At 40.3% G+C, this 57,671-nt stretch carries 59 protein-coding genes, 2 pseudogenes and 1 other annotated feature (1 of these 62 running past the window's edge); of the genes and pseudogenes, 49 read left to right on the top strand and 12 right to left on the bottom strand.

Annotated elements, in window-relative coordinates; genetic code table 11:
* A pseudogene (locus ASU35_RS19775) lies at nt 1-350 on the top strand (T7SS effector LXG polymorphic toxin); the annotation flags it as partial.
* A 23-nt stretch (nt 351-373) separates the two neighbouring features.
* Nucleotides 374-646 (top strand): hypothetical protein, encoded by a 273-nt coding sequence (locus ASU35_RS15365; protein ID WP_058353863.1) that lies wholly within the window; start codon nt 374-376, stop codon nt 644-646.
* A 71-nt stretch (nt 647-717) separates the two neighbouring features.
* On the opposite strand, the gene ASU35_RS15370 is transcribed toward ASU35_RS15365, so the two are convergent.
* The gene (locus ASU35_RS15370; protein ID WP_058353864.1) at nt 718-1,005 is read right to left on the bottom strand and encodes a hypothetical protein; all 288 of its coding nucleotides are present in this window, start codon (nt 1,003-1,005) and stop codon (nt 718-720) included.
* A 466-nt stretch (nt 1,006-1,471) separates the two neighbouring features.
* On the opposite strand from ASU35_RS15370, the gene ASU35_RS15375 reads away from it, so the two are divergent.
* The 7 genes from ASU35_RS15375 (at nt 1,472) to ASU35_RS15405 (ending at nt 6,978) form a co-directional block, all read left to right on the top strand.
* Complete coding sequence (locus ASU35_RS15375) at nt 1,472-2,404, top strand: rolling circle replication-associated protein (protein ID WP_058353865.1); 933 nt, start codon at nt 1,472-1,474, stop codon at nt 2,402-2,404.
* Between the two features lie 384 nt (nt 2,405-2,788).
* On the top strand, nt 2,789-3,250 hold the full coding sequence (locus tag ASU35_RS15380; RefSeq protein ID WP_058353866.1) for a hypothetical protein: 462 nt from the start codon (nt 2,789-2,791) through the stop codon (nt 3,248-3,250).
* A gap of 390 nt (nt 3,251-3,640) precedes the next feature.
* Nucleotides 3,641-4,216 (top strand): tyrosine-type recombinase/integrase, encoded by a 576-nt coding sequence (locus ASU35_RS15385; protein ID WP_058353867.1) that lies wholly within the window; start codon nt 3,641-3,643, stop codon nt 4,214-4,216.
* Between the two features lie 259 nt (nt 4,217-4,475).
* On the top strand, nt 4,476-4,688 hold the full coding sequence (locus ASU35_RS15390; RefSeq protein ID WP_058353868.1) for a hypothetical protein: 213 nt from the start codon (nt 4,476-4,478) through the stop codon (nt 4,686-4,688).
* Nucleotides 4,689-4,874: 186 nt separating this feature from the next.
* Nucleotides 4,875-6,110 (top strand): IS110 family RNA-guided transposase, encoded by a 1,236-nt coding sequence (locus ASU35_RS19430; protein ID WP_058353869.1) that lies wholly within the window; start codon nt 4,875-4,877, stop codon nt 6,108-6,110.
* Between the two features lie 247 nt (nt 6,111-6,357).
* Nucleotides 6,358-6,606: a hypothetical protein gene (locus ASU35_RS15400; RefSeq protein ID WP_058353870.1), complete on the top strand. Its 249-nt coding sequence runs from the start codon at nt 6,358-6,360 to the stop codon at nt 6,604-6,606.
* Nucleotides 6,607-6,612: 6 nt separating this feature from the next.
* Entirely contained in the window at nt 6,613-6,978 is a 366-nt protein-coding gene (locus ASU35_RS15405) for a DUF7674 family protein (RefSeq protein ID WP_058353871.1), read from the top strand.
* Nucleotides 6,979-7,123: 145 nt separating this feature from the next.
* Here ASU35_RS15405 and ASU35_RS20325 read toward each other — a convergent pair whose 3' ends face one another.
* Nucleotides 7,124-8,371: a DNA adenine methylase gene (locus ASU35_RS20325; protein WP_242861298.1), complete on the bottom strand. Its 1,248-nt coding sequence runs from the start codon at nt 8,369-8,371 to the stop codon at nt 7,124-7,126.
* A 935-nt stretch (nt 8,372-9,306) separates the two neighbouring features.
* Here ASU35_RS20325 and ASU35_RS15415 point away from each other — a divergent pair.
* The 4 genes from ASU35_RS15415 to ASU35_RS15430 all read left to right on the top strand — a co-directional run bounded on the left by ASU35_RS15415 (nt 9,307) and on the right by ASU35_RS15430 (nt 11,049).
* On the top strand, nt 9,307-9,825 hold the full coding sequence (locus ASU35_RS15415; RefSeq protein ID WP_058353872.1) for a hypothetical protein: 519 nt from the start codon (nt 9,307-9,309) through the stop codon (nt 9,823-9,825).
* Nucleotides 9,826-9,835: 10 nt separating this feature from the next.
* Entirely contained in the window at nt 9,836-10,042 is a 207-nt protein-coding gene (locus ASU35_RS18910) for a transposase (protein ID WP_172794659.1), read from the top strand.
* Nucleotides 10,023-10,301, top strand: a complete 279-nt coding sequence (locus tag ASU35_RS18915; protein WP_242861299.1) for a hypothetical protein — start codon at nt 10,023-10,025, stop codon at nt 10,299-10,301. Before ASU35_RS18910 ends, ASU35_RS18915 begins: the two co-directional genes overlap by 20 nt.
* A 157-nt stretch (nt 10,302-10,458) precedes the next feature.
* Nucleotides 10,459-11,049, top strand: coding sequence for an EndoU domain-containing protein (locus ASU35_RS15430; RefSeq protein ID WP_083504342.1), 591 nt, complete (start codon nt 10,459-10,461; stop codon nt 11,047-11,049).
* A 257-nt stretch (nt 11,050-11,306) separates the two neighbouring features.
* Here ASU35_RS15430 and trhA read toward each other — a convergent pair whose 3' ends face one another.
* Nucleotides 11,307-11,969, bottom strand: coding sequence for a PAQR family membrane homeostasis protein TrhA (trhA, locus tag ASU35_RS15435; protein ID WP_058353873.1), 663 nt, complete (start codon nt 11,967-11,969; stop codon nt 11,307-11,309).
* A gap of 210 nt (nt 11,970-12,179) precedes the next feature.
* Here trhA and ASU35_RS15440 point away from each other — a divergent pair, with 210 nt between their 5' ends.
* From ASU35_RS15440 to ASU35_RS15505, 15 genes are all read left to right on the top strand, one after another.
* Nucleotides 12,180-12,359, top strand: a complete 180-nt coding sequence (locus ASU35_RS15440) for a DUF951 domain-containing protein (protein ID WP_058353874.1) — start codon at nt 12,180-12,182, stop codon at nt 12,357-12,359.
* Nucleotides 12,360-12,370: 11 nt separating this feature from the next.
* A complete protein-coding gene (locus ASU35_RS15445; RefSeq protein ID WP_058353875.1) occupies nt 12,371-14,908 on the top strand; it encodes a hypothetical protein in 2,538 nt (845 codons plus the stop codon).
* A 15-nt stretch (nt 14,909-14,923) separates the two neighbouring features.
* Nucleotides 14,924-15,628: a purine-nucleoside phosphorylase gene (gene deoD, locus ASU35_RS15450; protein WP_058353876.1), complete on the top strand. Its 705-nt coding sequence runs from the start codon at nt 14,924-14,926 to the stop codon at nt 15,626-15,628.
* A gap of 134 nt (nt 15,629-15,762) precedes the next feature.
* Nucleotides 15,763-16,845: a BMP family lipoprotein gene (locus tag ASU35_RS15455; protein WP_058353877.1), complete on the top strand. Its 1,083-nt coding sequence runs from the start codon at nt 15,763-15,765 to the stop codon at nt 16,843-16,845.
* A 137-nt stretch (nt 16,846-16,982) separates the two neighbouring features.
* Nucleotides 16,983-18,521, top strand: coding sequence for a YjjI family glycine radical enzyme (locus tag ASU35_RS15460; protein ID WP_058353878.1), 1,539 nt, complete (start codon nt 16,983-16,985; stop codon nt 18,519-18,521).
* Between the two features lies 1 nt (nt 18,522).
* Nucleotides 18,523-19,236, top strand: a complete 714-nt coding sequence (locus ASU35_RS15465) for a radical SAM protein (RefSeq protein ID WP_058353879.1) — start codon at nt 18,523-18,525, stop codon at nt 19,234-19,236.
* 71 nt (nt 19,237-19,307) lie between these two features.
* Nucleotides 19,308-20,831: an ABC transporter ATP-binding protein gene (locus ASU35_RS15470; protein WP_058353946.1), complete on the top strand. Its 1,524-nt coding sequence runs from the start codon at nt 19,308-19,310 to the stop codon at nt 20,829-20,831.
* Nucleotides 20,821-21,891, top strand: coding sequence for an ABC transporter permease (locus ASU35_RS15475; protein WP_058353880.1), 1,071 nt, complete (start codon nt 20,821-20,823; stop codon nt 21,889-21,891). Before ASU35_RS15470 ends, ASU35_RS15475 begins: the two co-directional genes overlap by 11 nt.
* Nucleotides 21,891-22,826, top strand: coding sequence for an ABC transporter permease (locus tag ASU35_RS15480; RefSeq protein WP_058353881.1), 936 nt, complete (start codon nt 21,891-21,893; stop codon nt 22,824-22,826). Before ASU35_RS15475 ends, ASU35_RS15480 begins: the two co-directional genes overlap by 1 nt.
* 91 nt (nt 22,827-22,917) lie before the next feature.
* Nucleotides 22,918-23,325: a cytidine deaminase gene (cdd, locus tag ASU35_RS15485; protein ID WP_058353882.1), complete on the top strand. Its 408-nt coding sequence runs from the start codon at nt 22,918-22,920 to the stop codon at nt 23,323-23,325.
* A gap of 13 nt (nt 23,326-23,338) precedes the next feature.
* A complete protein-coding gene (locus ASU35_RS15490) occupies nt 23,339-24,661 on the top strand; it encodes a pyrimidine-nucleoside phosphorylase (protein ID WP_058353883.1) in 1,323 nt (440 codons plus the stop codon).
* Nucleotides 24,662-24,786: 125 nt separating this feature from the next.
* Nucleotides 24,787-25,944 (top strand): UDP-galactopyranose mutase, encoded by a 1,158-nt coding sequence (glf, locus tag ASU35_RS15495; RefSeq protein ID WP_058353884.1) that lies wholly within the window; start codon nt 24,787-24,789, stop codon nt 25,942-25,944.
* Complete coding sequence (locus ASU35_RS15500; protein WP_058353885.1) at nt 25,945-26,961, top strand: glycosyltransferase family 2 protein; 1,017 nt, start codon at nt 25,945-25,947, stop codon at nt 26,959-26,961.
* Nucleotides 26,962-27,004: 43 nt separating this feature from the next.
* Nucleotides 27,005-27,148, top strand: a complete 144-nt coding sequence (locus ASU35_RS19435) for a hypothetical protein (RefSeq protein WP_156059450.1) — start codon at nt 27,005-27,007, stop codon at nt 27,146-27,148.
* On the top strand, nt 27,145-28,248 hold the full coding sequence (locus ASU35_RS15505; RefSeq protein WP_058353886.1) for a hypothetical protein: 1,104 nt from the start codon (nt 27,145-27,147) through the stop codon (nt 28,246-28,248). Before ASU35_RS19435 ends, ASU35_RS15505 begins: the two co-directional genes overlap by 4 nt.
* A gap of 260 nt (nt 28,249-28,508) precedes the next feature.
* Here ASU35_RS15505 and ASU35_RS15510 read toward each other — a convergent pair whose 3' ends face one another.
* Nucleotides 28,509-29,177 (bottom strand): phosphatase PAP2 family protein, encoded by a 669-nt coding sequence (locus ASU35_RS15510; protein WP_058353887.1) that lies wholly within the window; start codon nt 29,175-29,177, stop codon nt 28,509-28,511.
* A gap of 203 nt (nt 29,178-29,380) precedes the next feature.
* On the opposite strand from ASU35_RS15510, the gene rpiB reads away from it, so the two are divergent.
* Nucleotides 29,381-29,821, top strand: coding sequence for a ribose 5-phosphate isomerase B (rpiB, locus tag ASU35_RS15515; RefSeq protein WP_058353888.1), 441 nt, complete (start codon nt 29,381-29,383; stop codon nt 29,819-29,821).
* Between the two features lie 209 nt (nt 29,822-30,030).
* On the opposite strand, the gene ASU35_RS15520 is transcribed toward rpiB, so the two are convergent.
* Together ASU35_RS15520 and pyrB are read right to left on the bottom strand one after the other, a co-directional pair.
* On the bottom strand, nt 30,031-30,456 hold the full coding sequence (locus ASU35_RS15520; RefSeq protein WP_058353889.1) for an aspartate carbamoyltransferase regulatory subunit: 426 nt from the start codon (nt 30,454-30,456) through the stop codon (nt 30,031-30,033).
* 68 nt (nt 30,457-30,524) lie between these two features.
* Entirely contained in the window at nt 30,525-31,439 is a 915-nt protein-coding gene (gene pyrB, locus ASU35_RS15525) for an aspartate carbamoyltransferase (RefSeq protein ID WP_058353890.1), read from the bottom strand.
* Nucleotides 31,440-32,315: 876 nt separating this feature from the next.
* Between pyrB and arcA the strand changes: the two genes are divergently transcribed.
* The 12 genes and pseudogenes from arcA (at nt 32,316) to ASU35_RS15585 (ending at nt 43,884) form a co-directional block, all read left to right on the top strand.
* Nucleotides 32,316-33,539 carry an arginine deiminase gene (arcA, locus tag ASU35_RS15530; protein ID WP_058353891.1) on the top strand — a complete coding sequence of 408 codons (1,224 nt, stop codon included), beginning with the start codon at nt 32,316-32,318 and terminating at the stop codon, nt 33,537-33,539.
* A gap of 74 nt (nt 33,540-33,613) precedes the next feature.
* The gene (gene argF, locus ASU35_RS15535) at nt 33,614-34,606 is read left to right on the top strand and encodes an ornithine carbamoyltransferase (protein ID WP_058353892.1); all 993 of its coding nucleotides are present in this window, start codon (nt 33,614-33,616) and stop codon (nt 34,604-34,606) included.
* A 25-nt stretch (nt 34,607-34,631) separates the two neighbouring features.
* Nucleotides 34,632-35,546, top strand: coding sequence for a carbamate kinase (arcC, locus tag ASU35_RS15540; protein ID WP_058353893.1), 915 nt, complete (start codon nt 34,632-34,634; stop codon nt 35,544-35,546).
* A gap of 192 nt (nt 35,547-35,738) precedes the next feature.
* Nucleotides 35,739-37,151 (top strand): YfcC family protein, encoded by a 1,413-nt coding sequence (locus tag ASU35_RS15545; protein WP_172794660.1) that lies wholly within the window; start codon nt 35,739-35,741, stop codon nt 37,149-37,151.
* A gap of 160 nt (nt 37,152-37,311) precedes the next feature.
* Entirely contained in the window at nt 37,312-38,565 is a 1,254-nt protein-coding gene (locus ASU35_RS20645) for an AraC family transcriptional regulator (RefSeq protein WP_058353895.1), read from the top strand.
* Between the two features lie 19 nt (nt 38,566-38,584).
* Nucleotides 38,585-38,914: pseudogene (metG, locus tag ASU35_RS15555) on the top strand (methionine--tRNA ligase subunit beta); the annotation flags it as partial.
* A gap of 15 nt (nt 38,915-38,929) precedes the next feature.
* Complete coding sequence (locus tag ASU35_RS15560) at nt 38,930-39,832, top strand: YitT family protein (protein ID WP_058353897.1); 903 nt, start codon at nt 38,930-38,932, stop codon at nt 39,830-39,832.
* 22 nt (nt 39,833-39,854) lie between these two features.
* Entirely contained in the window at nt 39,855-40,337 is a 483-nt protein-coding gene (argR, locus tag ASU35_RS15565) for an arginine repressor (RefSeq protein WP_058353898.1), read from the top strand.
* An 18-nt stretch (nt 40,338-40,355) separates the two neighbouring features.
* Nucleotides 40,356-41,432: an endonuclease/exonuclease/phosphatase family protein gene (locus ASU35_RS15570; RefSeq protein ID WP_058353899.1), complete on the top strand. Its 1,077-nt coding sequence runs from the start codon at nt 40,356-40,358 to the stop codon at nt 41,430-41,432.
* The gene (locus ASU35_RS15575) at nt 41,422-41,787 is read left to right on the top strand and encodes a NusG domain II-containing protein (protein ID WP_058353900.1); all 366 of its coding nucleotides are present in this window, start codon (nt 41,422-41,424) and stop codon (nt 41,785-41,787) included. Before ASU35_RS15570 ends, ASU35_RS15575 begins: the two co-directional genes overlap by 11 nt.
* A 15-nt stretch (nt 41,788-41,802) precedes the next feature.
* Entirely contained in the window at nt 41,803-42,294 is a 492-nt protein-coding gene (locus ASU35_RS15580; protein ID WP_242861300.1) for a Gx transporter family protein, read from the top strand.
* A gap of 18 nt (nt 42,295-42,312) precedes the next feature.
* Nucleotides 42,313-43,884: a helix-turn-helix domain-containing protein gene (locus ASU35_RS15585; protein ID WP_058353902.1), complete on the top strand. Its 1,572-nt coding sequence runs from the start codon at nt 42,313-42,315 to the stop codon at nt 43,882-43,884.
* Here ASU35_RS15585 and ASU35_RS15590 read toward each other — a convergent pair.
* Nucleotides 43,868-45,133, bottom strand: coding sequence for a hypothetical protein (locus ASU35_RS15590; protein ID WP_058353903.1), 1,266 nt, complete (start codon nt 45,131-45,133; stop codon nt 43,868-43,870). The two genes, ASU35_RS15585 and ASU35_RS15590, sit on opposite strands and share 17 nt — an antisense overlap.
* A gap of 360 nt (nt 45,134-45,493) precedes the next feature.
* On the opposite strand from ASU35_RS15590, the gene rpmG reads away from it, so the two are divergent.
* The 5 genes from rpmG to rplA all read left to right on the top strand — a co-directional run bounded on the left by rpmG (nt 45,494) and on the right by rplA (nt 47,731).
* Nucleotides 45,494-45,643 (top strand): 50S ribosomal protein L33, encoded by a 150-nt coding sequence (rpmG, locus tag ASU35_RS15595; protein ID WP_058353904.1) that lies wholly within the window; start codon nt 45,494-45,496, stop codon nt 45,641-45,643.
* A gap of 57 nt (nt 45,644-45,700) precedes the next feature.
* Entirely contained in the window at nt 45,701-45,916 is a 216-nt protein-coding gene (gene secE / locus ASU35_RS15600; protein ID WP_058353905.1) for a preprotein translocase subunit SecE, read from the top strand.
* 12 nt (nt 45,917-45,928) lie between these two features.
* A complete protein-coding gene (nusG, locus tag ASU35_RS15605) occupies nt 45,929-46,444 on the top strand; it encodes a transcription termination/antitermination protein NusG (RefSeq protein ID WP_058353906.1) in 516 nt (171 codons plus the stop codon).
* 46 nt (nt 46,445-46,490) lie between these two features.
* Nucleotides 46,491-46,916, top strand: coding sequence for a 50S ribosomal protein L11 (gene rplK, locus ASU35_RS15610; RefSeq protein ID WP_058353907.1), 426 nt, complete (start codon nt 46,491-46,493; stop codon nt 46,914-46,916).
* A 122-nt stretch (nt 46,917-47,038) separates the two neighbouring features.
* Complete coding sequence (gene rplA / locus ASU35_RS15615) at nt 47,039-47,731, top strand: 50S ribosomal protein L1 (protein WP_058353908.1); 693 nt, start codon at nt 47,039-47,041, stop codon at nt 47,729-47,731.
* A gap of 342 nt (nt 47,732-48,073) precedes the next feature.
* Here the strand turns inward: rplA and lacZ are convergent, their stop codons facing one another.
* The 5 genes from lacZ to ASU35_RS15640 form a co-directional block, all read right to left on the bottom strand.
* A complete protein-coding gene (gene lacZ / locus ASU35_RS15620; RefSeq protein ID WP_058353909.1) occupies nt 48,074-51,130 on the bottom strand; it encodes a beta-galactosidase, LacZ type in 3,057 nt (1,018 codons plus the stop codon).
* A 48-nt stretch (nt 51,131-51,178) separates the two neighbouring features.
* Nucleotides 51,179-51,907, bottom strand: a complete 729-nt coding sequence (locus tag ASU35_RS15625; RefSeq protein ID WP_083504346.1) for a carbohydrate ABC transporter permease — start codon at nt 51,905-51,907, stop codon at nt 51,179-51,181.
* Nucleotides 51,908-51,977: 70 nt separating this feature from the next.
* Nucleotides 51,978-52,850: a carbohydrate ABC transporter permease gene (locus ASU35_RS15630; protein ID WP_083504347.1), complete on the bottom strand. Its 873-nt coding sequence runs from the start codon at nt 52,848-52,850 to the stop codon at nt 51,978-51,980.
* A 50-nt stretch (nt 52,851-52,900) separates the two neighbouring features.
* Nucleotides 52,901-54,223, bottom strand: a complete 1,323-nt coding sequence (locus ASU35_RS15635) for an ABC transporter substrate-binding protein (RefSeq protein ID WP_058353912.1) — start codon at nt 54,221-54,223, stop codon at nt 52,901-52,903.
* 196 nt (nt 54,224-54,419) lie between these two features.
* Entirely contained in the window at nt 54,420-55,364 is a 945-nt protein-coding gene (locus ASU35_RS15640; RefSeq protein ID WP_058353913.1) for an AraC family transcriptional regulator, read from the bottom strand.
* A 257-nt stretch (nt 55,365-55,621) separates the two neighbouring features.
* Between ASU35_RS15640 and ASU35_RS15645 the strand changes: the two genes are divergently transcribed.
* The 3 genes from ASU35_RS15645 to rplJ all read left to right on the top strand — a co-directional run.
* Nucleotides 55,622-56,794: a Y-family DNA polymerase gene (locus ASU35_RS15645; RefSeq protein ID WP_278278084.1), complete on the top strand. Its 1,173-nt coding sequence runs from the start codon at nt 55,622-55,624 to the stop codon at nt 56,792-56,794.
* Complete coding sequence (locus ASU35_RS15650; RefSeq protein ID WP_242861302.1) at nt 56,787-57,131, top strand: YolD-like family protein; 345 nt, start codon at nt 56,787-56,789, stop codon at nt 57,129-57,131. The genes ASU35_RS15645 and ASU35_RS15650 overlap by 8 nt, the downstream gene beginning before the upstream one ends.
* Before the next feature lie 107 nt (nt 57,132-57,238).
* Nucleotides 57,239-57,380, top strand: a sequence feature (ribosomal protein L10 leader region).
* A 21-nt stretch (nt 57,381-57,401) separates the two neighbouring features.
* Nucleotides 57,402-57,671, top strand: partial view of a 50S ribosomal protein L10 gene (gene rplJ / locus ASU35_RS15655; protein ID WP_058353915.1) — the 5' portion only. The gene runs 234 nt beyond the window's last position; only the first 270 of its 504 coding nucleotides appear in the window; the start codon lies at nt 57,402-57,404; its stop codon lies beyond the right edge, outside the window.

The following is a 57,671-nucleotide window of genomic DNA, read 5'->3' on the forward strand; positions in this document are numbered from 1 at the left end:
ATATAACTAGAGAGGCAATTAAAATTGATAGCAAAATTGGGATTAAGAGTGGTAGTAAGAGTGGTAGAATATCTAATTTAGATGATGGTTTAAACTTTTCTAACAGAGCATTAGAGCATATGGGAGAAAGCGGAAGACAAGTTCCGATACAAACATTGCAAGATGCAATTAGATATGGAGAGGCTATGCCAGACCCTAGAGGTTCAAACGCAACGATGTATTATACAACTATGTATAAAAATGGAAAAATGTATAATTTGGAAGTGTTGTATGATGAAATTTCTAATACAGTGTATCACTTTGAGTATGCAAGAAAAGCAATGGGAAACTTGCCAGCAATACCTAAGTAAGGAAGAAGGAGTGATGAAGAAGCATGACAGAAAAAGAGCAGTTATACTATCTGATTAATGGAGTTTTAGATGGCACATATCAGGTTAAGACATTTTGTTCAGAATTTACAAGAGTATATGATTTAGAGGTTGACTATGAGCAGTTGTCTGAACTGGAGAATAAAGAATTTGGAGATTTGTGTGAAATGGCAGGTAGATTTTCTGATGACGAAAAAGAGTTAAAAATTCCAAATATGTTTTTCTCTGAGGAAAGTATTTTGAATAAAGCACAATATGTAAAACAACTATTAGAGTAAGAGTTTGGCAAAAGCCAGCAAGAGTAATCATAATGATTTTCTGCTGGCTTTTTTACTACATGTGGTATTTGCTACTTCAAATCCGTCAATTCCAAAAGCAGTGCGAAACAACACTGCATCGCCATACGGAAGACAACTGTGGTATAGGCTTCATTCATTGCATTGATAGTATCAATCCAGTTGAGTATAACTTTTCTCTGGTCATCAGATAAATTAAGGTTTTCATATTGGGAACATAATTCCTGCTCCTGCTGTGAAAACTTCAGATAATCAGCATCTTGCATTACGTTCTGGTAGATATTGTCATGCTGACGTTCTTCTAGATGGTTATAGAGCAGATTCCAAAAATCAATATTCATTTACATGTGACCTCCTTTCAGAACCACAGGATACCGTAGATGTGGGGCATAATCTATTCAGACAAATGGACAATAATTTCAGATGAAATGTATCAAATTGAACAAATACATTGTTTTATGAGCGGTATCAGTTACATAAAAAGAAGTCCTAAAAGCGGTAATTCTTATGAGGTTACCTTTTGTAACGGCTGGTAGAGGATGCACTCTTCTTCTTTTTATTTATTATGTATCAACATAAGGACAACCAAAACCCTCCCCCATTACATGTATCTATTAATTAACAATCATGGCTCTGTTGCGAAGCAATTAAGAATCCATGATTTTAATTAATAGATACTAGCGAATTTTTTGCCATCTGGGTGCACATAAGGACATCCGAATTCAAAACATAATATTTAGTTCCAAAATGCTGATATTAACGCACTTCTTTTAAAACAAATTTTTGTTGCGAAAGAGGTGCGTTTTTATGCGTGTAAGAAAAATGAATCAAGTTGACGTGAAACTACATGATTTAACCAAAGTAAAATTGAAAACTGCTGGTAACACTTCAGTTGTCCAGTTTACGGCTGGAAATAATAAAACCTGCACAGTCCGTAATCTGTCAAAAGATACTTACCTTGATACTCGTACTGGTGAGGTAAAGCAGAAGAAAAAATCCGAAAGTCGATACCAGTCTCCAAAGAGTGTGCGAAAAAGTATTAATCGTTTAATGGATTTAATACGGTGCAATGCCACAGACCCTGCCAAGTGTAAGTGGATTACGGTTACTTATGAAAATGTGATGACTGATGGCAAACAAGCCTTTCTGGATGCAAAGTTGTTCCTGCGAAAACTCAAGAGATATCTTGCCAAGCAGATTGAAATTAGTTCTGGTCAGCAGTCTTTCAACTATATCACAATAGCAGAACCTCAGGGGGAAAGTCATGGCAATTCGTGGCATCTGCACATTTTGTTAATTTTTGAAGATACTGCTCCATTTATCGAAAACGATACGATTACGGAACTATGGAGTCATGGTATCACTTTCACTCATAAAGTTTTTGATGGGGATGGTCTTGCGTTATATTTTAAAGTCTATTTAAGTGACATCGAGTACGAAGATGATAATGCTGAAGATGAAGATAAAGATAATACTGATAAACCTGCTACAGTAGAAAAGTTGGTAGATGGTGTAACGAAGCAATTTATAAAAGGTGAGAGACTGAAATATTACCCTAGAGGTATGAATCTGTTTTCTTCCAGTCGAGGAATGAAAAAGCCAGTAGTGGAAGAACTGACAAATAAAGAAGCTATGGCTCGTGTGGGAGATGCTAAGCTGGTGTATCGTGAGACTTATTCCATCGGTGCTGACAAGAAAGGCAATCTGGTAGATAAACGGTATTATAAGAAAAAAGTCTAAAAAGTGGTAATCTGTTTCGGGATTTTATTCAGAATGGTAGCATTCAAACACCATATGTCTGTTTCGATTCATTCTGATTTTTCTAATATCAATCAAACCAATATCCCCCGAAACCTGCTCATCAACCGATACTGCATAGTTCCATAAATCCGCAGAATATTTCTTCTATCATGGCATTTGAATTTTTGTATATGCTTGATTTTCTGCGTATTTTCAGAAGTAAGAAGTGTGGTATCAAAAAATAAGATGAAAAAAGTGTATAAATTTAAACAAATCTTTTAAACATTTCCTGCCGACTTTAAGGAACTTTGGAAACTACAGACTGTTTTCAGAATGACGCATATAGGCATAAGTTAACCAACAATGAAAAGGAGGCTGGTGTTTATGATTTATGGATTTATATCATCACTCGATGATGAGACAACAAAGGTGTTTTTCAGAAGTAAGAAGATTCGTGGGAATAATATTTATAATGCTGGAAGTCTTGGTGAACTTACATCGGTTCTGCAGAGTGGAGATGTAGTTTATACCGTTAGCTGTAATCGTTTTGCATCGGTGCGACAGGTGTATACTTTTGCGAGGTTCTGTCATGAAAGGGGTATCGTTCTTCATTTTGTGGCAGAGCCTTATCTTGATATGGGCAACGGTAAGCAGTGGAGACCAGCTGTTGCCAAAGTCATTGCCAGCATGGTGGAGAGTGAACAGAAAGCAAAGGGAATGATGGCACAAGGATTCAAGATGAGTGATTCCCAGTGGGAGTATGCCTATCGGTGCTTTGAGTTGATGAACCTTGATATTCTGGCACATCTGTTTTCTGCGGATGGTGTACTGAGGCGTGGTAGCTGATTGATACTGGTAAGTTTGGCAGTGCGTATTGTGTTGGTTCTGGGGTAAATGTGTAGGGTGGTTCTTTCGCCCTGCTCCTGCCTTTGGGGTATGGTCTTGCGGTTTCCGCTTGGCTTGCCCCTCACGCCTGCACACAATGCCCTACGGTGCGTTTTATTGGCTTTGGTGCGTACTACTGCCACCGTGGGGCAAAAATCGAAATTTGGGCTTTCTGGGGCTTGGGATTATAGTTCTTATTCGTACTGGTTTAGGAACTATGGCTATACTGGTGGGTTCTGTGGTATCGTTAGCGAATTTTAGGAACTATCTGGGTGTAGTTATTGGAACTTGGCATATTTTGGCTGACCTTTACTGGTTGGTCTGTGATGATATTTGATTGGAGTTGGTGTAATGAATAAGAGAACAAGAGCAATAGACGAAGATACCTACAAGCTGATTATAGCCACCATGAAGAATGGTTTTGTGCATGAAGGTGTGCAGTCTAAGCCCAATGGGAGGGTTGCCACAGTTCTTGTACTGGAATATAATCTTGGTCTGCGTGTTGGTGATATCCTGCAACTTAAGGTAGACAGTTTTGTGAAAGATGGCAGTCGGTATCGTCTGGATATATATGAGCAGAAGACTGGCAAATACAGAAATTTCACAGTACCGAATGAAGTGTATCAGTTTGTGCGTGATTATGCTTATGCTCATGGTATCTCTTCAAGTGCAAGATTATTTCCGATTACAGAAAGAGCAGTATTGAAGCATCTGAAGGCAGTATGCTCTTATCTGGCTCTTAACGGGGTAGGTTCTCACAGTTTCCGCAAAGGATTCGCCACTAACGTGTATGTGAACAATCATTACAATATCGAACTGGTCAGAACCCTGCTCCAGCATTCCAGTGTGAATGTGACCCAGAGATATATCGGTATCGGTAGTAAGGAACTGGAAGAAGCCATCCAGAAGAATGTCTGTCTTGGGTAGAATGGGCGAAAAAGAGAATATATTATTTTATTACTGCATCCTATATGGCACTTTGTCAGTAGGGTGCAGTTTTCTTTTGCTCTGGTAGCAAGAAATGTGTGTGTTGATAAGATGGATTATTTGATACGGGAAGATGTTTTAGCAGGAATAACAATGATAACCATGTGAGTTGGTGGCACAAATCCATTAGCTGGAAATATGGTGTGTATAAAATGCCTTTGAAACAGCTCAGCTGGTAAATCTACATCGATGAAAGTATATGGGACTTGGGGTATGGTTACAATGTCTTTTTCTTTTAAGAGAAAGCAGAATTAACTTGAATACGATGGTATTCAGAGTTAACATCACGACACTTACAGAAGCAATTCGTAAGACTTTTGTAAGTCCTGCATTTCTTGCAGGAAGTATCCATCTCCATGAAAGTCAGCGGTATTCTGTTTGGAATATTTTGCGTCTGACCAGAAATGGATAGGCTGTACCACTCTTGCACACTTGGTTGCTGAAAAGATGCGTAATTCCGAGACAGATGCTTAAAAGTTGAGATTGCCACTATTTTGCTATTCAAGTGAGACATATAAACTTTTGATAAGGTTTGAATGACAAAATATGAATGCCATGTCTTACGCAAAGAATACTTGAGAGATAGGAGTTGATTTTTATGACAAAAGAGGATTTTATTTATGTGGGTATTGATTTACATAAGGAGACCCACACCGCAGTCATCATTGACTGCTATAACAACAAACTTGGCGAGATTACTTTGGCCAACAGACCAGCCGATTTTCCTAAGCTGGTAACTAAAGTAAAGAAATGTAATACTGATGGAAAAGCTGTAGTTTATGGTCTTGAGAATGCATATGGTTACGGCAGACCTTTAGCGGTGTGGCTGATTGATAAGGGGTGTCTTGTAAAAGATGTTAATACCGCTATTTCACATCGTCAGGCGAAACACCGAGGTGCCATGTATCGAAAGAGTGACAGTGATGATGCAGAAGCCATTGCCCTTGCAACTCTAAATATGCTTGATAAACTTCCAGATGCGTGTCCGAATGATGCATACTGGTCACTTGGTCAGCTTGTGCATCGTAGGGATAATATCATGAAACAGCGAACCAGACTGGTTAACCAGTTGCATGAACAGTTATGCATCGCATATCCATCTTACAAGCAGTTTTTCAATGATATCAGCAGACCTACTGCACTGTATTTCTGGGAGCATTACCCATCAAGAAAGTATCTAAAGGGTAAGACTGTTGAGGATTTGCGTGAGGAACTTGTTCCTGTCAGTCACAATAAATGTTCCACCAAGACCTGCGAGAAAATCCTGGATGCTGTTGCCAGTGACAAAGTCAAAAATAATGACTTCCAAGATGCAAGAGATATGGTAACCCTTAGTATTGTCAGCGATTTACAGCACTATGACAAACAGCTGGCTGAAGTAGATAAGATGTTAGAGAAGATGTATAAAATGCTGGGTTGTACACTTACCACAATCCCAGGGGTAAATGTTATCACAGCAGTGAAGATTCTATCAGAAATCGGTGATATCAAACGTTTTGCCAATGCCAATAAACTGGCACAGTTTGCTGGTATTGCACCGCTTCATTTATCATCCAGTGGTAAAGGTAAGGATTTTGCTACAAAGCAAGGCAACAGAAGATTGCAAGCTACGATTTACTTTCTTGCGATTCAGATGGTGCAGGTATCCTCTAAAGGTACACCGAGAAATCCAGTAGTTCGTGCATACTACGAGAAGCGTAAAGCAGAAGGTAAGACCAGCCAGCAGGCTTTGATTTGTATTTCAAGACGATTAATCAGTATTATTTATGGAATGTTAAAGAACGGTACAGAGTACCGAATGCCAGTAGTGGAAAATGCTGGCGAAACTGTATAGTAATAATGGCAAATATGTGATATTATTTTTAGCAGATGAAACAGTCGGCTTTGGGAAGTGCATTCATTTTTCGGAAGAGTGGCATCGGCTTGGATAATTATAAGGGTAAAGAGTCTCTGTCAAGAGTGGTAGTAATGCTATAGACTATTATGTTGGACCAAATGGTAAAGTATTACCAAGTCAATATAAGGATTGGATTGGTACGAATATACAAGAGGAATTACTGAGCCAAGCAGAAAATCCACAGTTGAAAAATGCAATAAAACAGTTATATAGAGGAAAGTCATTTATAGGGGATGGTGGAACTGCAGATGTGATTAGATTTGAACAGGAGACAGGAATTATGCTTGGAAAGAATGGTGGTTCTCATGTTCAAAAAGGAATAGACATGGCAAGTTATATTCAAAACAAGATTTTGACACAAAATTTAAGTGACACCGACAGGACTTTAGCTACAAGATTATTAGACGATTTAAATAGCGCATTAGGTAGGTGATAAATTATGAATTATGGTAAATTGTATTCGGAATTTAAAGCGGCTGTACCTGAGAGTGTTGGCTTTTGTGAGGAGAAAGAAGTGGAAAATTTTATTGATGATACGGTTGGGATTCATGTGTCTTTTGGTATGATTGTTGTTCCTTACATACTTTGTATTGTAGATAATCGAGAAGATACGGTAATACAAAAAATTTTCTGCTTTATGGAGCAAATGGCAATTTGTCAAGATATTAAAGTGCAAGAAGTGTTAGATTTTACAATACTGGAACAATTAGCGGATGAGGGACATGATAAGCTTCAAGAATGTAAAAAATATATGGGAATGAATACCTTACAACATTGTGAAAAAGTTGAGGAATACTTTTATTAAATTTAATAATGGTTATATTTTAGGATTTCCAATTCCCTAAATCTCTTTTTCAAAAAAATAACTGTATCGCCTACATATTATTCACTTTATAAACAGGTAGGTGATACAGTTGATTTTATTCCATTAGCAGAGGAAGTGGGGAAGATTATATAATTTCCTGTTCTAATGAAGTCCACTGAAATTGAGATTCTTCATCATAAAGCTGATTGCTGATTATCAGTTCAGTGTCTTTCTTAAGAAAGGTTTTCTGGAAATAATACCCTTTATCTATGAAATGATATCCCAGTTTCATTTTCATAATATGTTCCGCATCAGCTCTGGTAGAAGTTTTGTCTGATTTCGGCGGTGTGCTTCGGCAGAAATATAGAAATGGATATTCAGCGTTCTGTAAATATTCAGCTACTTTCTGGTGGAAAGGCTGATATTTGTAACTAGTAACAGCACAAGTATGCTCTGAACCGATGTATGGCACATCTAGAAGTAACAGTTTTTCAGTATTATCGTTTTTTAAATATCCGAGGCAATCCTGCTGGGTAATGATAGCATTCTGTAGTTTTAAATGTGCTGGTAAAAATCTGAAGATTCTCTCCATGATTTTACCAGCCCTTTCCACTATTGTCTTATCAATACACTGGACGATGAACATCTTGTAAGCAATATCGATATCACAGTCAACCTTGTGGTAATTCACACGCTTTTCTGCATAATCATTGATTGCTTTCTTGAATGCAGATAACTTTGGATTCTTGGTTTCTGGCTGTTCGATGAATGAGAGGTTAGTTTCAAGAAGTTTTTTAATCAACTTCAAAGGTTCTTTTTTTAGCACATTCAGAAAATTGGTTCTTAGAGGATTAAGGTCATTTAAGACAACAGATTTCCAAGGATATGTTTTTAATCCCCAAAATAATGAACCAGTAGCACAGCACCCATCAATCAGTGTAAAAGACTCATGTTGGATTTCCATTGCATCTACAGCATCAGCAGTTGCTACTTGCATTGTATGATTCTTTGAACCAACAATAGTGTAGAGTGGCGAAATACAGTCAGTATAAAATGTTATGGGTAGAACCAGATAGTCGGCAAGTGCAGACTCTATCAGTTGATTATATGTAAAAGCTGGATGTTGTTCCTGCAACCTATCCAGTAATCCATCATAAACAGCAATCGTCATGGATTTATATGCAGATGGAGCAAGCTGGTCTGGATGATTAACTGCCAGATACAGATTGTCTGTACTGTGTAATTTGTTCTTCTTTTTATATAGAGCCAGTAACATAATAATTAACATACAATCTGTTTTTGTATATTTCTTTCCAAAGTCTGTTTCAATCTTTTTAACGGCATTCTCCCATAGAATTGTGTTGATTTGAATTTTGATATCCTTTCTTACCATGATCTTTCCGTCTCCTTGATGGTTTATTTGCCCTCAGAGAGGAAAAATACGATTCCAGTCATACTCAGCCTACTTTGCATAGAATAGTCTGTTTTGCATTGCTGACAAGATGAGGGTTTCCCTGAGGACGGAAAGAGTAGAGCGATATCAGTGATTAAAAAATAAATATAAAAAATGGTATATGTAATGAAGAAATTGATATAAAAGGCGGTATTTCAGATACAAAAAAATCAAAAAAGCAGTAATCTAATCTCAAATTTCTTTCAAAAAAGCGGTAATTTCGACTCAAATATTGCTTCGAAAGGCGGTAAATAACATACAGATTTTTGTCATAAAGACGGTATCGAATTCTTTTGATTTTGTTATCAAAGATATTGCAGGAGCCTTTTTTACTTTAGAAATCTAACTATTTTCTAAGAATTATTCGTAATTAAGTTTCACTTCAAGATGGATTATGACATTCACAGACAGCTTACAAATAATTCGCTGGGGTCTCATGAATACAGACAACTAAGAGAATGAAGGATAATCCCCAGCAATCTCAAATCATCATCCGTTGATACCATCAAAATTCTCCAATCTTAATCTGAACTTCTTAATATAACATCTCTGTTTTGATTCATTCTGATTTTTGGAATATCAAATCAACTAATATCTTCAACAACCTGCTCATCAACCGATACTGCGTAGTTCCCTAAATCCGCAGAATATTTCTTTTATCATGGCATTTGAATTTTTGTATATGTTCGATTTTTTACGTATTTTCTGAAGAATAAAGTGTGCGACCAAGAATTAAGATGAACCACTGGTGGGGTGTTAAACTTCTTTTCTAAATATAACATGCCGACTTTAAAGAACTTTGGAAACTACAGACTGTTTTCAGAATGACGCATATAGGCATAAGTTAACCAACAATGAAAAGGAGGCTTGTGTTTATGATTTATGGATTTATATCATCACTTGATGACGAGACAACAAAGGTGTTTTTCAGAAGTAAGAAGATTCGGGGGAATAACATTTACAATGCTGGAAGTCTTGGTGAACTTATATCGGTTCTGCAGAGTGGAGATGTAGTTTATACCGTTAGCTGTAATCGTTTTGCATCGGTGCATCAGATATATACCTTTGCAAGGTTCTGTCATGAAAGGGATATCATTCTTCATTTTGTAGCTGAGCCGTATCTTGATATGGACAATGGTAAGCAGTGGAGACCAGCAGTTGCCAAAGTCATTGCCAGCATGGTGGAGAGTGAGCAGAAAGCAAAGGAAATGATGGCACAAGGTTTCAAGATGAGTGATTCCCAGTGGGAGTATGCCTATCGGTGCTTCGAGATGATGAACCTTGTGAACCCTATTCGTACTGGTTTAGGAACTATGGCTGTACTGGTGGCTTTTGTGGTGGCAGGTAGTGGATTATGGAACTATAGGTGTGTAGGATTAGGAACTTGCCATTGATGACTGGTGCTTGGCTGTATTGGTTTATTTTGTATCTGAAGTAGTTCCTGCTCCAGCATTCCAGTGTGAATGTGACCCAGAGATAAATATCATCACAGCAGTAAAGATACTGGCTGAAATCGGTGATATCCGCAGATTCCCAAATAAGGACAAGCTGGCACAGTTTGCTGGTATTGCCCCAATCAAGCTGTCATCCTATGGAAAGGGGGAAAGATAAAGCCACAAAGCAGAGAAACAGACGATTACAAGCTATTATATACTTCCTTGTCATCCAGATGGTGCAGGTATCTTCAAAAGGAACACCAAGAAACCCAGCATTCCGTGGGTACTATGAGAAGCGGAAATCAGAGGGCAAGAGCAGCCAGCAGGCGCTGATTTGCATATCCAGAAGATTAATAAACATCATCTATGGGATGTTAAAAAGCGGTACAGAGTACCGAATACCAGTAGTAGAAAATGCTGGCGAAAATATGTAGAGCAAATGTCGAATATGTGGTAGAATTTTAAGCAGATGCAGAAGTCGGCTTTGGGAAGTGTATTCATTTTTCAAAAGAGAGGCATCGGCTTGGATTATTATAAGAGTAAAGAGTCTCTGTCAAGAGTGGTAAATATTCAACTCAAATTAGTCCCGAAATGGAGAAAAAAATATTAGAAGGACAAAGAAAAAGTCCTGTTAAAAATGAGGTGATAGGAGGACATTCTCCCCAGATTAATAATAGCAATGATTTATTTGCAGTGGAAGAACTGTCAGTAAATGCAGATGGAACTAGAAATGTAAAATTTGTAAAAGATTTACAAGATGGCAATATTTCTAAAATTAAGAAAAGCACTGTTTTCCCGGATTTATGGAGTGATTCGTGGTACGATGATGGCTTTCATATAGCACAAAGTATTATGAATGATTTTTCAAAGGATGATTGGGAAAAGCTTTCTAATGATATATTGAATAAAGACTTAGAATGGAAAAAAAAATTAGTATATTGTCTTGATAACCAAATAATCCAAGAGGAATTAGAGATAATAGGTAAATTGCTTCATACAAAAGATGATGAATTACTAGAAATGTGTATTGATACATTGCGTTCATTTGATAATGAAATGGGACATTTATATATAAAAATGCATCCAGAAATAATAAAAGAAGCTAAAGAAAGAATGGATACTGCAGGAAATGCTACAAAAAGAATGTTACAATGCTTTTTGGAAGTGTTTGATATTCTTTAAATTAGGGTTATTCTTTCGGACTTCCAACAACCTACAACTCCTGCCCGTCTATTAATTAACCATCATAGCTGCCCAGAAGCAATTAAGAATCCATAATGTTAATTAATAGACACTAGCGAAGTTTTGCCGAGTTGGGTATACGAAAGGACATTGTAAAACCAAAATAGAATATTTAGTTCCAGAATGCTGATATAAACGTTCTGCTTCAAAAATAAAAATGTAAAAATTGCACAAAAGAGGACGGCTGTCCTTGAATATCATGCGACAAAATTGTACATTAAAATAAAGTGACAGATACTTCCTCCTAGTACAAACAGATGAAAAATCTCGTGTGTACCGAAGTATTTGTGACGGCTGTTAAAAAGAGGAAGCTTTAGTGCATAAATGATTCCACCGATTGTGTAGATGATACCGCCGGCTAAAAGAAGCCCAAAGGCTTTCGGAGGCAGTGCATTTACAATAGGGGCAAATGCTAGCACGCAGGTCCAGCCCATGGCAATGTAGATAATGGAGGAGAACCATTTGGGGCAGGTTACCCAGAAGGCCTTCAGGATAATGCCTGCCAGGGCGATGCACCAGATTAGAAGAAAAAGACTAAGGCCCAGCTTTCCGCCGAGAACAACAAGACAAATCGGTGTGTAGCTGCCGGCAATCATGACGAAAATCATCATATGGTCAAATTTCTTCAGTATGCGGTTGGCATGCTCTGATAAATCAAAGGTGTGATACAGGGTACTGGCTGTATACAGCAAAAACATACTGATAATGAAAATGGCAAGGGAAATGGTGCATATTGGGTCTGGCTGTCTGTGAGCCTTGATAAGCAATGGTGTAGCGGCGAATAAAGCCATCAGCATACCGATAAAATGAGTGATGGCGCTTCCTGGATCCTTTGGCAGATGGGTTTGTTGTCTGTTCATAAAAAACTCCTTTCTATATCCATGCATTAAGAGTAGTATATGCAAATTTAATAACAATATTACAACATGTAGTTTTCAAAACTATGTATTATAGTTTTGATATTACACCTGTGAAACGAAAAAAGCAAGGTATATTTTAAAAAAAATTACAAATATCCGTAAAAAGGTGATATACTTAATAATAAATGTACAGGATATCAGGAGGTTCTTATGGATATACAGGTTGGAGATGTTATTAGGTTGAAAAAGCCTCATCCTTGCGGAAGCAAAGAATGGGAGGTACTGCGGATAGGTATGGATTTTCGCTTGAAATGTATGGGCTGTGGACACCAGATTATGGTACCCCGGAAGCAGATTGAGAAAAATATCAGAGGAATAGAAAAAAGGTAAGGAAGGCACACATGCACAAGAGAGTTTATAAGCTGCTGATACTTTTGACAGTTTTTGTAGCCGCTTTGTTTTTCATGAGCGGGCACATAAAGGAAGAAGAAATTACGCTGGAAAATACGGTAAAGATGAAGGAGGCGACATTTCCACTTCTCTATCTGAAAAGCGGTGGATATGCTATGAACCAGCTGCATGGCTATAGCAGTAATATTGCTGCAGGAAAGATAAGAGAAACGATTACTCCTTTAGACTCCCGAAAGACCATAGAGATTTTTCTGGAGGAAAAGGGCAGGGAGATAAAGAAGCTTAAATTTGAGGTTAGAAAGCCTGGCGATATCCAGGTGCTGGAATCCGGTTTAATCAGTGCACTGGAGGAAGGCGATGGGGTAAAGACAGCGAAGCTTAAGCTCTCTGCAAATCTGGATACCAGCAGGGAATATGCCCTGAAGCTTACGGCAGTGACAGATGATGGAGAGAAGCTCCATTATTACACCAGAATTAAGTACTATGAAACAGATTTTTTCTTAAAGGAAAAGCTTGACTTTGTAGCAAGGTTTCATGAGTCCAGTATGGATAAGAAAAAGGCAGCTTCTTTGGCAGCGTATATGGAGCCGTCAAAGACAGAGGACAATACAAGCCTTGCCCGGGTTACGATTCATTCCAGTCTTGATAATTTGAGCTGGGGTAATTTAGAGCCTGAGGTGATTACGGAGATTATTCCTTCCATTAAGGAGATAAATGTAGAAACAGCAGCAGTTCTTCTGGACTATTTTGTGTCTGCAGATACAGAATCGGGACAGTGTGTATACCGGGTAAAAGAGTTTTACCGTATCCGTTATACCAGTAACCGGATTTATCTTTTGAATTATGAAAGAACCATGGAAGAGCTTTTCGATATTGAAAAGACCAGTGTTTCAAAAAGTGATTTTAAAATTGGAATCGCCAGTGAAGAAAATCTGGATTTAATGACGAATGCAGATAGTACGAAGGTGGCCTTTGTCAGGGAAGGAGCACTGTGGTACTATAGTCTGGCTGAAAATAAGGCAGTTTGTGTATTTTCGTTTTTAAGTGAAAATGGGGATTACTTAAGAGATGCTTATGATCAGCACAGTATTCGGATTTTAAATATGGATGACAGCGGAAATATTGATTTTACGGTATACGGTTATATGAACAGGGGTGATTATGAGGGGAAAACCGGATTAGTTCTGTATCATTTTTATGCAGATAGTGGCCGTATTGAAGAGCGTGTATATATTCCGCTGGAGGCCAGCTACCAGATTCTGAAAGAGGATATGGAGGGCTTCAGCTATGTAAGCACAAAGGGTGTGTTTTATTTTACAGTAAATGACAGAGTATATTCATATAATATTGCTGCACGACGGTTGAAAACGGTGGCAAGGAAGGTTACAGAGGAGAATTTCACAGTACTTGAGGGAGCGGGAGCAGTTGCCTGGCTTGACAATCCGGAGATTGAAAAATCAAAGAGCATTTCAATTCTCGACCTGGAAAGTGATGATGTAACAAATCTTTCGGCACCGGAAGGGGAGTGCATTAAGATATTTGGCAGTATGGGCGGTAGCGTGATTTTCGGCTATGTTCATCCAGAGGACATCTTCCAGGCTGAAAATGGCGAGGAATATACACCTGCTTATGAACTGGAGATAGCAGATAAAACTGGTAAAATCCAGAAAACCTATCAAAAAAAGAATATCTATATTACAAAGGCAGAGGTTAAGGAAAATGTAGCAAGGCTTACCCGGGTAAAGAAAAGCGGGGACAGCCGGTATCCGTATCGTGAGATTTCCTCAGACAGTATTTTAAGCCAAGGCGGTGAAGTCCTTGCTGGGGTGGCCTTAGAAACGAGAGTGACAGAACAGACGAAGACAGAATATTATATTTCCCTGCCGGATACCTTTAGTATGGATGAGCAGCCGAAGGTTGTGTATACGGAGAATGCAATTCTTTCAGAGGACACGACATTACGGCTTCCAGAAGAAGAATGGGATATCAAAAAATACTATGTATATGCATTGGGTGAAATTACTGCTTCCTATGATGAGCCGGCAGAGGCTGTTATAGAAGCGGACCGCCAGATGGGAGTAGTGCTTAACCATGAAAGCCTCCTGGTATGGGAACGGGGAGGCCGGTTCAATCATAAAACACTGGGACATATAAAGCAAACCAGAACGAAGGACGGGATAACGGCAAAGGGAGCCTGCCTATATATGCTCCTTTCTAATGCAGGTGTATCAAAGGATGCAAAAGCATTGTCCGAGGACAGCCGTTCTATACCGGAAATACTTGGCGACAGTCTTTTGGAGCCCATTAATTTAACAGGCTGTACTCTGGATGAGATGCTTTATTTTATCAGTAGCGGTAAGGCTGTGATTGCTATGAAGGCAGAAAACAGACCAGTAGTAATTACCGCGTATGATGAATCGACAGTGACCTGGTTTGAACCAAAGGAAGGCAGTGTTAAGCAGTCAATTACTGCAGCAGCTTCTCAGTTCGAGAAGGCTGGCAATATATTTATAAGCTATGTAAACTAAAGGAGGAAATGAGAAATGGGAATACCAACACCACATAATGCGGCGAAGAAGGGCGATATTGCAAAGACAGTTTTAATGCCGGGTGATCCGCTACGTGCCAAATTTATTGCTGAGACATATCTGGAAAATCCGGTATGCTTTAATACAGTCAGGAATATGTTTGGCTATACCGGAACCTATAAGGGAAAGGAGATTTCTGTTATGGGAGGCGGTATGGGAATCCCTTCCATCGGAATTTATTCCTACGAGCTGTTTCATTTTTACGATGTGGATAGCATCATCCGTATTGGTTCTGCTGGTGGACTTTCCAGTGACATCAAGGTAAGAGACGTTGTAATTGCAATGGGAGCTTCTACAAACTCTAATTACGCAAACCAGTTTAAGCTTCCGGGAACCTTTGCTCCGATTGCGGACTATGGTCTGCTAAGAAAGGCAGTAGAGGTTGCTGAAGAAAGGGGAATTAAGACGGTGGTAGGAAATGTTTTATCCTCTGACACTTTCTATGATGACAACGCAGAAGCAAATGATTTATGGAAAAAAATGAACGTGCTCTGCGTAGAAATGGAAGCGGCGGGGCTTTATATGAATGCAGCACGGGCTGGTAAAAAGGCACTCTGCATCCTAACCATTTCTGACCATATTTATACTGGAGAAGCTCTTCCGGCAGAAGAAAGACAGAACACTTTCCGGGAGATGATGGAGATTGCTCTGGAGCTCTAAAAAAACAGGAAAAACATTGCAAAGAAAAAGACAGGATGTTATAATAATTTGTGTGATATAGGGGCAATGTTAAAGGTCCAAGCGTCACATAATTTATAATTATCACAAATAGTGAATGAAGGAGGAAACAAAAAATGAAAAAAAGAGTATTGGCACTTTTGATGGTGGCAACAATGGCAATGAGCTCTTTGGTTGCTTGTGGCAACAAGACAGAGACTCCTGCTGAAACACCGGCTGCAAGTGGTGCACCGGAAACAGAGGCTCCTGCAGAGCCAGCTAAGACCGTTAAGATTGGTATGGTTACTGACGTAGGTGGAGTACATGATGGTTCCTTCAACCAGTCTTCCTGGGAAGGTCTTCAGAGAGCACAGAAAGAGTTAGGCATCGAGGCTAAGTATTTAGAGTCTGCTACAGATGCAGATTACTCTCCAAACATTGAAACCTTTGTAGATGAAGGATATGACTTAATTATCTGTGTTGGTTATATGTTAGCAGATGCTACCAGAAAGGCAGCAGAAGCTTATCCAGATCAGAAGTTTGCTATCATTGATGATTCTTCTAATGCTGATCTTCCAAACGTTACCTGCTTAATGTTTGAGCAGGCTCAGGCTTCTTATCTGGTAGGTGTTGTGGCTGGTATGGCTACACAGACTAACAACGTAGGTTTCGTACTAGGTATGGCAAGTGAAACTATGAACCAGTTTGGTTATGGATACCTTGCAGGTGTTCTCGATACTAACCCAGATTGCAAAATTCAGCAGGTAAATGCTAACAGCTTTGGTGATACCGCTATGGGTAAATCTACAGCAACTCAGATGGTAACTAACGGTGCAGATGTTATCTTCCACGCAGCTGGTGGTACAGGTATCGGTGTTATTGAGGGATGTAAGGAAAGCAAGATTTGGGCTATCGGTGTAGATAGTGACCAGAGTGTATTAGCTCCTGAGACTATTCTTACTTCTGCTATGAAGAGAGTAGATAATGCTTGCTTTGATATCGCTAAGGCCTGCGTGGAAGGCAATGTTGAGTCTGGTGTTAAGACTTATGATTTAGCAAGTGCTGGTGTTGACGTAGCTCCTACAACAGACAACTTAACAGATGAGATAAAGGTTGCTGTAGAAGATGCTAAGGCTAAGATTATCGCTGGTGAGATTGTAGTTCCTACAACTCAGGCAGATTTTGAGGCTAAGTACGGCGACGCTTACGAATTAGACTAATTAAAGTAGATGATTAACTGCCGGGGGCTGTTATGAAACAGCCCCCGCGGTATTTAAAATCAGATGGATAAGGATTTTCGTAAGCTGCAGCAGGGACTGCATTTTACGAGAGTGTTTATCAAAGGAGATGAAGTAGCATGAGAGATATTTCCATGGAACGAGTAAACCAGACAAGAGAAGAGATTTTAAACACCATTGAGAACAGAACCCTGACGCATGAGCAGAAGGTGGCTGCTATGGCTAATCTGGCAGATTCTTTGATGGAGGTTTTGGAGCTACCGGAAGGACTTTTAGAATTGATGGATCCAGAGCCGGAAAAGAAGATTATTTGCGACCTGGGTGAAGGTCATGCACCGGTAAGACCAAGGTATATTATACCGGATTATGCAAAGTTTATGAAGGAAGGCAGTGAATTCCTTCAGCTGAAGCCACCGACGGATATTTGGGAGGCTACCAATGCATTATTGATTTTTTATAAGCATGTACCAAGTGTTACGAATTTTCCGGTATATGTGGGTAATCTGGATGAGCTTTTAGAGCCGTTTATTAGGGACGAAGAGGAAGCAAGGAAGGCAATCCGCCTGTTCTTGACCCATATTGACAGAACGATACTGGATTCCTTTTCCCATGCGGATATCGGACCTTATGATACAAGGGCTGGCCGCATTATAATGGAGGTAGAAGCAGAGCTTTGCCAGGCAGTACCTAATCTGACTCTTAAGTATGACCCGGATATTTTGCCGGATGATTATGCAGCATTGGCAGCAAAGACTGCACTTACCTGTGCGAAGCCAAGCTTTGCCAATCATAGGATGTTTAAAAAGGAGCTGGGAGAGGACTATGTGATTGCCAGCTGCTACAACGGACTGAAGCTGGGTGGCGGCTCCTTTACACTATGTCGTATTTTATTAGGTAATCTGGCAAAGAAAGCTGACAGCATAGAAGATTTTAAGAAAAAGTATCTTCCATATGCCTTGGATATTATGGCGAGATATATGGATGAAAGAATTCGTTTTATGGTAGAAGAAAGTGGTTTCTTCGAAAGCAATTTCCTTTCTAAGGAAGGTTTTATACATAAGGATCGGTTTACTGCCATGTTTGGTATGGTAGGACTGGCGGAGTGTGTGAATGCCCTGTTTGAGAAAGAAGGAAAGGAGGGACGCTATGGACATTGCCAGGAGGCAGATGATTTAGGTGTTGAGATTGTGGAGCAGATTTGTGCCTTTAATGAGGCTCATAAGAACCCATATTGTGGAATTACAGGAGGACATTTCCTGATGCATGCTCAGGTGGGCTTGGATAGTGACAGAAAGTCAAGTCCTGGCTGTCGTATTCCGATTGGAGAGGAGCCGGAAAGCTTGGCAGAGCATTTAAGCCACTGCGGACGTTTCCATAAGTACTTCCCATCTGGTATTGGTGATATTTTCCCAGTTGAGGTGACTGCTCAGAAGAATCCGGATTATGTAGTGGATATTGTAAAGGGAGCTTTTGTAAAGGATGTGAGGTATCTTTCCTTCTATTCCTCTGACAGTGATGTAATCCGTATTACCGGCTATCTGGTAAAACGCTCCGAGATTGAGAAGCTCAGAGCTGGTAATAATGTGCTTCAGGATACAACTAAGCTGGGTATGGGAGCCGCTGATAACAGCCATATTCTGGAAAGAAAGGTTCGTTAGAATGGAAGCGGTAGTAAATAAAATTATTCCCTTCAGTGCTGTAGATGGTCCAGGGAACCGGACTGCTATATTTTTACAGGGCTGCAACTTTAACTGCCAGTATTGTCACAATCCAGAGACAATAGGAAAGAAAAACCCATATACAAAGCTTATGACACCAGAAGAGGTCATGGCAGAGGTGAAAAAAAATATACCCTTTGTCCGTGGAATTACGGTGTCCGGCGGCGAGTGTACACTGCAGGCTGACTTTTTAAAGGAGCTTTTTACACTGGCAAAGGAAAAGGGACTTACAACGCTAGCTGACAGTAATGGAAGCTATGCCTTTGATAAAGACCCGGAGCTGCTTTCTGTGATGGATGGAGCGATGATAGATATCAAGGCATTTTTTCTGGAGGATCATAAAAGGATTACCGGACAGGGGAATGAAGTGGTACTGAGGCAAAGCCGTTTTTTGGCAGAACAGGGAAAGCTGTTTGAAATTCGGACAGTGATATCACCGGAACTGTTTGATGCGAAGGAAACGGTTAATCAGATATGCCGGTTTTTTGAAGAATACAATAAAAAGAAGTCCATTCGTTATAAGCTGATTGCTTTTCGCCCGATGGGGGTAAGGAAAGCTTATGTGAAGGGATTGACAGTGCCGGAGGAGGCACTGATGAATGAGCTTAAATCCATTGCCAGAAGCTATGGATTTACAGATATAATAATTATTTAGAAGAATTTAAATATTTCTAATGAGAATGGGAAAAAGGAGGAAAAGCCTTGGAAAAGCAAAGAAATGTCCAAATGGATACGGTTGTTATTGAGATGCGTAACATTGTAAAAAAATTCGGTAGCTTTGTGGCAAACGATAACATTAATCTGACCGTACACAAGGGCGAGGTTCACGCTATTTTAGGTGAGAATGGAGCCGGCAAGAGCACACTTATGAATGTGCTTTATGGATTATACCATCCGACCTCCGGAGATATTTTAGTCAACGGAGAAAAGGTAGCTATTGACAATCCAAAGAAAGCAATTGAGTTAGGAATCGGTATGGTACATCAGCACTTTATGCTGGTACAGCCATTCTCTGTTACAGAGAATATCGTTCTGGGAATGGAGCCTATAAAGGGGATGACCCTTGATATGAAAAAGGCAAGAGAGGAAGTAGTTAAGCTTTCAGAACGCTATAACATGCAGATTGATCCGGATGCAAAAATTGAGGATATCTCCGTAGGTATGCAGCAGCGTGTGGAGATTTTAAAGGTACTCTATCGTGGTGCAGATATCCTGATTCTGGATGAGCCGACAGCTTCTCTGACACCACAGGAGATTGAAGAGCTGATTGAGATTATCGGTAATCTTACAAAGGATGGTAAATCTGTTATTCTGATTACCCACAAGCTAAAGGAGATTAAGGCATCTGCAGATTACTGTACGATTATCCGCCAGGGTAAATATATCAATACAGTAGATGTAAATGAAGTAAATGAAAATGAGCTTGCATCTATGATGGTAGGCCGTAATGTCGAGTTTGTAGTGGATAAGAAGGAGATTACCCCGGGGGAAGTGGTTCTTGAGGTAAATAATCTCCATGGCAAGGACTACCGTGATATTGAAATTCTTAAGGGGCTTGATTTAAAGGTACGGAGAGGTGAAATCGTAGGTATTGCTGGTATTGATGGTAATGGGCAGACGGAGCTGGTAGAGATTATCACAGGACTCCGTAAAGGTGAAAAGGGCTCTGTAAAGATTAACGGTGAGGAAATCTTTAACTGTACACCAAAAGATGCCTTTAATAAAGGGGTATCCAGTATCCCGGCAGACCGCCAGAAGCATGGCTTGGTATTAGACTTCTCTGTAGCAGAAAATATGATTCTTCAGAACTTCGGAGAAGAGGAGTATTCTCATAAGGGGATTTTAAAAAAGGAGGCTATTAAAGAAAAGACCCAGAAACTGATTGAGAAGTTTGATATTCGTCCTAGCGGCTGTGAAAACCGTCTGGCAGGACAGCTTTCCGGTGGTAACCAGCAGAAAGTCATCATTGCAAGAGAAATTACCAATGATAAGGATCTTCTGATTGCAGTAAATCCAACCCGTGGTCTGGATGTAGGAGCGATTGAGTTCGTACACCGTTATATTGTAGAACAGAGAAATAAAAATAAGGCAGTGCTTTTAGTATCCTTTGAGCTGGATGAGATTATGAGTCTTTCTGACAAGATTGATGTTATTTTTGATGGTAAGATTGTCGGAAGTATGGATGGCAAGGATGCAGATGAAAATACACTGGGACTTATGATGGCAGGAGGTGGGCAGCATGAAAAGTAAAAAATCGTTTATGGATAGTCAGGTATTGTTTACGCTGCTGTCTATTCTGATAGGCTTTGTTATTGGAGCGATTATGCTTTTAGTAGCAGGTATTAGCCCGGGAGAGGCCTATGGCCGTCTGATTACAGGTGTATTCAGTAAACCGAAGTTTATTGTATGGGCTATCGTATATGCAACACCACTCATTTTTACAGGTCTTGCAGTAGCCTTCTCCTTTAGAACCGGTGTATTTAATATCGGTGCAGAGGGACAGTTTGTTGTAGGAAGTATTGCAGCCTGTGTTGTAGGTATTATGGTAGATGTTCCGGCAATCATTCATATTCCGCTCTGCTTTATTACTGCTGCAGCAGCCGGAGCACTCTGGGGTATTTTAGTAGGCTGGTTGAAGGTTAAGTTTGGCATTAATGAAGTATTATCTATGATTATGTTTAACTGGATTGCTTTCTACCTGTCAAATTATATTGTAAATATCAAGATTATTCATAAAGAAGGTGGAGGAGAGGCCAGTAAGGATATTCTGGATTCTGCTAAGATTATCCTGCCTCCAAGCATTACCGAAAAGCTTGGCCCAAGTGCTAACCTGGGTATTCTTCTTGCGATTGCAGCAGCAGTTGCTATCTGGTTCTTAATCAACAAGACAACTCTTGGTTATCAGTTAAGAGCCGTTGGTTTTAACAAATCAGCAGCAGAGTATGGTGGCATCAGTGCAAATCGTGCTGTTATGACAGCGATGGCTATTTCCGGTGCATTAGCTGGCCTTGGTGGAGCTGTACAGCTGATGGGTATGTCTATGCGTATCAGTCAGTTCTCTGGTCAGGAGGGATACGGTTTCCAGGGTATTACAGTAGCTCTGATTGCTTCCTCCAGTCCGATTGGATGTATTTTTGCAGGCTTATTCTATGGTGGAATGAAATATGGTGGCTCTAAGTTAAGTCTTGTAAATGCACCAGCAGAAATCGTAGATATCATTATGGGATGTGTTATCTTCTTTATTGCAATTTCCCATGTATTGAAAAATTTGCTTCAGAAAATGAGTCAGAAAAAGGAGGTGCGTAAATAATGGACGTAATTATCAAAAATCTTGGACTTATTATCAATGCAACCTTAGTTGCTACACCGCCACTATTATATGCAGCCCTTGGCTCCTGTTTTTCTGAGCGAAGCGGAGTTGTAAATATTGGTATTGAGGGTATGATGACGATTGGTGCTTTTACCGGAGCTGTGGTTGCTTATTTCAGCCATAATGCATGGCTAGCCTTCCTCTGTGGAGGATTGGCAGGAGCCTTCTTTGGTCTGCTTCATGCAATCGCCTGTGTCAGCTTCTGTGCGGATCAGACCATTTCCGGTACAGCGATTAACTTCCTGGCACCTGGCTTTGCGATATTCTTATCCAAGGCCATGTTTAATCAGTCCTCAGATACACCGCCAATCGATGCTGCATGGAAGCTTCCAAAGATGTTTAATGATGTCTTTGAACCAGGATCCTTCCTGTCGAATGTATTTAATACCTATTCTGCTGCTTATCTGGCTTTTATTGCCGTAGCTGTGGCATGGTTTATTTTCTACAAGACAAAGCTGGGACTTCGTATCCGTGCAGTAGGTGAGCATCCAAAGGCTTGTGATACTCTGGGTATCAATGTATTCCGGGTGCGTTACTTCTGTGTTATTTTATCCGGTTTCCTGGCTGGTATCGGAGGAGCTTATGTAACACTGGCTACTGTAAACCAGTTCCGTCCAATCGTTATCGTAGGGCAGGGATTTATCGCTATTGCAGCGGTTATCTTTGGTAAGTTCCGCCCACAGGGTGCAATGATTGGATGCTTGATTTTTGGTCTCTGTAATGGTGTCAAGATTTTGGCAAGTGCAGGAAACAAGGTATCGCCAAACCTGATTTCTATGATACCTTATGTTGTTACCATCATTGCTTTGATTCTCTTTGTTGGTAAGGCAAGAGTACCTGCAGCAAATGGTAAGCCGTATGAGAAATCCAAATAATTGAAATAAAAGATGGAAAATAAAGAAAGAGCTGCCGCCGTACAGGTCGTGCAGCTCTTTGTGTCTCTAAAAATGAGGAGGTTAAATAAAAATGGAGAATAAAATGTTGATTCAGCAGGCGATAAAGGCAAGAGAGTTTGCTTACACCCCATATTCCCATTTTAAGGTAGGGGCAGCTCTTTTGAGCAAAAATGGTAAGGTATATTTAGGCTGCAATATTGAAAATGCAGGTTATACACCAAGCAACTGTGCAGAACGGACAGCATTTTTTAAAGCGGTAAGTGAGGGCGTCACTGAGTTTGAAAAAATTGCGATTGTAGCTGGTAAGGAGGAAATCGAAACCTATACTGCACCATGCGGTGTTTGCCGCCAAGTAATGATGGAGTTTTGTAAACCGGAGGAATTTAAGGTAATTATGGCTAAGAGCCCGGAAGATTATAAGGAAATGACTCTGGCAGAGCTTCTGCCATTGGGCTTTGGGCCAGATGATCTAGCATAAGGGGGATTTTGATATGAGAATGTACGATTTGATTGAAAAAAAGAAAATGGGCGAGGAGCTTTCTAAGGAAGAGATTTCCTTTATGGTCGGAGGCTATGTAAAGGGTGAAATTCCAGATTATCAGATGTCTGCCATGCTGATGGCCATTTATTTTAAGGGAATGACTACGGAGGAGCTTACCAATCTGACACTTACGATGGCTCATTCCGGGGATATGGTAGATTTATCTCCAATCCAGGGAATTAAGGTTGACAAGCACAGCACCGGTGGTGTTGGCGACAAAACCACTCTGGTGGTGGCTCCGACAGTGGCAGCCTGTGGCGTAAAGGTAGCCAAGATGTCCGGCAGAGGTTTAGGCCATACCGGTGGTACTGTTGATAAACTGGAATCCATTCCTGGATTTGTAACTGCTCTGAGTGAGCAGGAGTTTTTTGACACAGTAAATAAAATTGGTGTCAGTGTTATCGGTCAGACCGGTAATCTGGCTCCTGCAGATAAAAAACTATATGCTCTAAGAGATACCACAGCGACGGTAAACAGTGTACCGTTAATTGCGGCATCTATTATGAGTAAGAAGCTGGCAGCCGGAAGCGATTGCATCCTTTTGGATGTAACGACGGGAAGTGGTGCCTTTATCAAGGATTTTGAGGAGGCTATTGTGCTAGCGCAGACCATGGTAAATATCGGTGAGGGTGCCGGTAGAAGAACAGTGGCTCTGATTACTAATATGGATACACCTCTTGGTTCAGCTATCGGAAATATCAATGAGGTACAGGAGGTTACAGAGCTTCTAAAGGGTACTGGTCCAGAGGACTTAAAGACGGTATGTCTCCATCTGGCTGCTAATATGCTGTATCTGGCAGAAAAGGGCAGTATGGATGAATGTATGAAAAAAGCAAAAGAAACCATGGAGAGTGGTGCTTCCTATAGAAAGTTCCTGGAAATGGTAGAGGCTCAGCATGGAGATAAATCCTACATAGAAAACCCAGAGAAGTTTGATAAAGCAGAGTTTTATTATGAGGTAGCTGCACCGGCAACTGGCTATATCACTCACATGAACACCGAGCAGTGTGGTATTGCATCAGTTGTTCTGGGGGCCGGCAGAGAAACCAAGGAAAGTGAGATTGATTTCACCGCAGGTATTCGGATTCAGAAAAAGACCGGAGATTATGTCACAGTAGGTGATACTATCGCTACACTCTACTCTTCATCTGACAGTGGCTTTGCTTCTGCGGCAGATATGCTTGTAAAGGCATACACTATCAGCAGTGAGAAGCCAGAGCCAGAGAAGCTGATACTGGCAAGAGTAACAAAGGACGGGGTGCAAAAATACTAAATCGGTGTAAAAGGGAGCTAAAACAGCTCCCTTTTTTAGATAAACTTAAGAAATACCCCCTTTCATAACTTGACTAGAGAAGTTATAATAGAAGATAAGACTACTATAGAAATGGAGCGAGTTTCTTGAAGGATTGTATCATTATCGGTTGTGGCTTTGCCGGAGCAACGGCGGCAAGGCAGCTGGCAGAAGCGGGCTGGAGGGCTCTGATTCTGGAGCAGAGAGACCACATTGGCGGCAATGCCTATGATGAAGAGGACGAATATGGAGTTTTAGTCCACAAGTATGGACCGCATATTTTCCACACAGAGAAAAAACGGGTATATGAGTATTTATCAAGGTTTACGGACTGGTATGCTTACAGCCATGAGGTTGTAGGAAAAGTGGGAGACAAGCTTTTGCCGATTCCCTTTAATCTAAATACACTGGGTATGGTGTATGGAGAGAAAAAGGCAAAGGAACTTCGTGAGATTTTGGAGGCCGAGTATGGAACCGAGGTAAAGGTGCCGATTCTGAAGCTTAGGAAGCACAGCCGCCAAGAGATTAAGGAGCTGGCAGACTATGTGTATCAGAATGTATTCCTGAAATATACGATGAAGCAGTGGGGAAGAACCCCCGAAGAGATTGACCCGGCAATATCCGGAAGGGTCCCGGTATTTTTGTCTTGGGACAACCGATATTTTCAGGATACCTGGCAGGGTATGCCAAGGGATGGCTATACACCACTTTTTAAGAAGCTTCTTGCTCATACCGGTATTGAGGTTCGACTTTCTTGCCCAGCAGCAAGTGTACTTTCCTTTGATAAGGAGGCTGGAAAAATTTATTTTGAAGGTAAGGAATATACAGGGACTATGATTTATACTGGAGCGATTGATGAATTGTTTGATTGCTGCTATGGAAAACTTCCGTATCGTAGCTTGGATTTTGCCTTTGAGCATTATCCAGAGAAATTTTATCAGAGCCATGGGGTTGTAAACTATACTGTCTCAGAGGAATATACCAGAATTACTGAATTTAAACGGCTGACTGGACAGGCTTGTGAGGGAACGACAATCATTAAGGAATATCCAAGGAGCTATACTGGCGGGAAGGGGCAGATTCCATATTATGCAATTCAGAATCCGGAAAATCAGGCACTTTATGAAAAATACTGCGAGCTTGCAGGCAGGTTCCCACACATGCATATGCTGGGACGGCTGGCAGAGTACAAATACTATAATATTGATGCGATTGTAGACCGGGCATTAGAGCTGGCAGAGAGCATCAGCAGGGAGGGTGTTTAAATGAAGCTGTTAAGTGTGGCAATTCCATGCTATAACTCAGAGGCTTATATGGCACACGCGATAGAAAGCCTTTTGGTAGGTGGCGAGGACATGGAGATTTTAATTGTAAATGATGGCTCCAAGGATAGGACAGCAGAGATTGCAGAGGAGTATGCTAAAAAATATCCAACGATTGTCCGGGCGATTCACCAGGAAAATGGCGGTCATGGGGAAGCTGTAAACACAGGAATTCGTAATGCAACGGGCCTTTATTATAAGGTGGTAGACAGTGATGACTGGGTAGATGCTGAGGCACTGCATAGGATTTTGAAGGTTTTGCGAGAAATGGTGGAAAATTCCACTGGGTTGGATGTGCTAATTTCCAATTATGTATATGAAAAGCCATCTGTAAATAAACAAAAGGTCATTGATTATCGGAATGCCATGCCGACAGACCGCATTTTTACGTGGTCTGATTTGAAACATTTTAAAGCAAGCCAGAATATCCTGATGCACTCGGTTATTTACCGGACGAAGCTGTTACGGGATTGTGGATTAGAGCTTCCGAAGCATACCTTCTATGTGGATAACATTTATGTGTATTACCCATTGCCTCATGTGATGACAATGTATTATCTGGATGTTGATTTTTATCGCTATTTTATCGGAAGAGAGGATCAGTCGGTAAATGAAAAAGTTATGATTGGAAGGATTGACCAGCAGCTTAAGATTACTAGGATTATGATTGAAGCCCATGATTTAAGTAAAATTAAGAATAAAAAGCTTCGTGGCTATATGACAAAATACTTAACTATGATGATGACAGTCAGTACGGTGCTGTTAATCCGTGAAGGCTCAGATGCCAGCCTGGCCAAGAGAGATGAGTTGTGGAAGTTCCTGGAAAAGAGTAACAAGAATCTTTACAAGGCTGTGAAACGCTGTTTCCTGGGACGCTCCATGCAGCTTCATGGAAAGATGGGAAATCTTTTGATTATGTGGGGATATCAGCTTTCACAGAAGATTTATGGGTTTAATTAATATGATACCAGGGGCAAAATACCTGTTTTATAGGGAGTAAATTATGAATAAGGGTATTGGTTATATACTGGAGACAGAGCGAAAAAAGGCAGGGCTTTCTCTAAAGGAGCTTTCCCGTGGCTATACCAGTCCTTCCCAGCTTTGCAGGATGGAAATGGAAGAACATCAGATGGAGGATTTTAAGTGAGACATAAAATATCAGCAGTAGTGATTTTACTCCTAACAGAGCTTTTAATCGGTTGCAGTAAATGGGATTTTTCTTATAGCACCTACGAAATAAAAGAAAGTAAAATAGTAGAAAAGGCTAAAGAGGCCTTTGGAGAAGGCGATTATAGACTTACGGTGAATAATGCTGTTGATGGGAAACTTCAGTGTACCTGGGATTTAAACAATCCGCTGGGAGATGGGGCGGACATTTTAAAGACAAAAAAGCTGTTTTCCTATGACTTTGATAAAAATGAGATAAGCTTAATCAAAGAAATAAAAGGGGAAGTGAGGGTATATGATTACATCTGCATAAAGAATTGCCTATATTATTCCACGGTGGAAAGGACTGGCTATAGCTATGATGAACCCTATAGCTGGAAGGTTTGGAAGGAAGATAGAAATACAAGGGATGGAAAAAGGGTTCTTTTAGAGGAAGGAAAGACCTTTGACGATTTAAAAACGCCGGTTTTCGGGAGAAAAGGGGATAGCGTTTATTATTTATCAGAAACGGTAGAGGATAAAAACCAATATACCTGTAGTTATACGAAAATACAGAATGGGAAGCTGGAAAAGGTTTTTTCCTATACTGGAAAGATGAAGGACTATTATTTAGCAGAGGATACGTGGTATTTTACCGATAATGAACTTTCCAGGACAGGGGATAAATACTCTTTTGTTTTACATCAAAAAGGAAACAGTACGTTATTTTATTATGAAAGGGAGGAGCTTTTGCAGGAAAATTTTGAAAAAATGATAAGTTTCCAATATGACTTGGGAGATGTGGTTTTGCTTAAGTTTGCAGGAGATGATTATATTTCTCTGTTTGATAAAAAAACGAAAAAGATAAAGGAGACAACGGATAGACAAACATACTATTGTGGAGCTTATGTTAGTAAAAATGCAATCATGGTGTATGCGAAAAATAGCACAGACGCTACTTTGCTTTGGAGTGAAAAAGGGGAATTGAAATCCATGAAGATAGAAAAACCGAAGAATACGTTAGTTCGTTTTTATTTTGTTGAAGAAAATAAGATTTTGATGGGAAATGGAAATGATTATTATGAGGTAAGCCTGCGATGATAGATAATATGAAGTGCCCCTCCGCATTTGTAGCAACGTGGATTTACCTGGAAATCAATATGCTGCATATTTAGGGCTTGCTCTTGGCGAGAATTCCAGTTCTACAAACATCAATCGAAACGGAATCTGATTCACGCATATTGGAAAGCTTAGAACTTCAGATACGATATTGCTTATGCAAAATTGGGATTAGGGAGTGTATTTTTTATGAAAGAAGTGCTTTTTGCAGGATGTGACCTCAAAAAGCACTTCTTTTTTGATTAACTAGACTTTGCGAACACTTCTCTTTTCTTACGGTTTTCAAACATATGACTGTAATCGATCTTATAAACAAAAGGATACATTACAGTAAATAAGGCCAGTGCACAGATGCCGTCAAAAACAGAATGCTGTTTTAAAAATACGGTGGACATACAAATCAGAACCATCAGAACAAAGGAGCCTCTGCGAATCCACTTTTTGTTTTTGAATAACTTGCTGTTCATAATAGCACTATGTGCTACCAGAGAATTAAATACATGGATACTTGGACATACGTTAGTGCTGGTGTCGGTCCGGTATAAGACCTGTACCAGAGAAACTAAAATATTGTTTCTTTCAAAGGTGGTCGGTCTTAAATTCTGGCAATTTGGCCAAAAGGTATAAATGATAAGGCAGATAGTCATTCCAATAAATAAAAAGGAGGTGGAACGGTAAAAATCCTCCTTTTTATGGAAGAAAAAGTATCCAACGACAATGACCATGTAACCAAACCAAAGGATGTATGGAATATAAAACCATTCATTGAAAGGAATGGAGTCGTCAAGAGCTGTATGGATTGTTTTCATTGGAACACCGGTCCGAGCTTCCAGGGCGAAAAACCAATAAAAATAAATCGGCAGATAGGATAAAATCCATGCATGCTTATATTTTTGTAAAAATGCTCGCATTTTTTAACTCCTTCCAAATAATTTCTTTCTTGCTTTCAGCATTATAGCACAGCTGAATTTTAGTTACAACCGGAAATTGGGAATTTTAAGAAATTGTTTATGGAAGCTTAAGAAATCAGTTGAAAATATATGTAAAAAGGCATACAATTATGCATGTATCCGATAATAATAAAAAATATTTTTAATAGAAAGGAATCTGGAAAATGAAAATTGCAATTGGAAATGATCATGCAGCAGTAGAGATGAAAAAGGAAATCTGTGCTTTTTTAGAGGAACTGGGGCATGAGGTTATTAACTTTGGTACAGATACTGGTGAAAGCGTAAATTATCCGGTTTATGGAGAGAAGGTAGGACGTGCTGTTGCATCAAGAGAAGCAGACTGCGGTATTGCCATCTGTGGTACTGGTGTAGGTATTTCTCTGGCGGCTAACAAGGTAAAGGGTATCCGTGCAGTGGTTTGCAGTGAACCATATTCTGCAAAACTGGCAAAGCTGCATAACAATGCAAATGTACTTTGCTTTGGGGCAAGAGTTATTGGGATTGAGCTGGCAAAGATGATTGTAACAGAGTGGTTGAATGCAGAATTTGAAGGCGGACGCCATGCAGACCGGGTAAATATGATCATGGAAATTGAAAATCGCTAAAACAAATGGTTTGTTCAAAGGATAATCGGGTGGTGAAGAACAAAAGATGTGGTTTGTATTTCTTCATGAGAGCCTTACTGCTAAATCATTTGTAGGAGCTGTTTTGATTACTGCAGGAACACTGATTATGGTTTTATAATTGAAAAGAGGCCGCTGCCTGATGATTTGCTTATTAAGCAGCAGCCTCTTAATATTTCCGGCTCTATCTCTTATTTTCCGGAAACCTTCTGGTCACAGTACATACATCTGTATATACCGTTTTTGCGGTCTACCAGCTTAAATACATGGTCTAACTCCTGCTCTACAGAGGTAATGCAGCGGGGGTTCTTACATTTTGCTACATTGACAATCTTTTCTGGCAGCTCCAGGTGCTTCTTGTCTACGATTTCGTTATTCTCAATAATGATTACAGTAATATTAGGGTCGATGTAGCCTAATACGTCCAGGTTGATATCGATGTTCTCGTTAATTTTGATGATATCCTTAGCACCCATCTTGTTGCTCTTTACATTTTTGATGATAGCTACGCTGCAGTCTAAAGCGTCAAGGTTTAAGTATTTGTAAATCTGCATTGCCTTTCCGGCTTTGATATGGTCAAGAACGATTCCTTTTTCGATACTGTCTACTTTTAACATAATTGCCTCCTGTATATGTATATAATGAATGAATTTCTACTATACTAGTTAGTGTTTTACTTTCCGGACTATTTATCCAGGTCGAGAAGCTTCATGATTAATGCCATTCTCACAAACTTTCCATATTCCGCCTGATCAAAATATACGGCTCTTGGATCGCTGTCTACCTCTACAGAAATTTCGTTTACCCTAGGCAGTGGATGAAGAATCTTTAAATCATCCTTTGCAGTGGTCAGCTTGTCCAGTGTCAGGATGTAGCTGTCCTTTAAGCGAATGTAATCAGCTTCGTTAAAGAAACGCTCTCTCTGTACACGGGTCATATATAAAATATCCAGCTGACTGATAACATCCTCCATCTGCTCAACCTCTTCAAAAGGAATATTCTTCTTAATGAGCTCTTCTTTGATATAATCCGGAATCTGTAACTCTTTTGGGGAAATCAATATAAACTTTGTATTTTCATATAAGGATAATTGTTTGATTAAAGAGTGAACCGTACGGCCAAATTTTAAGTCTCCACAGAAACCAACGGTAAGATTATCAAGTCTGTGTTTTGTTTCACGAATAGTAAGAAGATCGGTAAGAGTCTGGGTCGGATGATTGTGACCACCATCACCGGCATTGATAACAGGAATTTTAACATTCATAGAAGCAACTAAGGGAGCACCTTCCTTTGGATGACGCATTGCGATGATATCGGCATATTTTTCAACGGTACGGGCTGTATCAGCAACACTTTCACCCTTAGCAGCGGAACTGGAATTAGCGGATGAGAAACCGAGAACACTACCTCCTAATTCTAACATAGCAGCTTCAAAGCTTAATCTTGTTCGGGTACTTGGTTCAAAGAATAAGGTAGCCAGCTTTTTTCCTTTACATACTTCGGAATACTTAGGCCGGTCAGAAATAATTCTTTCTGCCAGTTCGAGAATCTCGTCAATTTCAGAGAGGCTTAAATCAGTTGGGTCAATTAAGTGTTTCATGTGTCCACCAATCCTTTCCATATTTTGTTAGTTTGTTTTTTGCCGGGAAAATACAACTTCTGGGCAAATTTTTTTAATTATACTATTTGACCTCTTTATTTGTCAATCGTCATTTTGATTAAAAAAAAGAGAATAGATAGGGGTTTTTGTAGCAATATATAGAATGGGACAATATATATGAAGTGTGAAAACAGAGAGAAAAACATGAAAATGCCTTTTTATATAGCTGTGAAAGTATTGAAAATACGCTGTTTTTGAAAAATAGTGGACAAAACAAGATGTTTTTTTTGTAAAAAACGGTAAGTGGCAGCCAGAATTTGAATAAATAAATATAAAAAGGGTTTAAGAGGTATAAATAAAACACGAATAAGGGAAAATAAAAAAGGGAAATGCATAAACATACTAAACAACTTAAGAATATTAGAGGAATTCACTGAATATACCAAAAATAATGCATATTCATTCATTAGTAGTTATGATGTATAAAATGTGAATATTCATAAATAATTCAAATAAAACAAACAATTATACAGAATATACATGAAAAATGGTGAATATTCATAGGAAAAATCTAGGAAGAAAAATACAAAATATCAACTATTAAAAATCAGACAAAAATAAAAAAAATCATGTATTATTAAGACATCAAAGGAAGCAGGGAAATGTAGTGCGATGTGTTATCGGTCATTATAAGATGTCATATGGATTGTAAAAAACAGGAAAACATGATATACTAATTACAACATTACTTGTTCTTTACTTAATAACTTGTTCTCTTTATATAATATGGCATCTTATAATGACCGATTCCATCGAGTGTCATTTCTAAAACAAATAAACTCGCGAAAAGCGACTAAGAAAAAGGAGGATATAAAAGTGGCTGCAATTAATGTAAAGAGTGAGATTAAACCACTTAAAAAGGTGCTGTTACACCGCCCTGGAAAAGAGTTAGAGAATTTAACTCCAGATACTCTCGAAAGATTACTTTTCGATGATATCCCATTCCTGGAAGTAGCACAGGCAGAGCATGATGCTTTTGCACAGGTATTGCGTGAGAACGGAGTAGAGGTTGTTTATCTTGAGGATTTAATGGCAGAGGTTCTTGACTTAAGCGATGAAATTCGCGATAAGTTCATTCGTCAGTGGATTGAAGAAGCTGGTATCAAGACTCGCAAATGGCAGGATAAGATTTACGACTTTATGATGCAGTACAAGGATGACAACAAGGCATTAGTATTAAAGACTATGGAAGGTATCGTTCTGAATGAGGTTAAGGTTAATAAGGCTGAGTCCTTAGTAGACTTAATGAGTGATAACTCAAAGCTCTTAATCGATCCAATGCCAAACCTGTATTTCACAAGAGACCCATTTGCTTGTATCGGTAATGGCGTAAGCTTAAATAGAATGTACTCTGTAACAAGAAACAGAGAGACAATCTATGGCGAGTATATCTTCAACTATCATCCAGATTATAAGGGACAGGTTGATAAGTACTTTGACCGTTACAACCCATTCCATATCGAAGGTGGAGATATCTTAAACATCAACGATAAGGTACTGGCAATCGGTATTTCCCAGAGAACTCAGGCAGATGCTATTGAAATGTTAGCTCACAAGATTTTCTCTGATGAGAAGGCTACTATTAATACAATTCTTGCATTTGACATCCCTGAGTCCAGAGCATTTATGCACTTGGATACTGTATTTACTCAGATTGACTACGATAAGTTTACTATCCATCCAGGTATCTTAGGACCATTAGTGGTATATGAGATTACTAAGGGCGAAGATGGTCTTAATGTTACAAAGGTAGAGTCTGACTTAGAGCATGTATTAGCTAAGCATTTAGGCATTGATAAGGTTACATTAATCAAGTGCGGCGGCGAGGATAGAATCGCAGCTGAGCGTGAGCAGTGGAACGATGGTTCCAACACCTTATGCATTGCTCCTGGTGTAGTAGTTGTATATGAGAGAAATACAGTTACTAATGCATTGTTAAAAGAGCATGGTGTTAAGCTTCTGTCAATTCCAAGTGCGGAGCTGTCCAGAGGTAGAGGAGGCCCACGTTGTATGTCCATGCCTCTCGTAAGAGAAGATTAATTAATGCTGTACTAAACAGAGACTATTTGGAAATACTTTATTTGTAACGATATATTGAAAAGGAGAATACTATTATGGCAGTAAATTTACGTGGAAGAAGCTATTTAAAACTTTTAGACTTCACATCTGAAGAGATTCGTTATCTCTTAGACCTGTCCAAGAATTTCAAGGACTTAAAGAGAACTAACACACCTCACAGATATCTGGAAGGAAAGAACATCGTACTGTTATTTGAGAAAACCTCTACAAGAACCAGATGCTCTTTCGAGGTTGCTGGTTTAGATTTAGGTATGGGTGTTACCTACCTTGATCCAGGAAGCTCTCAGATGGGTAAAAAAGAGAGCATCGCAGATACCGCTCGCGTATTAGGAAGAATGTACGATGGTATTGAATATCGTGGCTTCAGCCAGGAATTAGTTCAGCAGCTATCTGACTATGCAGGAGTTCCTGTATGGAATGGTTTAACAGATCAGTTCCACCCAACACAGATGTTAGCAGATCTTCTTACAATTGAGGAGAAGATTGGACATCTTAAGGGTGTAAACTTCACTTACATGGGAGATGCCAGAAATAACATGGGTAACTCTTTAATGGTTGCTTGTGCAAAGATGGGTCTTAACTTTACAGCTTGTGCTCCAAAGGAATTATTCCCAGAAGAGTGGTTAGTTGAAGAGTGTAAGAAGATTGCAGCAGAGAATGGCTGCACTGTTACCTTAACAGAAGATGTTAAGGCTGGAACTAAAAATGCAGATGTTATTTACACAGACATTTGGGTATCTATGGGCGAGCCTGACGACGTTTGGGAGACAAGAATTAAGTTATTAAAGCCTTACCAGGTAAACAAAGCTGTTATGGAAAATGCAAGTCCTGAAGCTATCTTCATGCACTGTCTGCCATCCTTCCACGACAGAAATACTACAATTGGTGAGGATATCGCTCAGAAATTCGGTGTAAACGAAATGGAAGTTACCGATGAGGTATTTGAGTCAAAACAGTCTGTTGTATTTGACGAAGCAGAGAACAGAATGCATACAATTAAGGCAGTAGTATACGCTACTCTGTGCTAATTGTATTGAGTAAGGAGATAAAAAGATGGAAAGTAAGAAAATCGTGCTTGCATTAGGCGGAAATGCTTTGGGAAATAATGCAGAGGAGCAGCTTCAGTTAGTTAAACACACTGCTAAGACAGTTGTAGACTTAATTTCCCAGGGTCACAAAGTCGTAATTGGTCATGGAAATGGTCCTCAGGTTGGTATGATTAACCTTGCTATGGAAAGCGTGGCGATGCCATTCCCAGAATGCGGTGCTATGTCACAGGGATATATCGGTTATCATTTACAGCAGGCAGTTGGTCAGGAATTAAAAAGCCGTGGCATCAGGAAAGAAGTTGCTTGTATCGTAACTCAGGTTGTAGTGGACCCTGAGGATCCGGCATTCCAGAAGCCTACCAAGCCAATCGGTTCCTTTATGACAAAGGAAGAAGCAGACAAGGTTGCTGCTGAGAAGGGCTATGTATTCGTAGAGGATGCAGGTAGAGGCTATCGTAGAGTAGTTCCTTCACCACAGCCAAAGAGAATCGTTGAGATTGATGTTGTAAACAAGCTGATTGAAGATGATGTAGTTGTTATCACTGTTGGAGGCGGTGGAATCCCGGTTGTTGAGACTCCGGAAGGCCTGCAGGGAACAGCAGCAGTTATTGACAAGGATAAATCCTGTGCAAAGCTTGCGGCAGACCTGAATGCAGATATGCTGGTTATTCTTACTGCTGTCGACAGGGTATGCATTAACTTTAACAAACCGGATCAGAAGGAATTAGCAGAAATCACTCTTGATGAGGCAAAGCAGTATATTTCCGAAGGCCATTTCGCTCCAGGAAGCATGCTGCCAAAGGTAGAGGCTTGTATGTCCTTTGTTGAGTCATCAGATGGCAGAGAGGCACTTATTACTTCTCTTGAGAAGGCTGGTTTGGCTATGACCGGAGAAACCGGAACAAGAATTAAAAAATAATTCAAAATTAATTTATGGTTTATGCAAAGCCAATAAATTATAAATAAATATAATACTCCTAAATAAGGAGGGTGAACAGAATTCCGCATATAAGCGGAATTCTGAGAAACCCTCTCATAATTCCGTTTTCAGATGCATATTTATGCAGAAGAATATACGGGGAGATTGGCTGCATAGAAGAGGAGGCTAATCATGGAAAACAAGAAAAAGTTTCAAATGCCGTCGGCATACAGTATCTTAATTTTAATCATTATCGTACTTGCAATTATTACTCATCTGATTCCAGGTGATGCTGTTACAGGAGCGAAACTTTCTGATGTAGTTATGGCTCCAACAAATGGTTTTGTTAATGCTATTGACGTTTGTGTATTCGTACTGGTATTGGGTGGTTTTCTCGGTACTATGACCAAAACAGGTGCTTTGGATGCAGGCATTGCTGCTATTGTTAAAAAGCTTAAGGGCAATGAGATTATGCTGATTCCAGTACTTATGATAGTTTTCTCTTTAGGTGGAACTACTTATGGTATGGCAGAAGAGACAATAGCATTCTACGCACTTATCGTTGGTACCATGATGGCTGCTGGATTTGACGCCCTTGTTGGTGCAGCTATTATCATGATTGGTGCCGGTGTTGGTGTATTGGGCTCTACTGTAAACCCATTCGCAATTGCAGCAGCAGTAGATGCTCTGCAGGGTGCATATCCTGATATTCAGGTAAATCAGACAGTTATTATCGCTTTAGGAGCGGTTCTTTGGATTTCTTCTTTGGTTATCGGTATTATCTTTGTGGTGAACTATGCAAAGAAGGTAAAGGCTGAATCTGGTAGGTCTATTCTGACTGCAGTCGAAAGAGCAGCAGCTCAGGAGGCTCATGGAAACAAAGACTTAGACAACATCGTAAGCCTTACAGGAAGGCAGAAGGCTTGCCTGTGGATATTTGCTATTTCATTTGTTGTTATGATTGTATCTTTAATTCCTTGGACTGATTTTGGTATTACTATTTTTGAGAACTGGTCCGATATTTTAACAGGAACTGCTTTGGGCGGTTGGTATTTCCAGGAATTACAGGCATGGTTCCTGATAATGTCCATCATTATTGCTATAGTTTATGGTATTCCAGAGCGTGAATTTATAAATACCTTCATAGCTGGTGCAGCAGATATGGTCGGCGTTGTATTAGTTATTGCTGTATCCCGTGGTATTTCTGTCATTATGACAACTACAGGTCTTGGTGATTACATCCTTGCAAATGCAGCAAATGCATTATCTGGTGTAAACTCCTCCCTGTTTACAATCGGAAGCTACATTATTTACTTAGGATTATCCTTCTTAATCCCATCTACATCCGGTTTAGCAGCAGCTTCTATGCCTACCTTTGGTGGTCTAGCATATCAGCTTGGCTTAAGCCCAGAAGTTATGATTCTTATCTTCTCAGCTGCCTGCGGTGTAGTAAACCTGGTTACTCCTACTTCCGGAGTAGTTATGGGTGGTCTTGCAATTGCTAAGGTTGAATGGCCTACATGGGTTAAGTTCGTAGCTAAGTTATTAGGTATCTTAATCGTTGCTAACATCATCATTCTTTCTGTAGCAATGATGATTCTGTAATAACAGCTGAATAGAATATTGAAATAAAGATAAATCCACCGTATAACGATAAATCGGGTGCAATCCATATTGTTATATGGTGGATTTATTAAAATAATTGAATTATAACCATAAGATGTGGTATTATGATACAAAGGAGATTGGCTAAAGGAGGACAAAGATGCAGGATACACTAGAAGTGCAGCAGCAGTACAGCTCAAGGACTGACATTCATAAAATCGCATCCTTTGATTATGAAATTATAGAAGGAAAAAAGAGGCCAATTCTTCACCAGGAAGCCCGATTTCTCTATATAAATAAGGGAAAGGGCAGAATTAAAATTAATGAAAGGGAGTATACAGTAAAGGAAAACACTCTGATTTCTTTGGCTCCATGGGATTACACGGAGATTCCTGAGGTGAAAGAGACCTTCCAGTATTATCTGGTAGTATACAATTCTTTCCTGATTACTCATATGATAAAATCTGCTATGAATATCGAAGGAGAAAACATACCTCTGTTGCAGACCATGACAGAGCATCCTCTGGTGTATCTCGAGGGCAAGGAAGCAGAGGATATGAAAGAGCTCTTTCGGAAGCTTCGGGAAGAGGTAGGTATAGAGTCTACATTGGATTTTCCAGAAAAAAGGCAGCTTTCTACGATTTATACGGCAAATCTTCTGATTGAAATTATGATTGGTTTCTGTCGGCTGACCAGCAATGAGCACAAAGAAAATGCTGTCAGCTACGAGGAGGATAAAAAAGCCAGAATCTACAAATACATTTTTACTCATCTGAGTGAGAAAATTACGTTAAATAAACTATCAAAGCTGTTTTACATGAGTGAATCGACGATAAGTAAATATATCATGGATACAACGGGCTTGACCTTTAATAATCTGTTGAATGAAATTCGAGTGGCAAAGACGATGAACTATCTTTTGTATACAGATTATACGCTGGAGGAGCTGGCTTCCATCCTTGGCTATGTTGATGCGGCACATATTTCCAAGGTGTTTGAAAGCCGTGTGGAAAATAAAATCAGTGATTACAGAAAAACCTATCAGAAGGTTCTGAAGATATGTAATATAAAGGAACGCCGGATGAGCTATGAGGTTACCTCCTATGTGATTGAGAATCATAGAGAAGAACTGACGGCAAAAGTAGTAGCAGATCATTTTCATATTTCAGTTACGGAGCTTAACGGTATCTTGATTTTTCAAACGGAGCGGAATTTCACAGATTTTCTGAATTTCCTCCGGATTAATTCGGCCTGTGAGCTTTTGGTTTCCGGCGATACGGCGATTACAGACATTGCTATTGAGGTAGGCTATAATACAGTTAAGACATTTACGAGAAATTTTGTTCATTATAAGCATATGAATCCAAGTAATTATCGCAAAAATATCAGTTTGGAATATGCTGGAAAGGAATAGCTTCATGACAGTAGATAATAAGTTAGAGGTTACATATGAAGAATTTATTAATATGCAGTTTTGCATTGGAGAAATAGTTGCATGTGAAGAGGTAAAGAAGTCCAGAAAACTTCTCTGTTTCCAGGTGCAGACGGGAGACGGAATTAAACAGATTGTTTCCGGAGTAAAAGATTATTATACACCGGAAGAGGTGATTGGAAAAAAGGTTATGGTTCTCACTAATTTAAAACCGGCGACTATGGCTGGACTGGTATCTGAGGGAATGATTTTATCAGCAGAGGATAAAAATGGGAACCTTGCTTTTATGATACCTGAAAAGGAAGTAGAAGTAGGAGCGGAGGTCTGTTAGGAAAAGAGGAGGCTTATGACAGAAAAGGAATTTTTAGGGCTTACAAAGGAAAAGATGTTACAGATACTGCCACAGTATGGGAAGATTCTGGCAGGGTGTCTGCTGTTTTCACTGTCTGTAAATCTGCTGGTAGTGCCGACAGGGATGTACAACGGAGGGATTTATGGTCTGTCTCAGATTATCCGGACGTTATTGATTCGATATTCTGATTTTAATATTCCTGCAGGCTTTGATATTTCTGGTATTATTAACTTTGTACTCAATATTCCGTTGTTTTATATTGCGTTCCGCTATATTTCAAAGCAGTTTTTTATCAGAACCATGTTCTGCTTGGTGGTACAGACTTTTTTGCTTTCGGTGATTCCAATACCAGCAGAACCGATTTTGGATGAGATGCTGCCAAACTGCTTGATTGGTGGTCTGATGGCAGGCTATGGGCTGGGACTTATGCTTCGCAGTCAGGGTTGTAGCGGTGGTGTTGATATTTTGGGAATTTATTTTTTGCACAATAATTCAAGAATTACCGTTGGTAAAATTTCAATTATTGTAAATACAGTAATTTATTGTATTTGTGCATGGCTTTTTGACATCAATGTTGCATGCTATTCTGTTATTTATGCATCCATTATATCTTTTACCATTGATAAAACACATTATCAGAATATCAATATGCTCTGTTTTATTATTAGTAAAAATGAGGGACTTAAATACGAACTTACCAGAGCACTGGGCAGAGGTGTGACCTATTGGAATGGTAAGGGAGCCTTTTTGGATGAGGGCAGAGTCGTTCAGGCAATTGTTATTTCAAAATATGAGGTCAAGGAATTGAAGAAGGTGATTAATTCTATTGACCCGGAGGCTTTTGTATTTATGAGTGAAGGTATTACAGTAGATGGATACTATTTAAAGAAGCTTTGATTATAATATGTGAGGTAGGAAAATGAAGGATACAAATGTAAAGGATTTAAACAGTTTGAAAGTGAGCCGGCAGGAAGTGATTCTGGAGCTGATTGAAAATGAAAATATTGGAACACAGAATGAATTGTCCAAACGGCTGGAGGATGCTGGCTTTGCGGTAACACAGGCAACGATATCCAGAGATATTCGTGAGCTTCGTCTGGTGAAGGTAGCTGATTCTCATGGGAATTACCATTATGAGGTTGGAAAGCCAAAGGAAAAATATCAGGCAAGCCATAAATTCTATTCTATTTTTATGGCTTCGGTATTTAAGGTGGATTATGCAAATAATCTGGTGGTTATCCGCTGCTATACAGGTATGGCACAGGCGGTATGTGCAACGATGGACAGTCTGGAGTGGCCTGGGGTAATCGGAACAGTTTCTGGTGATGATACTATTCTTGTAATTACAAGGGATGAAGAAAACGCTCATGAGCTGGTAAAGACTTTACGGGAGATTCGATAAGCAGAAGGGGGAAAAGCAGTGAAACGTGTGGGTAAAATTATTGTGGGTATTATATTAGCCGTAGTATTGCTGATGGCAATAGGGATACTATATCTTACTTTGACGGAATATAAGCCAGAGGAGATAGAAGAGCTTGAGACAAGCGGCAATGTAGAAAAAGAAATTTCTTTAGAAGATGGGTTGTCTGCAGTTATTTATAATATTGGCTACGGGGCAAATGATAAGTATTCAGACTTCTTTATGGACGGCGGTACCAGGGTGCTGGGTGAATCAAAGGAGACTGTACAAACTAATATGGAAGGTAATCTTCAGATATTGAGAACGCTGGGGGCTGATGTTGCGATGCTTCAGGAAGTAGATCAAGATTCCAAACGTTCTTATGGAATAAATGAAGTTGAAATATTGGAGAAAGAATTTAGAGGAGAGATGAGTAAAACCTTTGCCAACAATTATCTATGCAAGTATGTACCATACCCGCTGCCAGTTACAATGGGAAGGGTGGACTCAGGGCTGGTTACTTTAAATGCCTACCGGGTAACAGAGGCAAAAAGGTATCAGCTGCCATGTCCTTTTAGCTGGCCGGTTCGATTAGGGCAGTTAAAACGCGGTCTTTTAGTGCAGAGGATGCCAATAGCAGGGAGTGATAAAGAGGTTGTAATAGTAAACGTTCACCTGGAGGCCTATGACAGTGGTGAGGGTAAAATAGAACAGACAAAGGTACTGACAGAGCTTCTTCTTTCAGAATATGAAAAAGGAAACTATGTAATTGCTGGCGGTGATTTTAATCAGTGTCTGCCAGGAGTAGATATGGAAAGATATCCGATCATGAATGAACGCTACTTTGTACCGGGGCGGATAGAGGAAGATATACTTCCGGAGGGCTGGAGCTATGCAGTTGACAACGAAGTACCATCTTCACGGCTTTTAGATCAGCCCTATGACCCGACAGATGAAAATACACAGTATTATATTCTGGATGGGTTTATTGTTTCTCCGAATGTAATTGTGAAAAGGATAAGTACTATAGATGCAGGATTTGCGTATTCCGACCATAATCCGGTATATCTGGAGGTAGAATTTAAAAATGAATCGTAACGATAAAATACTAATTGCGGTGCTGCTTGCAGTTGCCGCTTCCTTTTTCTTTCTATATCAGGGTTTTGTAAAGGAGAATGGAAACTGGGTCGTTATTACAGTGGATGGTATTGAATATAAGACCTTAAGTCTTATGGAGGATACCAGTCTTGCGATTGAGGGGGCTAACGGTGGGAAAAACCATTTGATTATTGAGAATGGAACTGTACGGATGGATGAAGCGAGCTGCCCTGATCAGGTGTGCGTTCACCAGAGGCCAATCAGCTATAATGGCGAGAGTATTATTTGCCTTCCCAATAAGGTTGTTATAAAGGTAAAAAGCAGCAAAACAGATGATGTTGATGCTGTACAGTAAATGGAGGTTAAAAAGGTGGCAAAAAAGGTGGCGGTCAGTGGCGTATTAATTGCATTGGCATTTATTTTCAGTTATGTAGAGGTGCTGCTTCCATTTCAACTTGGGATACCGGGGGTGAAACTGGGACTGGCAAATATTGTAAGTTTGGTAGCCCTGTATTTGTTGGACGAAAAGATGGCAGCAACGATTACTGTAGTTCGTGTAATTCTGACCGGATTTACCTTTGGAAGCCTTTATAGTATGCTTTATAGTATGGCGGGTGCTTTGCTGAGTCTGGCTTTTATGATTGGAGCAAAGAGGTGGAATAAATTTACGATGATAGGTGTAAGTGTATTGGGCGGCGTTATGCATAATGCAGGACAGCTGATTATGGCAGCCGTTGTACTGAAAACAGTGCCATTTTTTTACTATACCCCCGTACTTATTTTGAGTGGAATTGTAACGGGAATCATGATTGGCTTTTTGGGAAAAGGTATTAGGGAGAGACTGGTAAAGCTAGAGGCTTAATACAAAGGAGAGGGAGTTTTGCAGCAGATTATCATTGGAGAAGACAGGGAAAGGAATGTCCGGGACATAAAAAAAGCTCTGGAGGGAACTGTAAAAAATGTAGAATTCATTGAAGCACCACCATGTGAAAAGGATATTTTGGAGTATGTAAGAAAATACGAGCCAGCTGTTGTAATCATGGGTGTAAGTGCAGATGGATTAAATGGAATGGAAATGGCAAAGGAAATCCGGAGATTTAATGAAAGAGTACAGATTATATTAATATCAAGGCTGGAATATTTTGCTCTCCTTAAAGAGGCGATCCGATTAAAAATCAGTGCCTACCTTTCGGAGCCGATACAGGAAAAGGAGCTTAGGAAGGCTGTGGAGGAAGCTCTGGACTATTATGAGCGAATTAATGCAGAACGCTATGGCCTGGAGCGGCAGGAGATAATTTTAAAGGAGGCATTGAAATATGCAGAATACAGCTTTATTTATACGGCTCTGTTCAGTACCTCTCTTGAAGAAGAATACAGGGATTACAAAAGTCTTTTGAATTTGGGAGAATACGGATATATTCTAAATATTGAAATTGAGAATACAGAATGGGGAAAGGCGGAGGATAAAAAACTTTATTTTCATCTGAAAGACATTATCAGTGCACATAATCGCTGTGTGGTTGGTCCGAGGATTGGAAACAGGATTGTTGTATTTGTTAATTTTGAAGGCAATGCAGAGAAGATAGAAAAAAGGAATACTATGGATGATGTACGGATGGCGGCACATATTATTGTCAGTATGGAAGAACAATTTGGATACCGGGTGATTATCGGAATCGGAGGCATCAAGGTACTTAATAATATTCATATATCCTATGAGGAGGCCATACGCTGTCTTCGGTATCGTGGTAATCGTAATGTAGTTGAAATTCGGGATATTGAGGAAGAGGAGATTTCAAGGGAGGCCTACGTGGAGCTGGAAGAGCATTTCCTTAAGAGCGTCCGTTTAGGAAGTGCAGATGCGGTGGATACCTTTACTGCTCTTATGGATGCAATGCGTACTCTGCGGCTGGAAAAGAAAAGGAATAAAATCTATGGACTTATCATTATGGCAGACCGTGAAGCTCGAAGTGACAGTAAGGATGAGATGGAATATATTTCTGTGGAACGTATTCTCGAGGAAACGAAGGAGCTGAACTCTAACGAGTTGGAAAAGTGGGCTTATAACCGTGTTGAGTATGTTTTAAACAGTACCCGCTCCAATCGTATATTTCGGAAGTCGGAGGGGGTTAAGAATGCCATTCGTTATCTCGAGGAGAATTACATGGATCAGATTAATTTGGAGGATATCTCCCGCTATATTGGCATCAGTCCGCAGCATTTGAGCAAAACCTTTAAGGAAGAAACAGGAATGAATTATATTGACTGGCTGACGAAGCTTCGGATTGAAAATGCCAAGAAGCTTCTGACCGAGGAAAAAAGTACGGTAAAAGAAGTGTGCTATATGGTGGGCTATAATGATCCAAATTATTTCAGCCGTATTTTTAAAAAAATAGAGGGAGTATCGCCGACAGAATATGTCAGTGAAGTACTCCCTAGCAATAATAATTAAATAAAAGACCACTGTAGATGGAACTGGCATAAGGATGAAAAGCTGCAGGCTTAGACAGATTTGGATAGGTAACCAGAACCTTGTCTACATAATCCATAGGGTTGATTGTGATATAATTGGTTTTATTAATTAAATTGTGAATCAGCCCTTTTTCTATGGAAAAAATTTCCTCCATCTCATGACTGCCAATGGCATCTGCTGCAAGAGCTGTATCGATCTGCAGGCTTCCGTCGTCTGCAAAGGAAAAACCAGCAGCCTCCAGCTCTGAAAGGTAAGGGGCTACCGCCGCTTTGAGCTCGTTGATAACCCGGTTGGCAGTAGGTTGCTTTGCTCCAAAGCTTCTTGCCAGCTGCAGCGTATAGTTAAAGGTATCCTTAAACTGCTCCAACCGAGACAAAATTTTGTCTGTATCAGGACCGTAGCCAATGAAAACAGGATTGTCAGAGACTTCCTTTAAATCAATCTGAAGGGAGCGGTTCAAAATAAAGGAATTGGTAAGTCCGCTGTGCTCTACACCGTTGATGGAATAGGAAGCGTTTACTGCTGGAGAGGTTATATTGTTCATATGGTAAAAGGCAGCCAGTCCAGGAGCACCTGCAGGAGAAGCGGTGTCGCGAACTGTAAAAATTGGCTCTCCAACATTGCCTGTATCTTCGGATTCCAGCCGGAGTGCAACAGTATCCTTTTCCTGGAGAATAGAAGCCTTCACACCCACTTGTGACTTATTGATAAAGTCAGAAAGCTTAGTTAAGATATCCTGATTCTTGGAGTATTCCTTGATGTTGAATTGAAATTCATAGGTGCTATCTTCCACTTCAATGGTAAAGCTGTAGCTGCCGCCAACAGGAGCTTTTGAAAGCAGGACAGATGGCACAAAACTGGTAGTATTCACCTGTGATGTAGCAAGAGAATGAACCTGGAGCTGAAAGCTATCTGGCAGAGAAGCTAAGTCATCCTTAAGAATCACTGCTTCGGCAGACTCAGGCTGATCTGACACCGCTTTAGTATAGGAAAAGGCAGCGTTTAAATCTGTCATCACCTGATTTAATGCCATCGAGGCTTCCTTCAAAGAAAGAGCAAAGACCTGGGTATCCATAGATAAATTTATCTTATACAAAGGAGACTTCTGATTCAGCTTAACCATATGGCTATAGAGACTGCGAAGCTCACTTGGCTTGTGAGTACGGTTCGAAGCCTGAGATTTTGGCATATAAGATACCAGAAGATAATTATAAACCGGCTGTATCATAATAGGCCTCCTTTCCTGCAAATAATCACTTCCTGTGAACATAGTTCGTACATTATACTATTTATAATACACGAAAGCTGAAGCTTTGTCGATAGGCTTTTTAGGCTAAAAATCTGATAAATCAGCATAGAACAATATTCATGTTGCCGCTGAAGCCGCTGTAGATGTGACCGGAAATCACCTTGGGTTGTCAGAAGCTCCCGGCTGTTTCCTTTCCTGCTCTTTTAGGGTAGCAGTGAGAAAACAAGTAAAAAAGCTTGACGTGGGATAAAATATATGATATAGTTAACGGGCGAGATGAAATAGGTCTTTTTTTTATGCTCAAAAACTGAAAAAAATTTACAATTGGAGGTGGCAATTGTGCGTGTAAAGATCACATTAGCATGTACGGAGTGTAAACAGCGTAATTACAATACAACAAAGGAAAAGAAGAACCATCCGGACAGAATGGAAACTAAGAAGTATTGCAGATTCTGCAAGGCACATACATTACACAAAGAAACAAAATAAGATAGGTGTAATGTTACGAGCATGACTGCTCCACGATTCATGAAAGGAAAGTGAAAAATGGGAGATACTGCAAAAACCAATGAACAGGCTCCAAAGAAGAGCTTTGTGAAGGGCCTGAAGGCTGAGTTCAGAAAAATCAGCTGGCCTGATAAGGAAACCCTGTTTAAGCAGTCAACAGCCGTAGTGATTATTTCTATTATATTAGGACTTTTGATTACAGCGATTGACTTTTGTATTCAATTTGGCGTTGATAAACTTCTTCAAATAGGATAAGGGTGAGATAATATGGCAGAAGCGAATTGGTATGTGGTTCATACCTATTCTGGATATGAGAATAAGGTAAAGGCCAACATTGAGAAAACAATTGAAAACAGAAAACTCCAGGACCAGATCTTAGAGGTATCCGTTCCGATGCAGAATGTTGTTGAGGTAAAGAATGGTGCAAAGAAGCAGGTACAGAAGAAGATGTTTCCTGCTTATGTGCTGATTCATATGGTAATGAACGACGATACCTGGTATGTAGTCCGCAACACCAGAGGTGTTACAGGCTTTGTTGGACCAGGATCTAAGCCGGTACCGCTTACAGAAGAGGAAATGGCGTTCATGGGTATTCTTGGCAACGAGTCGGAAGCTGAGTTCGCAGTTGGAGATACAGTCGTTATTACTTCCGGAGTATGGGAGAATACGGTAGGCGTTGTTAAGGAAGTTAACAGTGCAAAACAGATTGTTACCATCAATATTGACATGTTCGGCCGCGAGACCCCAGTTGAGATTGGCTTCTTGGATATTAGAAAAGAGTAACAGTAAATACGTTTGGTAGATTACCAAATTTAGGAGGTATGCTATAATGGCAAAGAAAGTTGAAGGTTATATTAAATTACAGATTCCTGCTGGAAAGGCAACACCGGCTCCTCCGGTTGGACCAGCTCTTGGACAGCATGGTGTAAATATTGTTCAGTTTACAAAAGAGTTTAACGCAAGAACAGCAAATCAGGAAGGTATGATTATTCCTGTAGTTATCACAGTATATGCAGACAGAAGCTTTAGTTTTATTACAAAGACTCCTCCTGCAGCTGTATTATTAAAGAAGGCTTGTAACTTAAAGTCTGGTTCAGGTGCTCCTAACAAGACTAAGGTTGCTACCATTAAGAGAGCAGAGGTTGAAAAGATTGCTGAGCTTAAGATGAAGGATTTAAATGCTGCAACTTTAGAGGCTGCTACAAGTATGATTGCTGGTACAGCAAGAAGTATGGGTATCGTAGTAGAGGATTAATGAAAGACAATAATTCAGTTTAGGTATAAAAAAGATTTCATTTCAAATGTTCGTTAGTAGTGGGAGGTAGAGTCCTGATACAATGGACAGTATCCCGATAATACCACAGGAGGTTGTTTAGAATGAAAAGAGGAAAGAAATATACAGAGGCTGCTAAGCTTTTTGACAGAGCTACTCAGTATGAGACAGAAGAAGCTATCAGCCTGGTAAAGAAAACAGCAGTTGCAAAGTTCGATGAAACAGTAGAAGCACACATCAGACTTGGTGTTGATGGACGTCATGCTGACCAGCAGGTCCGTGGTGCAGTTGTACTGCCACACGGAACTGGTAAAAAGGTTCGTGTTTTAGTATTTGCTAAGGGAGAAAAGGTTGACGAGGCTCTTGCAGCAGGTGCTGATTACGCTGGCGGAGATGAACTGGTTCCAAAGATTCAGAACGAAGGCTGGTTCGAGTTTGACGTAGTAGTTGCTACTCCAGATATGATGGGCGTTGTTGGTCGTTTAGGACGTGTACTTGGACCAAAGGGCTTAATGCCAAACCCTAAGGCTGGTACTGTAACAATGGACGTTACAAAGGCTGTTCAGGATATTAAAGCAGGTAAGATTGAGTACAGATTAGATAAATCAAACATCATCCATGTTCCAGTTGGAAAGGCTTCCTTCACAGAGGAGCAGTTAAATGATAACTTCAAAACTCTTATGGATGCTATCATTAAGGCTAAGCCAGCTGCTGCAAAGGGACAGTATTTAAGAAGTGTTACCGTTGCAACAACCATGGGACCTGGAATCCGTGTAAATACAGCAAAAATACAGTAATCGCGAAGGCGAGATAAGTGCAAAGATAAGGAAACTGCCAGTTCGAGTTCACTCGAAACTGGCAGTTTCCTTATCTTTATAAGCGGGCTCGCCCGCGTGCCGATGGGCCGAAAGGGCCAGTGGCTAGCACTTATCATGGAGAGAGGCGAAAGCCCGCGTAGTAATAGAATTGCCCGTGGTTTTTACGGGCAGTTCTATTACGCAGCAGCACGGCAGCGAAAGAAACTGGCAGTTTCCTTATCTTTATAAGCGGGCTCGCCCGCGTGCCGATGGGGCGAAAGGACCAGCGGCTAGCACTTATCATGGAGAGAGGCGAAAGCCCGCATACCGATGGGCATCCAATTAGATTCCCTTAAACTTAAAGCTAAAGGAAAGCTTTTCATTCATATCAGTATAATACTCCGGATGTGGTCTGGCGCCCCAGCTGTCATCACCGGCAATACCCATCTGCTTCATGGCGACACGCACGATAGTATAATGCACTGGCGGCAGCTCATAATGATGCATTGCATTTTCCAGCTCGTGAGGTGTGTATGGAAGAGCTGAAAAACTCAAATCCTCTCCTGAAAATTCAAGACCAGAACCATGGCTGTCCGTTACTTGGGCAAACCGTACCCTTGTCTTATTTCCACATTCCTGCGGCATCAGATAGTCCGCCATGTTGTCGGCCACTTTATTTTTATAAAGGCCAATTCTGCCACTTTGTTCACGGTCACAATAGGTTTCCTCAGGACCATTGCCATACCAGGTCAGATTTTCATAATCCGCATCCATACGGAACATAACACCAAACTCCGGCATTGGAGGCATATCCTTCACTGGTGTATAGGATAGAGTTACCTCTATCTCGCCAGACGGTGCTATCCGGTAAGAAAGCTCACAGCTCGTTTCTGGTGTCGTAGGTAGAAAATAAGTATAAGTAATCGTTAGGGCATTTTCTCCCTCTTCCACCCTTGGGTTATCCTCCGGCAGCCTGTTGCCTGGCTTGTGGGTCAAATACATACTGGCATTTTTCCACATACTGCAATAATACGGCATCTGCCAGCCCATATCATTATCATTTGGAGCTCTCCAGAAATTTGGCTTTGGAGCTGTTTTCAACATCTCCTTTCCCTTGTAGACATAGGATACCAGCCCACCAAACAGAATAGAGAAAATAGCATGGAAATAAGCTCCATGAATGCCAATGTTGTTATAGCCATGCAATACCTCAAAGGTCGAGGTCTCCAAGGCATCCTCAATACATTCTTTTTTTGTCTCTCCTTCCACTTTGTAAATTCCCTGTCCAAAGGCTACCTCATGTCCTGCTTCTGCCCAGGCTTCAGCCTCCTTTAACAGGAAGGAAACCGTCACTGTATATTCACCAGGCAGAATATAATCGGAAATTGGTAACTCATATTCCGCCTCAGACTGTGGGGCAATCTTGGTTTCCATAGAAACCAGCTCCTCAAGCTGTCCATCTCTTTCTACAGCTATGATACAGTCATAGCTTTCACTGGAAGTAAAAAGATTTTTATTTTTAATGTGTACCTTTTTCTCCTGTACATCCACGCGGATAGAAAAGCCTTGATAATTGTATTTAACCTCCTGCATCTTTGGCGTTTTCTTTCGGTCACCGCCAAAGCAGATACCATTACCGCTGAAGTTGCCATCATTTGGCCGGTCATCAAAGTCACCACCATAGCCTAAGACTTCTTCACCATAACGGTTTTTTTTGTAAATCGCCTGGTCTGCATAATCCCAGATAAAGCCTCCCTGGAACAAAGGCTCCTCTTCACAGTAATCCATATATTTATGCATGGCACCACAGGAATTACCCATAGCATGCGTATATTCACATAGAATACATGGCTTATCTCTATGCTTTGCCAGATACTTGCGGATATCAGTAACCGGAGTATACATAGTGCTACGAATATCTGTTGTCGCCGGATAGCGGTCATCCCAGACTACTCCTTCATAATGCACAGGACGGGTCGGGTCAAGCCTGCGAAGGAGGTTTGACATCTCCAGTAGATTTTTTCCGCCATAGGACTCATTTCCACAGGACCAGATTACTACACAAGGATGATTTTTATCTCTCTGGTACATGGAATTTGCCCTGTCTAAAAGATTTTCCAGGTATTCCGGTCTGTCTCCTGGCACACAAAACTCAAGGGGCTCTAAATTACGACCTACTGCATCCCAACAGCCGTGAGTCTCCAGATTTGTTTCATCAATGACATAAAAGCCAAGCTCATCACATAACTCATAAAAGGATGAATCATTTGGATAATGGCTGGTGCGGATAGCATTGATATTATTCTGCTTCATGGTTATCAAATCCAGCCAGAGATTTTCCATGCTAGGTACACGTCCCTGGCGGGAATCAAATTCATGGCGGTTGACACCCTTGAAAATAATCCGTTTCCCATTAATATACATAATACTGTCCTGGATTTCAAAGCGGCGGAAACCTATATTTTGCTTTACTACCTCCTCTACAGCACCAGCAGTATTCTTAACAGTAAGATATAATTGATACAGCTTTGGAATCTCAGCACTCCAAAGCTTCGGCCGGGAAATCAGAAGTTTTCCAGCCACAGTTCCCTCGTGGATGGAAAACGAAGCTTCTGCTGTCATCTCCTCTCCATCATATAAAAAAGCCTCTATACTGCCTGCACCCTCGCAGACGAGGTTAAGCTTAAGACAGCCTTCATCAAAGCTATCATTTAATACAGTTTCTATTTTTACATCCCAGATATGAACTTTTGGTACCGTAAACAGATATACATCCCGGAAAATACCTGAAAAGCGGAAGAAATCCTGATCCTCCAGCCAGCTTCCGGCACTCCACTTATATACCTGGGCAGCCAGCTTGTTTTCTCCCTCCTTAAGATACGGTGTCAGTTCGAATTCATGAGGTGTAAAGCTGTCCTCGCTATAGCCTACAAACTCACCGTTACACCACAGGATGAGATTGCTTTCCACACCCTGGAAGGAAATATATACCTTCTGACCTTTAAGCTCCTCCGGTACAAAAAAGTATTTTACATAGCTTGCCACCGGATTAAAATTCACTGGAATCTCACCTGGCCTAATTTCATCTCTGCCCTCCCATGGATACTGGGTATTGGCATACTGAGGTACATCATAACCTTCCAGCTGTATATGAGCAGGGACCTTGATATCAGCCCAGTCCCGACAGTCATAATCCAGCCTCTCAAAGCCCTTCACGCTCAAGGCCGGCTTTATTGCATATGAAAATTTCCACATACCGTTCAGCAAATATTTAAAATCAGTATCCTTCCGCTTTGCTCCTTCCAGAGTTTTATAAAAGCTGTGATCGGAATGAGCTCTTCTCCGGTTTTTCTGGAAATATTCCGGATTTTTCACTTGTTCAAAATCAAACTGTCCCATTTTAACTCCATTTCTGCCTCTAAAGGCTGTGCTGCCAAAGCTGATTTTTTATTTCACCGCACCAGTAATCCCCTCTGTAAAGCTCTTTTGTAAAATAAAGAAGATAACTGCCGTTGGAATTGTACATAAGAATACGGCTAACATCAACATACCATAGTCGGTAACGTAGCCTTCCTTTAAGTTTGCTACCAGCATTGGCATTGTTATACTTTCCTTGCTGGTCATGATTACCTTTGGCCATAGATAGTTATTCCATGCATTCATAAAGGTAATTGTCATCGCTGCTGCATAGGTAGACTTCATCGTAGGCACAAACATACGGAAGAAAATCTGGAACTCATTTAAGCCATCGATTCTGGCAGCCTCAATAATATCATGCGGAAAGGAACGGGCACTCTGCCGGAACATCATAATTAAAAATGGTGTTGAAATTGTTGGCAGGATAAAACCAATTGCTGTATTCAAAAGCTTTGCCTTTGCGAACATCTGATACAGCGGAATCATTGTTGCTGCAAATGGAACCATCATAGCCAACAGAATAACAGACATCAAAAAGTCCTTCCCCTTATCGTGATAGATTTCAAAGCCATAGCCGGCCAAAGAACATACTACCAGAGAAATAAAGGTCAGTAAAAGTGCATATTTGAAGGAATTTATCATAGCTCCACCAACATTATACTGATCTATCAGGTTTTTAAAATTGTTAGCCAGTTCTGTACCAGGGAGCAGCCGTCCGCAGACAACATCTACACTCTTATTCGTAGCTGAACAAATCATATAGTACAGTGGAAATATCGATATAAAGGAAACTATTGTTAAAATTATATAGGTTGCAATCTTTTTTCTTTTATTCACGAGAGTCACCTGCTTTCATCTGTATGAACGCCAGAACTGCTACCAGAACCAGAATCAGATAAGACATTGCTGCCGCATATCCGAAATTCGGCACATACTTAAAGGACATATCATAAATATAATGGGACATGGTAATGGTTGCATTAGCAGGACCGCCACCGGTCAGGTTTACAGACTCATCAAAAAGCTGCAGTGTGCCGTTGGTAGACATAATGACTGTCAAAAGAATGGTTGGCTTCAAAAGCGGAACTGTCATCTTACGGAATATATCGAAGGCTGAAGCTCCATCAATGCAAGCTGCTTCATAAATAGAATAATCAATATTCTGAAAAGCTGCCAGATAAAACACCATATTATAACCGGTCCATCTCCAGATTAACGCAAGAATAATGACAATTCTTGCACTTGTTGCATGGGTTAAAAAGCTGTAGCCTACATCCAGAATTCCCAGTTTGATTAAAGCGGTATTAATCAAACCGTCTGTCGCAAATAAGGAACGAAAAATCGTCGCATAGGATACCAGAGAGGTGGCACATGGCAGGAAAATTGCTGTTCTGAAAAGTCCTTTAAATTTAAGATCCTTGTTATTCAGCATAGATGCCAGCATTAATGCAAGAATCAGCATAATTGGCACCTGAATAATCAGATATAAGAAACAGTTTTTTACAGACTGGATAAATACCTGATCCTGCAGCATTCTTTGATAGTTATAAAGACCTGCAAATTTTAAAATATTTCCTTTTCCTGTCTGGAAGGATAACAAAAGTGCCTTAAGCATTGGATAAAAATTCATTATCAGAATCAAAAGTGCTGCCGGCATCAGAAATCCCCATCCAGTCAGGCTGTGCTTTTTCTCCAAAGTCATTTTCTGTTTTCTCTGACTCACGCTCATACCTCCTCTTGTAGAAGCTTTGCTTACTCGCCCATCTGGAATTTAATTGTATCCTCTGCATTTGCAATTTCGCTTTCAACGCTCGCACCACTGATGACATTGGTAATAGCAACTGCTACTGCATCACGAGCTTCATAATAGTAAACACCGGTATTGTTAGAGGGTGTCTTTCCAGCAAACTCGGTAATCAGAGAGTAGATTGTCTGCCCACCGAAGAACTCCTGAGGTTCTCTATAAACATCACTTTTACCTGCTGGTAAATAAGTAGCTAATGCACCCGACTTTGGAAGAATCTTCTCATAGAACTCTACACTCCCTGCAAAAGTATTGTTTAAGAAATCTACTGCCAGATCTACATTCTTACAGTTAGAGGTAATCAGCCAGCTGGAGCCACCGTTATTAGAATAATGAGTAGCACCATCAACACCTACAAGACATGGCATATTAGTAACAGCCCACTTACCGGACTGCTCCCCGGCAGTCTGGATAGAACCAAGAATCCAGCATCCATTAATCGTACCTGCTACAGAACCACTGGTAAAGGAACCAACATATTCATCCCAGTCATTAACCTCTGTTAATACACCACTTTCCTTTAATGCCTTATAGGTCTCCATAACCTTTACTAAGATATCATTTTCAACCATAGAAGGATTCCCTTCTGCATCAAAAAGAGAAGCACCTGCAGACTGAAGCATCATCATAATAACATCAGCTTCGCCTGCCAGGCAGGAAAGTAATGGCTTACCAGTCTTTTCAAGAACAGCCTTACCTTTTCCAATATATTCATCCCAGGTTATGTCAGTAAAATCATCCACGGTAAATCCAGCCTCTTTTAAGACATCTGTTCTATAGGCTGCTACAACCGTACCATTGTCAAAAGGAACACCATAGTTCTTTCCATCTATTACAGAGTAAGCTGTCTTAGCTCCTGCAAATTGTGAAAAATCAATACCGGAATTCGTAATGTCAGTAAATGCTTCCGCATAGGAAATTACATTTTTCTGGAAGGCATTATCCTGCATCAGTATAATATCAGCAAGAGAGCTCAAATCTCCAGAAGTAACTGCTGTTGTCAGCTTTGTCTGAATATCTGGCCAAGGTATTTCAATAACCTCAAGTTCAAAATCTGGATGGTCTGCTTTGTAAATTTCGCCTGCCTGCTCCATTGCATAAATATTAAATGCCGGATCCCAGCACCATACCGTCAGCTTATTGGAAGCTTCACCAGATGCTGCAGGATCTCCGCTTGCTGTCGGAGCATCATTTCCTCCCTTGCTTCCACAGGCAGTTAAAGATACAACCAGGGCTACACATACCATCAATGACAAAAGCTTTTTCTTCATAACTTACCTCCTCATTTTGTGCAAAATGCATATTTTTAATATAAATTTGTTATATTTCTATGCACATTATACTATCATTCTGAGAAGCATATGAAGTATATCCAATCTAAAAACGTGCAAATTCAACCATTTAATCCCGTCTTTTTCCAAGACATACTGTTGTTTTTGCACGTTTCTTCTCTGTTTTTAGCTAATATTACCAACCCTTGAGAGCTGAAATCTTATAATCAATCAGCTTACCCTTATGATTATCGGGGCGTTTCTTCCATTGGTATGGAGAAGTTTCCATGATTTTTCGGAAGTTCCGGTTGAAGGTAGAAGGTGTCACAAACCCGACACGTTCAGCGATTTCCTCCATGTCCAGATCCGTATTATCAATCAGTTCACAGGCTCTTTTTATCCGGATAAAATTAACAAATTCAACAGGAGTCATATTCATCCGTTCCTGGAAAAATCGTCGGAAGTGGGTTTCACTCATATAGCATTTCTCTGCAAGCTCTGAAATCTTAAAATTCCGGTCATAATTTTCCTCAACAAAGACAATTGCCTTATTCAGCTTTGTCCCCTCTCTTTTTTCCGCACCGTTCTCCTCTTTTTTCTTTTGAGCATTCAGCCCATTTCGCCTTGCACCCTCTAACAGTGTAGCATATAAAAGTCCCTTTACTGATTCACGATAAAACGGTCTTTTTTCACGGACTTCATCAAAGATCTGGCGTACCAGCATAGAAAGTGCCGGGTTATCTGACTCGCGAATAAAAAATCCATCTCTATTGATAAGCTCTAAGAGCTCCTTTTGTGTGTTCTTTTTTCCGTGATACATTTCTTCTACTATACGTTCAGGGTTTAAAAATAAATATTCCCAGAAACCGACACTTTCAATATCACTTTCTGTTGTATGTAACACATTTACTGGAATAAAGGAGAGCATATTCTTGCTGAAACGATACTGTCTGTCTTCAATAATCAGCATTCCTTCTCCATAGTGACAGAGCCCGATTTCCAAAAGATTATGAAAATGCAGATTATCTACATCTCTGCCGTATATCTGCACCCATTTTTCTCCCGTTAAAGCAAGAACATCCTCTCCTTGTGGAAGCTCATATATTCTAAACTCAGCCGGCACCTTCTTCTTTTTTGCCATAAAATCCCCTCCCCCGATTTTTAATCCAAATTTTCTCCGATGCTTGCAATTGCCTGCCAAGGCTGTGGCACAGCATTCTATTTTTCAATACAGAAAGGCTCCGCTGCCTATGAAAAGAATAGCATTTGATCGCAGTTCTGACAAGCGGTTTTATTATGCTAAGCCATGAAAGTCGTACATGCCCAGGTAGTGGGAATGCTACTACAAAGGAGTTTCTGAATAATTATCCTGCTAGGCAGGAATACTAATCTACTAATCTGGCAGTAGCCGATCCAGATAGAGGTGAGAAAACAGTCTGCCTTGCAATTTCCCCATCCATGAAGGCACTTGGAATTAAGAACCGATGCAGAGTTTTTCAGATACCCAAAAGTGTGAACTATATCATGGCACCGCCACGAATGAAGCTGTACATTGAGTATTCTGCAGAAATTTATGGTGTGTACCTAAAGTACATTGCCAAAGAGGACATCCATGTCTATTCGATAGATGAGGCTTTTTTGGAGGTTACCCATTATCTTTCCATGTATAAGCTTACTGCTAAAGAGCTGGCTGTTAAGATTATGGAGGATATTATGAAGACTACGGGGATAACGGCAACTGCAGGGATTGGAACAAACATGTATCTGGCAAAAGTGGCATTGGATATTACAGCAAAACACGTTAAGGACAATATTGGTTATCTTGATGAAAGCATGTACCAGAAAACCTTGTGGAACCACAGACCGCTCACTGATTTTTGGAGAGTAGGAGCCGGAACTGAAAAAAGATTAGGCAGTATGGGGCTGTATACGATGGGTGATATTGCCCATGCCGATGAGGATATGCTCTACCATATGTTCGGAGTAGATGCAGAGCTTTTGATTGACCATGCGTGGGGCAGGGAAAGCACCACAATGGAAGATATAAAGGCGTATAAGCCGAAAAGCAGATCTCTATCCAGTGGACAGGTGTTATCGAGGGACTATACCTTTACAGAATGTGAGCTGATTGTAAAAGAGATGACGGAGGTTCTGTGTCTTGATATGGCAGACAAGGGAATGACTACACAGTCGATTACTCTGAAAATCTCGTATTCTAAAGATCTTGAAATGAAGCCCGCAACGGGAACCGTTTCCATGAGAGAAGCAACAAATTCCTTCCGGGTGGTACTTCCCTATGTGCTGGAACTTTACAGGCATATCGTGCAGAGAGATCAGATGATTCGCAAGGTAAACGTGACCTGTAACAGCGTGGTAAATGAAGCATACGAGCAGTACGATTTGTTTACGGACTATGCAGCCCTTGAGCGTGACAGAAAATTACAAAAGGCAGCCCTTGAGATAAAACGAAGGTATGGGAAAAATGCTCTTATCCGGGGAATGGATTTGCAGGAAGCCGGTACAGCTATAGAGCGAAATCAGCAGATAGGAGGGCATAGGAGCGGTGAGTAGGATACGACCAAAAATGGAACAAAGCAACCGGGCAAAACAGTTTATGCCCTTTGAGGCGTTAAAAGGCTTCAGGGAGGCTCTCCTAGAAAAGGAACGGATTATCGTACCGAAGCGGGAGCTGTCCGAGGATCAGAAAGCTGAGCTTGACTATAAGCTGAGACAGCTTCGTAGGATGGATATGGTTACCGCAGAGTATTTCCAGAATGGGGAGTATGTGCAGCTGACAGGCGTGGTATCAGGAATAGATGAAACCAGCAGGGTTCTAAGGATTGTAAATACAAAAATCCCCTTTGAAGCTATTTCTGATTTACAGGGAGATATGTTTATAGATTTGTAATGATAGCAACTAATTTTTGACCAAAACGCAGGAAAGAAGAAAAAATCAAGAAATACTTGACAAGTCGTGAATCCTATGTTATAGTAAAAAAGTTCTGTGCAGTAGTACAGATAATATAAAAGCTGCCGAAGACAGCAGGTGTCCGCGGAACACAGATTCCAAGGACGTAAGTATATCGCCTGCCGAGGAAGAGTATATGATGACTTTTCGCCCTCACTGTCTTGCAGTGGGGGCTTTTCGGTTTGTTAAATCTATAAGGAGGTAAACAAAATGGCAAAGGTAGAATTAAAGCAGCCTATCATTGACGAAATCAAAGGATATGCTGCAAATGCTAAATCAGCCGTACTGGTTGACTACCGTGGATTAACTGTTGCTGAGGATACAGAGCTTCGTAAGCAGTTAAGAGAGGCTGGCGTTGTGTACAAGGTATACAAGAACACTTTCTTAAAGCGTGCATTTGAAGGAACTGATTTCGCACAGTTAGACCAGCATTTAGACGGACCTACAGCAATTGCATTTGGTATCGATGATGCTACAGCT

The organism is Acetivibrio ethanolgignens (genome assembly GCF_001461035.1).
Classification (GTDB): domain Bacteria; phylum Bacillota; class Clostridia; order Lachnospirales; family Lachnospiraceae; genus Velocimicrobium; species Velocimicrobium ethanolgignens.

What these genes read in the sequence shown, in the direction of transcription:
- ASU35_RS15370 (WP_058353864.1), bottom strand. Translation starts at nt 1,005, where the DNA reads ATGAATATTGATTTTTGGAATCTGCTCTATAACCATCTAGAAGAACGT.
- ASU35_RS15405 (WP_058353871.1), top strand. Translation starts at nt 6,613, where the DNA reads ATGAATTATGGTAAATTGTATTCGGAATTTAAAGCGGCTGTACCTGAG.
- ASU35_RS15365 (WP_058353863.1), top strand. Translation starts at nt 374, where the DNA reads ATGACAGAAAAAGAGCAGTTATACTATCTGATTAATGGAGTTTTAGAT.
- ASU35_RS15560 (WP_058353897.1), top strand. Translation starts at nt 38,930, where the DNA reads ATGACAGAAAAGGAATTTTTAGGGCTTACAAAGGAAAAGATGTTACAG.
- secE (WP_058353905.1), top strand. Translation starts at nt 45,701, where the DNA reads ATGGGAGATACTGCAAAAACCAATGAACAGGCTCCAAAGAAGAGCTTT.
- ASU35_RS15440 (WP_058353874.1), top strand. Translation starts at nt 12,180, where the DNA reads ATGGATATACAGGTTGGAGATGTTATTAGGTTGAAAAAGCCTCATCCT.
- ASU35_RS15455 (WP_058353877.1), top strand. Translation starts at nt 15,763, where the DNA reads ATGAAAAAAAGAGTATTGGCACTTTTGATGGTGGCAACAATGGCAATG.
- ASU35_RS15510 (WP_058353887.1), bottom strand. Translation starts at nt 29,177, where the DNA reads ATGCGAGCATTTTTACAAAAATATAAGCATGCATGGATTTTATCCTAT.
- ASU35_RS15385 (WP_058353867.1), top strand. Translation starts at nt 3,641, where the DNA reads ATGAATAAGAGAACAAGAGCAATAGACGAAGATACCTACAAGCTGATT.
- ASU35_RS15460 (WP_058353878.1), top strand. Translation starts at nt 16,983, where the DNA reads ATGAGAGATATTTCCATGGAACGAGTAAACCAGACAAGAGAAGAGATT.
- ASU35_RS15625 (WP_083504346.1), bottom strand. Translation starts at nt 51,907, where the DNA reads ATGATTTGTTCAGCTACGAATAAGAGTGTAGATGTTGTCTGCGGACGG.
- ASU35_RS15475 (WP_058353880.1), top strand. Translation starts at nt 20,821, where the DNA reads ATGAAAAGTAAAAAATCGTTTATGGATAGTCAGGTATTGTTTACGCTG.
- ASU35_RS15520 (WP_058353889.1), bottom strand. Translation starts at nt 30,456, where the DNA reads ATGTTAAAAGTAGACAGTATCGAAAAAGGAATCGTTCTTGACCATATC.
- ASU35_RS15640 (WP_058353913.1), bottom strand. Translation starts at nt 55,364, where the DNA reads ATGGCAAAAAAGAAGAAGGTGCCGGCTGAGTTTAGAATATATGAGCTT.
- trhA (WP_058353873.1), bottom strand. Translation starts at nt 11,969, where the DNA reads ATGAACAGACAACAAACCCATCTGCCAAAGGATCCAGGAAGCGCCATC.
- ASU35_RS15575 (WP_058353900.1), top strand. Translation starts at nt 41,422, where the DNA reads ATGAATCGTAACGATAAAATACTAATTGCGGTGCTGCTTGCAGTTGCC.
- ASU35_RS15470 (WP_058353946.1), top strand. Translation starts at nt 19,308, where the DNA reads ATGGATACGGTTGTTATTGAGATGCGTAACATTGTAAAAAAATTCGGT.
- ASU35_RS15445 (WP_058353875.1), top strand. Translation starts at nt 12,371, where the DNA reads ATGCACAAGAGAGTTTATAAGCTGCTGATACTTTTGACAGTTTTTGTA.
- rplA (WP_058353908.1), top strand. Translation starts at nt 47,039, where the DNA reads ATGAAAAGAGGAAAGAAATATACAGAGGCTGCTAAGCTTTTTGACAGA.
- ASU35_RS20645 (WP_058353895.1), top strand. Translation starts at nt 37,312, where the DNA reads ATGCAGGATACACTAGAAGTGCAGCAGCAGTACAGCTCAAGGACTGAC.
- argF (WP_058353892.1), top strand. Translation starts at nt 33,614, where the DNA reads ATGGCAGTAAATTTACGTGGAAGAAGCTATTTAAAACTTTTAGACTTC.
- ASU35_RS15490 (WP_058353883.1), top strand. Translation starts at nt 23,339, where the DNA reads ATGAGAATGTACGATTTGATTGAAAAAAAGAAAATGGGCGAGGAGCTT.
- pyrB (WP_058353890.1), bottom strand. Translation starts at nt 31,439, where the DNA reads ATGAAACACTTAATTGACCCAACTGATTTAAGCCTCTCTGAAATTGAC.
- ASU35_RS15630 (WP_083504347.1), bottom strand. Translation starts at nt 52,850, where the DNA reads ATGACTTTGGAGAAAAAGCACAGCCTGACTGGATGGGGATTTCTGATG.
- ASU35_RS15635 (WP_058353912.1), bottom strand. Translation starts at nt 54,223, where the DNA reads ATGAAGAAAAAGCTTTTGTCATTGATGGTATGTGTAGCCCTGGTTGTA.
- ASU35_RS15590 (WP_058353903.1), bottom strand. Translation starts at nt 45,133, where the DNA reads ATGATACAGCCGGTTTATAATTATCTTCTGGTATCTTATATGCCAAAA.
- ASU35_RS15380 (WP_058353866.1), top strand. Translation starts at nt 2,789, where the DNA reads ATGATTTATGGATTTATATCATCACTCGATGATGAGACAACAAAGGTG.
- ASU35_RS15375 (WP_058353865.1), top strand. Translation starts at nt 1,472, where the DNA reads ATGCGTGTAAGAAAAATGAATCAAGTTGACGTGAAACTACATGATTTA.
- deoD (WP_058353876.1), top strand. Translation starts at nt 14,924, where the DNA reads ATGGGAATACCAACACCACATAATGCGGCGAAGAAGGGCGATATTGCA.
- ASU35_RS15500 (WP_058353885.1), top strand. Translation starts at nt 25,945, where the DNA reads ATGAAGCTGTTAAGTGTGGCAATTCCATGCTATAACTCAGAGGCTTAT.
- cdd (WP_058353882.1), top strand. Translation starts at nt 22,918, where the DNA reads ATGGAGAATAAAATGTTGATTCAGCAGGCGATAAAGGCAAGAGAGTTT.
- ASU35_RS15465 (WP_058353879.1), top strand. Translation starts at nt 18,523, where the DNA reads ATGGAAGCGGTAGTAAATAAAATTATTCCCTTCAGTGCTGTAGATGGT.
- ASU35_RS19435 (WP_156059450.1), top strand. Translation starts at nt 27,005, where the DNA reads ATGAATAAGGGTATTGGTTATATACTGGAGACAGAGCGAAAAAAGGCA.
- ASU35_RS15480 (WP_058353881.1), top strand. Translation starts at nt 21,891, where the DNA reads ATGGACGTAATTATCAAAAATCTTGGACTTATTATCAATGCAACCTTA.
- ASU35_RS18915 (WP_242861299.1), top strand. Translation starts at nt 10,023, where the DNA reads ATGGAAAGGGGGAAAGATAAAGCCACAAAGCAGAGAAACAGACGATTA.
- ASU35_RS15545 (WP_172794660.1), top strand. Translation starts at nt 35,739, where the DNA reads ATGGAAAACAAGAAAAAGTTTCAAATGCCGTCGGCATACAGTATCTTA.
- argR (WP_058353898.1), top strand. Translation starts at nt 39,855, where the DNA reads ATGAAGGATACAAATGTAAAGGATTTAAACAGTTTGAAAGTGAGCCGG.
- nusG (WP_058353906.1), top strand. Translation starts at nt 45,929, where the DNA reads ATGGCAGAAGCGAATTGGTATGTGGTTCATACCTATTCTGGATATGAG.
- ASU35_RS15390 (WP_058353868.1), top strand. Translation starts at nt 4,476, where the DNA reads ATGGGACTTGGGGTATGGTTACAATGTCTTTTTCTTTTAAGAGAAAGC.
- rpiB (WP_058353888.1), top strand. Translation starts at nt 29,381, where the DNA reads ATGAAAATTGCAATTGGAAATGATCATGCAGCAGTAGAGATGAAAAAG.
- ASU35_RS15430 (WP_083504342.1), top strand. Translation starts at nt 10,459, where the DNA reads ATGGAGAAAAAAATATTAGAAGGACAAAGAAAAAGTCCTGTTAAAAAT.
- lacZ (WP_058353909.1), bottom strand. Translation starts at nt 51,130, where the DNA reads ATGGGACAGTTTGATTTTGAACAAGTGAAAAATCCGGAATATTTCCAG.
- ASU35_RS15415 (WP_058353872.1), top strand. Translation starts at nt 9,307, where the DNA reads ATGATTTATGGATTTATATCATCACTTGATGACGAGACAACAAAGGTG.
- ASU35_RS19430 (WP_058353869.1), top strand. Translation starts at nt 4,875, where the DNA reads ATGACAAAAGAGGATTTTATTTATGTGGGTATTGATTTACATAAGGAG.
- arcC (WP_058353893.1), top strand. Translation starts at nt 34,632, where the DNA reads ATGGAAAGTAAGAAAATCGTGCTTGCATTAGGCGGAAATGCTTTGGGA.
- ASU35_RS20325 (WP_242861298.1), bottom strand. Translation starts at nt 8,371, where the DNA reads ATGGTAAGAAAGGATATCAAAATTCAAATCAACACAATTCTATGGGAG.
- rplK (WP_058353907.1), top strand. Translation starts at nt 46,491, where the DNA reads ATGGCAAAGAAAGTTGAAGGTTATATTAAATTACAGATTCCTGCTGGA.